At 70.9% G+C, this 57,671-nt stretch carries 46 protein-coding genes, 1 tRNA gene and 1 pseudogene (1 of these 48 only partly in view); 24 read left to right on the top strand and 24 right to left on the bottom strand.

Annotation, left to right across the window (positions count from 1 at the left end; genetic code table 11):
- Positions 1-29: 29 nt before the first annotated feature.
- Together AMK22_RS25610 and AMK22_RS25605 are read left to right on the top strand one after the other, a co-directional pair.
- Complete coding sequence (locus tag AMK22_RS25610) at positions 30-1,007, top strand: SDR family oxidoreductase (RefSeq protein WP_079186398.1); 978 nt, start codon at positions 30-32, stop codon at positions 1,005-1,007.
- A gap of 124 nt (positions 1,008-1,131) precedes the next feature.
- The gene (locus tag AMK22_RS25605) at positions 1,132-2,361 is read left to right on the top strand and encodes an NADH:flavin oxidoreductase (RefSeq protein ID WP_073788729.1); all 1,230 of its coding nucleotides are present in this window, start codon (positions 1,132-1,134) and stop codon (positions 2,359-2,361) included.
- A gap of 30 nt (positions 2,362-2,391) precedes the next feature.
- On the opposite strand, the gene AMK22_RS25600 is transcribed toward AMK22_RS25605, so the two are convergent.
- Positions 2,392-3,318 carry a hypothetical protein gene (locus tag AMK22_RS25600; RefSeq protein ID WP_073788727.1) on the bottom strand — a complete coding sequence of 309 codons (927 nt, stop codon included), beginning with the start codon at positions 3,316-3,318 and terminating at the stop codon, positions 2,392-2,394.
- 255 nt (positions 3,319-3,573) lie between these two features.
- Here AMK22_RS25600 and AMK22_RS25595 point away from each other — a divergent pair, with 255 nt between their 5' ends.
- Entirely contained in the window at positions 3,574-4,350 is a 777-nt protein-coding gene (locus AMK22_RS25595; protein WP_073788725.1) for a S1 family peptidase, read from the top strand.
- Positions 4,351-4,647: 297 nt separating this feature from the next.
- On the opposite strand, the gene AMK22_RS25590 is transcribed toward AMK22_RS25595, so the two are convergent.
- The gene (locus AMK22_RS25590; protein ID WP_073788723.1) at positions 4,648-6,501 is read right to left on the bottom strand and encodes a glycoside hydrolase family 35 protein; all 1,854 of its coding nucleotides are present in this window, start codon (positions 6,499-6,501) and stop codon (positions 4,648-4,650) included.
- A 254-nt stretch (positions 6,502-6,755) separates the two neighbouring features.
- Here AMK22_RS25590 and AMK22_RS25585 point away from each other — a divergent pair, with 254 nt between their 5' ends.
- Both AMK22_RS25585 and AMK22_RS25580 read left to right on the top strand, forming a co-directional pair.
- Positions 6,756-7,649, top strand: coding sequence for a helix-turn-helix domain-containing protein (locus AMK22_RS25585; protein WP_073788721.1), 894 nt, complete (start codon positions 6,756-6,758; stop codon positions 7,647-7,649).
- Between the two features lie 34 nt (positions 7,650-7,683).
- A complete protein-coding gene (locus tag AMK22_RS25580) occupies positions 7,684-8,010 on the top strand; it encodes a chorismate mutase (RefSeq protein ID WP_073788719.1) in 327 nt (108 codons plus the stop codon).
- Between the two features lie 407 nt (positions 8,011-8,417).
- On the opposite strand, the gene AMK22_RS25575 is transcribed toward AMK22_RS25580, so the two are convergent.
- Positions 8,418-8,978: a flavoprotein gene (locus AMK22_RS25575; protein WP_073788717.1), complete on the bottom strand. Its 561-nt coding sequence runs from the start codon at positions 8,976-8,978 to the stop codon at positions 8,418-8,420.
- A 143-nt stretch (positions 8,979-9,121) separates the two neighbouring features.
- Between AMK22_RS25575 and AMK22_RS25570 the strand changes: the two genes are divergently transcribed.
- The 6 genes from AMK22_RS25570 (at position 9,122) to AMK22_RS25545 (ending at position 17,093) form a co-directional block, all read left to right on the top strand.
- Positions 9,122-10,306, top strand: a complete 1,185-nt coding sequence (locus AMK22_RS25570) for a helix-turn-helix domain-containing protein (protein WP_073788715.1) — start codon at positions 9,122-9,124, stop codon at positions 10,304-10,306.
- Positions 10,307-10,431: 125 nt separating this feature from the next.
- The gene (locus AMK22_RS25565) at positions 10,432-10,629 is read left to right on the top strand and encodes a hypothetical protein (protein WP_073788713.1); all 198 of its coding nucleotides are present in this window, start codon (positions 10,432-10,434) and stop codon (positions 10,627-10,629) included.
- Positions 10,626-10,886 carry a DUF7848 domain-containing protein gene (locus AMK22_RS25560; protein WP_073788711.1) on the top strand — a complete coding sequence of 87 codons (261 nt, stop codon included), beginning with the start codon at positions 10,626-10,628 and terminating at the stop codon, positions 10,884-10,886. The genes AMK22_RS25565 and AMK22_RS25560 overlap by 4 nt, the downstream gene beginning before the upstream one ends.
- Positions 10,887-11,314: 428 nt before the next feature.
- Entirely contained in the window at positions 11,315-13,834 is a 2,520-nt protein-coding gene (gene pepN / locus AMK22_RS25555) for an aminopeptidase N (RefSeq protein WP_073788709.1), read from the top strand.
- Positions 13,835-14,277: 443 nt separating this feature from the next.
- Complete coding sequence (locus tag AMK22_RS25550; RefSeq protein WP_073788933.1) at positions 14,278-15,678, top strand: pyridoxal phosphate-dependent decarboxylase family protein; 1,401 nt, start codon at positions 14,278-14,280, stop codon at positions 15,676-15,678.
- Positions 15,675-17,093 (top strand): lysine N(6)-hydroxylase/L-ornithine N(5)-oxygenase family protein, encoded by a 1,419-nt coding sequence (locus AMK22_RS25545; RefSeq protein WP_073788707.1) that lies wholly within the window; start codon positions 15,675-15,677, stop codon positions 17,091-17,093. Before AMK22_RS25550 ends, AMK22_RS25545 begins: the two co-directional genes overlap by 4 nt.
- Before the next feature lie 87 nt (positions 17,094-17,180).
- On the opposite strand, the gene AMK22_RS42115 is transcribed toward AMK22_RS25545, so the two are convergent.
- From AMK22_RS42115 to AMK22_RS25535, 3 genes and pseudogenes are all read right to left on the bottom strand, one after another.
- A complete protein-coding gene (locus AMK22_RS42115) occupies positions 17,181-17,330 on the bottom strand; it encodes a hypothetical protein (protein WP_338014188.1) in 150 nt (49 codons plus the stop codon).
- Between the two features lie 90 nt (positions 17,331-17,420).
- Positions 17,421-17,813 (bottom strand): annotated as a pseudogene (locus AMK22_RS42110) (GPP34 family phosphoprotein); the annotation flags it as partial.
- Between the two features lie 14 nt (positions 17,814-17,827).
- The gene (locus AMK22_RS25535) at positions 17,828-18,853 is read right to left on the bottom strand and encodes an alcohol dehydrogenase catalytic domain-containing protein (RefSeq protein ID WP_073788930.1); all 1,026 of its coding nucleotides are present in this window, start codon (positions 18,851-18,853) and stop codon (positions 17,828-17,830) included.
- A 251-nt stretch (positions 18,854-19,104) separates the two neighbouring features.
- Here AMK22_RS25535 and AMK22_RS25530 point away from each other — a divergent pair, with 251 nt between their 5' ends.
- The gene (locus AMK22_RS25530; protein ID WP_073788928.1) at positions 19,105-19,647 is read left to right on the top strand and encodes a nucleoside-triphosphatase; all 543 of its coding nucleotides are present in this window, start codon (positions 19,105-19,107) and stop codon (positions 19,645-19,647) included.
- Between the two features lie 155 nt (positions 19,648-19,802).
- Here AMK22_RS25530 and AMK22_RS25525 read toward each other — a convergent pair whose 3' ends face one another.
- Complete coding sequence (locus AMK22_RS25525) at positions 19,803-21,614, bottom strand: bifunctional metallophosphatase/5'-nucleotidase (protein ID WP_073788706.1); 1,812 nt, start codon at positions 21,612-21,614, stop codon at positions 19,803-19,805.
- Positions 21,615-21,909: 295 nt separating this feature from the next.
- Here AMK22_RS25525 and AMK22_RS25520 point away from each other — a divergent pair, with 295 nt between their 5' ends.
- Together AMK22_RS25520 and pyk are read left to right on the top strand one after the other, a co-directional pair.
- Positions 21,910-22,605, top strand: coding sequence for an SIMPL domain-containing protein (locus AMK22_RS25520; RefSeq protein WP_073788704.1), 696 nt, complete (start codon positions 21,910-21,912; stop codon positions 22,603-22,605).
- A 156-nt stretch (positions 22,606-22,761) separates the two neighbouring features.
- Positions 22,762-24,195 (top strand): pyruvate kinase, encoded by a 1,434-nt coding sequence (gene pyk / locus AMK22_RS25515; protein ID WP_073788703.1) that lies wholly within the window; start codon positions 22,762-22,764, stop codon positions 24,193-24,195.
- 9 nt (positions 24,196-24,204) lie between these two features.
- Here the strand turns inward: pyk and AMK22_RS25510 are convergent, their stop codons facing one another.
- Together AMK22_RS25510 and AMK22_RS25505 are read right to left on the bottom strand one after the other, a co-directional pair.
- Positions 24,205-24,981, bottom strand: coding sequence for a helix-turn-helix domain-containing protein (locus tag AMK22_RS25510; RefSeq protein WP_073788701.1), 777 nt, complete (start codon positions 24,979-24,981; stop codon positions 24,205-24,207).
- 109 nt (positions 24,982-25,090) lie between these two features.
- Positions 25,091-25,165 (bottom strand) — tRNA-Leu (locus tag AMK22_RS25505).
- 98 nt (positions 25,166-25,263) lie between these two features.
- Here AMK22_RS25505 and AMK22_RS25500 point away from each other — a divergent pair.
- Positions 25,264-25,941, top strand: a complete 678-nt coding sequence (locus AMK22_RS25500) for an ANTAR domain-containing response regulator (RefSeq protein WP_073788700.1) — start codon at positions 25,264-25,266, stop codon at positions 25,939-25,941.
- A 107-nt stretch (positions 25,942-26,048) separates the two neighbouring features.
- Here the strand turns inward: AMK22_RS25500 and AMK22_RS25495 are convergent, their stop codons facing one another.
- The 7 genes from AMK22_RS25495 to AMK22_RS25465 form a co-directional block, all read right to left on the bottom strand.
- Positions 26,049-26,765 carry an ABC transporter ATP-binding protein gene (locus AMK22_RS25495; protein ID WP_073788698.1) on the bottom strand — a complete coding sequence of 239 codons (717 nt, stop codon included), beginning with the start codon at positions 26,763-26,765 and terminating at the stop codon, positions 26,049-26,051.
- Positions 26,762-27,724: an ABC transporter ATP-binding protein gene (locus tag AMK22_RS25490; RefSeq protein WP_073788924.1), complete on the bottom strand. Its 963-nt coding sequence runs from the start codon at positions 27,722-27,724 to the stop codon at positions 26,762-26,764. Before AMK22_RS25490 ends, AMK22_RS25495 begins: the two co-directional genes overlap by 4 nt.
- 5 nt (positions 27,725-27,729) lie before the next feature.
- Positions 27,730-29,514, bottom strand: coding sequence for a branched-chain amino acid ABC transporter permease (locus tag AMK22_RS25485; RefSeq protein ID WP_073788926.1), 1,785 nt, complete (start codon positions 29,512-29,514; stop codon positions 27,730-27,732).
- Positions 29,515-29,519: 5 nt separating this feature from the next.
- Complete coding sequence (locus AMK22_RS25480) at positions 29,520-30,449, bottom strand: branched-chain amino acid ABC transporter permease (protein WP_073788696.1); 930 nt, start codon at positions 30,447-30,449, stop codon at positions 29,520-29,522.
- 104 nt (positions 30,450-30,553) lie between these two features.
- Positions 30,554-31,780: a branched-chain amino acid ABC transporter substrate-binding protein gene (locus tag AMK22_RS25475; protein ID WP_073788694.1), complete on the bottom strand. Its 1,227-nt coding sequence runs from the start codon at positions 31,778-31,780 to the stop codon at positions 30,554-30,556.
- Positions 31,781-32,529: 749 nt separating this feature from the next.
- A complete protein-coding gene (locus AMK22_RS25470; RefSeq protein ID WP_073788693.1) occupies positions 32,530-33,000 on the bottom strand; it encodes a PaaI family thioesterase in 471 nt (156 codons plus the stop codon).
- 355 nt (positions 33,001-33,355) lie between these two features.
- Complete coding sequence (locus AMK22_RS25465; RefSeq protein ID WP_073788691.1) at positions 33,356-35,632, bottom strand: FdhF/YdeP family oxidoreductase; 2,277 nt, start codon at positions 35,630-35,632, stop codon at positions 33,356-33,358.
- Between the two features lie 211 nt (positions 35,633-35,843).
- Between AMK22_RS25465 and polA the strand changes: the two genes are divergently transcribed.
- Positions 35,844-38,555, top strand: a complete 2,712-nt coding sequence (gene polA, locus AMK22_RS25460; protein WP_073788689.1) for a DNA polymerase I — start codon at positions 35,844-35,846, stop codon at positions 38,553-38,555.
- 148 nt (positions 38,556-38,703) lie between these two features.
- Here the strand turns inward: polA and AMK22_RS25455 are convergent, their stop codons facing one another.
- The gene (locus AMK22_RS25455) at positions 38,704-39,561 is read right to left on the bottom strand and encodes a DUF4184 family protein (protein ID WP_073788687.1); all 858 of its coding nucleotides are present in this window, start codon (positions 39,559-39,561) and stop codon (positions 38,704-38,706) included.
- 351 nt (positions 39,562-39,912) lie between these two features.
- Here AMK22_RS25455 and AMK22_RS25450 point away from each other — a divergent pair, with 351 nt between their 5' ends.
- The 3 genes from AMK22_RS25450 to AMK22_RS25445 all read left to right on the top strand — a co-directional run bounded on the left by AMK22_RS25450 (position 39,913) and on the right by AMK22_RS25445 (position 43,091).
- Positions 39,913-41,628 carry a lytic transglycosylase domain-containing protein gene (locus tag AMK22_RS25450; RefSeq protein ID WP_073788685.1) on the top strand — a complete coding sequence of 572 codons (1,716 nt, stop codon included), beginning with the start codon at positions 39,913-39,915 and terminating at the stop codon, positions 41,626-41,628.
- Positions 41,629-41,799: 171 nt separating this feature from the next.
- Positions 41,800-41,940 (top strand): SPW_0924 family protein, encoded by a 141-nt coding sequence (locus AMK22_RS38585; RefSeq protein WP_107430632.1) that lies wholly within the window; start codon positions 41,800-41,802, stop codon positions 41,938-41,940.
- A gap of 104 nt (positions 41,941-42,044) precedes the next feature.
- Complete coding sequence (locus tag AMK22_RS25445) at positions 42,045-43,091, top strand: DUF3068 domain-containing protein (protein ID WP_079186396.1); 1,047 nt, start codon at positions 42,045-42,047, stop codon at positions 43,089-43,091.
- Here the strand turns inward: AMK22_RS25445 and hrpB are convergent.
- Positions 43,078-45,585 (bottom strand): ATP-dependent helicase HrpB, encoded by a 2,508-nt coding sequence (gene hrpB / locus AMK22_RS25440; protein WP_073788922.1) that lies wholly within the window; start codon positions 45,583-45,585, stop codon positions 43,078-43,080. The two genes, AMK22_RS25445 and hrpB, sit on opposite strands and share 14 nt — an antisense overlap.
- Positions 45,586-45,746: 161 nt before the next feature.
- Positions 45,747-46,547, bottom strand: a complete 801-nt coding sequence (locus AMK22_RS25435) for a class I SAM-dependent methyltransferase (RefSeq protein ID WP_199883318.1) — start codon at positions 46,545-46,547, stop codon at positions 45,747-45,749.
- Between the two features lie 412 nt (positions 46,548-46,959).
- Between AMK22_RS25435 and rpsA the strand changes: the two genes are divergently transcribed.
- Positions 46,960-48,468 (top strand): 30S ribosomal protein S1, encoded by a 1,509-nt coding sequence (gene rpsA / locus AMK22_RS25430; protein WP_073788681.1) that lies wholly within the window; start codon positions 46,960-46,962, stop codon positions 48,466-48,468.
- Positions 48,469-48,586: 118 nt separating this feature from the next.
- Here rpsA and AMK22_RS25425 read toward each other — a convergent pair whose 3' ends face one another.
- Positions 48,587-49,570 carry a right-handed parallel beta-helix repeat-containing protein gene (locus AMK22_RS25425; protein WP_073788679.1) on the bottom strand — a complete coding sequence of 328 codons (984 nt, stop codon included), beginning with the start codon at positions 49,568-49,570 and terminating at the stop codon, positions 48,587-48,589.
- 476 nt (positions 49,571-50,046) lie between these two features.
- Here AMK22_RS25425 and AMK22_RS25420 point away from each other — a divergent pair, with 476 nt between their 5' ends.
- The 3 genes from AMK22_RS25420 (at position 50,047) to AMK22_RS25410 (ending at position 52,305) form a co-directional block, all read left to right on the top strand.
- Complete coding sequence (locus AMK22_RS25420; RefSeq protein ID WP_073788677.1) at positions 50,047-50,985, top strand: PAC2 family protein; 939 nt, start codon at positions 50,047-50,049, stop codon at positions 50,983-50,985.
- Between the two features lie 220 nt (positions 50,986-51,205).
- On the top strand, positions 51,206-51,811 hold the full coding sequence (gene coaE / locus AMK22_RS25415) for a dephospho-CoA kinase (protein ID WP_073788675.1): 606 nt from the start codon (positions 51,206-51,208) through the stop codon (positions 51,809-51,811).
- 125 nt (positions 51,812-51,936) lie between these two features.
- Positions 51,937-52,305, top strand: coding sequence for a tetratricopeptide repeat protein (locus AMK22_RS25410; RefSeq protein WP_073788673.1), 369 nt, complete (start codon positions 51,937-51,939; stop codon positions 52,303-52,305).
- Between the two features lie 111 nt (positions 52,306-52,416).
- On the opposite strand, the gene AMK22_RS25405 is transcribed toward AMK22_RS25410, so the two are convergent.
- On the bottom strand, positions 52,417-52,695 hold the full coding sequence (locus tag AMK22_RS25405; RefSeq protein WP_073788671.1) for a DUF6343 family protein: 279 nt from the start codon (positions 52,693-52,695) through the stop codon (positions 52,417-52,419).
- Positions 52,696-52,789: 94 nt separating this feature from the next.
- Here AMK22_RS25405 and AMK22_RS25400 point away from each other — a divergent pair, with 94 nt between their 5' ends.
- Complete coding sequence (locus tag AMK22_RS25400; RefSeq protein ID WP_242434132.1) at positions 52,790-53,908, top strand: ADP-ribosylglycohydrolase family protein; 1,119 nt, start codon at positions 52,790-52,792, stop codon at positions 53,906-53,908.
- Positions 53,909-54,045: 137 nt separating this feature from the next.
- On the opposite strand, the gene AMK22_RS25395 is transcribed toward AMK22_RS25400, so the two are convergent.
- The 3 genes from AMK22_RS25395 to AMK22_RS25385 all read right to left on the bottom strand — a co-directional run.
- On the bottom strand, positions 54,046-55,140 hold the full coding sequence (locus tag AMK22_RS25395; RefSeq protein WP_073788667.1) for a tyrosine-protein phosphatase: 1,095 nt from the start codon (positions 55,138-55,140) through the stop codon (positions 54,046-54,048).
- A 100-nt stretch (positions 55,141-55,240) separates the two neighbouring features.
- Entirely contained in the window at positions 55,241-57,193 is a 1,953-nt protein-coding gene (locus AMK22_RS25390; protein WP_443333317.1) for a hypothetical protein, read from the bottom strand.
- Between the two features lie 155 nt (positions 57,194-57,348).
- Positions 57,349-57,671: the 3' end of an SGNH/GDSL hydrolase family protein gene (locus AMK22_RS25385; protein ID WP_073788665.1), read on the bottom strand. It continues 580 nt past the right edge of the window; the window shows 323 of its 903 coding nt (coding positions 581-903); its start codon lies off the right edge, out of view; its stop codon occupies positions 57,349-57,351.

Here is a 57,671-nt window from a genome sequence, read left to right as displayed (position 1 = left end):
CCCCGCATCGCCAACAGGGAAGAGGTGTGATGGCCACGAGCAGGGACGGATACGGCGCGGCACGACCTGAGCGAGCGGAGCGGACGGAGCGGGCCGAGAACGGGCTGTGTGCCGGGCGGGTGGTGGTCGTGACCGGTGCCGGGCGCGGGCTCGGCCGGGCGCACGCGCTCGCGTTCGCCGCCGAAGGGGCACGGGTCGTGGTCAACGATCTCGGTGTCGGTGCCGACGGAGCCGGGGGATCGGACGGCCCGGCCCGGCAGGTGGTCGACGAGATCTCGGCGGCGGGCGGCGAGGCGGTCGCCCACACCGGCGACATCGCCACCGCGGAAGGGGCCGCGTCACTGGTCACCACCGCGCTGGAGACCTTCGGGCGGCTGGACACCCTGGTCAACAACGCCGGATTCCTGCGCGACCGGATGCTGGTGAACCTGGACGAGGACGACTGGGACGCGGTGATGCGGGTCCACCTGAAGGGGCACTTCCTGTCGCTGCGTCAGGCCGCCCGGCACTGGCGGGCCGAGGCCAAGGCGGGCCGTCCACCGGTCGCCCGGGTCGTCAACACCAGCTCCGGCGCGGGGCTGCTCGGGAGCGTCGGCCAGGGCAACTACTCCGCCGCGAAGGCCGGCATCGTGGGCCTGACCCTGGTCGCCGCCGCGGAGCTGGGGCGGTACGGGGTCCAGGTCAACGCGATCGCCCCGGCGGCCCGGACCCGGATGACCGAGCGGACCTTCGCCGAGACCATGGCGGCGCCGGGGGAGGGGGAGTTCGACGCGATGGCCCCCGAGAACGTGTCCCCGCTGGTGGTGTGGCTCGGCTCGGCCGCGAGCGACGGCGTGACCGGGCGCGTCTTCGAGGCGGAGGCCGGGCGCATCACGGTCATGGAGGGCTGGCGCCCCGGCCCCACCGAGGACCGCGGGGCCCGGTGGGCGCCGGCCGAGGCGGGGGAGGCGGCCCGCAAGCTGCTCGCCCGCGCGGGGGCGCCGCGGCCGGTGTACGGGGCCGGGTAGGGCGGTGTGCCGCCGACCGGTGCACCACCGCCGCACTTCGCCTACTGACCGTGCCGGCCGTGCCTCGCCCGTGCCGGCCGTGCCTCGCCCGTACCGGCCTTACTCTCGACGATCGGAGACCGGCATGGACCGCCGACAGCGTCTTCCCGCCCCACCGGACCCCTTCGCCCCCGCCCGTCTGGGCCCCCTCACGCTCCGGAACCGCGTCATCAAGTCCGCCACCTTCGAAGGCGTGACGCCCGACGGCCTGGTCACCGACGAGTTGATCGCGTACCACCGTCGGCCCGCCGCCGGCGGAGTCGCGATGACCACCGTCGCGTACTGCGCCGTCGCCCCCGAGGGCCGTACCGAGCGCCGCCAGATCTGGATGCGCCCCGAGGCGGTGCCGGGGCTGCGCCGGCTCACCGATGCCGTGCACCGCGAGGGCGCCGCCGTCAGCGCCCAGCTCGGCCATGCGGGCCCGGTGGCCGACGCCCGCTCCAACCGGCTGCCCGCCCTGGCCCCCGGCCGGTTCCTCAGCCCGCTCGGCATGCGGATGACCAGGGCGGCCACCCCCGAGGACATCGCCCGGGTGATCCGCACCCATGCCACCGCCGCCCGGCTGGCCGTCGAGTCCGGATTCGACGCGGTCGAGCTGCACTTCGGCCACAACTACCTGGCCAGCTCCTTCCTCAGCCGCCGTCTCAACCATCGCGACGACGCCTACGGGGGCAGCCTCGACAACCGCGCCAGGTTCGCCCTCGGCATTGCCCGCGCCGTTCGCGACGAGGTGGGCGACACGATCGCGGTCACCGCCAAACTCAACATGGACGACGGGGTGCCCGGCGGCTTCTGGCTCGACGAGAGCCTCCGGGTAGCCCGTCGGCTCCAGGAGGACGGCACGGTCGACGCCCTCGAACTGACCGCCGGGAGTTCCCTGTTCAACCCGATGTACCTGTTCCGGGGCGACGCGCCGGTCACCGAGTTCGCGGCCGTCTTCCCCCGGCCGGTGCGCCTGGGCATACGTCTTGCCGGTGGCCGGTTCCTGCGCGCGTACCCCTACGAGGAGGCGTTCCTGCTGCCCTCGGCCCGACAGTTCAGGGCCGCGCTGAGTCTCCCGCTGATCCTGCTCGGCGGCATCACCCGCCGTGCGACCGTCGAACTGGCCATGGCGGAGGGCTTCGAGTACGTGGCCATGGCCCGCGCGCTGCTGCGCGAACCGGACCTGGTGAACCGCATGAGGGAGGAGCCCGGCGCACGATCCCTGTGCATCCACTGCAACAAGTGCATGCCGACGATCTACCGGGGCACCCACTGCCCGCTCGTCGGCCCTCCGGCCGGTGCGCCGGCCCGGCCTCTTGCGGACGGGGGATGACCGGACACCGGCATCGTGGCGCCCGTACGCTCAGGTGTCGCAGTCCAGGACCGTCCGGCACAGTCCGCACCGGGCCCGCATCCGGCCGCGCACCGGAACGCGCAGGCGCTGGTGGCAGGTGGGGCAGGGGAAGGAGACCCGGAGTCCCCGCGGGCCGTTCTCGAAGGCGTACGGGACGTCGGGGGCCGGATGCGCGGACGCGTCGCGAAGCTCCTGGGCGGCCCGCCGGTCGCGGGCGTAGCGGTGCCGGGACGCCCAGCCGGCGGAGGCGAGCGGGGGCTGCCGGTTGTCACGCAGGGCCTGCGCGCGCCCCTTCGTGTAAGCCGTGTACGCCTGCGGGCTGGTGAACCAGGGGGAGGGGTCCTCACCGAAGGCGAACGCCCGCTTGGCGAGGACGTAACCGAACTCCTCCGGGGTGAGGTAGCCGAGCTTCTGGCTGGATACGGCGTCCTCGCGGAAGGCGTCCAGCAGCAGCCAGCCGGCCCCGAGGTAGACCGTCACGGTGTCGGTGAGGATCTCGTTGTCCCGCGTCCCCGGGAACTCCAGGCCGAGCCGGTGCAGCAGGACATGCGTGATCTCGTGCGAGAGAGCGGCGCCGACATCCCGGCGGTGGGTGCGGAACCGGTTGTTGAGTTCGATGAAGTACTCGGGCCCCGCGGTGAGTTCGACCGTGGCGGCGTGCTCCGTGGTCCGGAAGGCGACGATCATCCGGGCGTCGGGCAGGCGCAGGTGCTGGACCACGGCCCGGGCCACCCGCTGGGCCCCGAGGTGCAGGTCGTCGTGGTCGAAGAAGGCGACATCGGCCGCGGCGAGGCTCGTGGCGTAACCGTGCACCCCGTCGTACGACAGCCTCCGGTACAGCGCCGTGATCGCGGAACGGACGGTCCCGAGATGAGGGAAACCGTGGACGACCGGCCCACCACCGGCCCGGCTGCGGCCCCGACCGCTGTCCGTCACGTGTCCACCCCCGTCCGCGACGTCCGACCGGTCTCCACTGTAACCGCGGGGGCATTGGTGATCTTGGCTGAAAAGCGAACCTTGTGGAGGTCGTGATCGCTTCCCGATAATCCCAAGCACGCCTTTGTCGGGAGCATGACCATCCGGGTGATCCTGCCCGTGCGCCGGGCCCCGGGCGAGGGCGGGACACACCCCGCGAGATCCGGGAGAACCCTCACGGGATCTCCTACACCCCCCACGAAAGAAGGCAGTCCCTTGAAGCAGCTTCTGCGCGCCCTGAAAAGATGTTCCGTCATAGCCGCCGTGGCCCTCGCGGCCGTCAGCCTCCAGCCCGCCGGAGCGTCCGCGGCGCCCGCGCCCGTCGTCGGCGGGACCCGTGCGGCCCAGGGCGAATTCCCGTTCATGGTCCGGCTGTCGATGGGCTGCGGCGGCGCCCTCTACGCCAAGGACATCGTGCTCACCGCCGCGCACTGCGTGGACGGATCGGGCAACAACACTTCCATCACCGCCACCGCCGGCGTCGTCGACCTGCAGTCCTCCAGCGCCGTCAAGGTCAAGTCCACCAAGGTCCTCCAGGCCCCCGGCTACAACGGCACGGGCAAGGACTGGGCACTGATCAAGCTGGCCAAGCCGATCGACCAGCCCACCCTCAAGATCGCCACCAGCACCGCGTACAACAACGGCACCTTCACCATCGCCGGCTGGGGCGCGGCCACCGAGGGCGGCTCGCAGCAGCGCTACCTGCTCAAGGCCACCGTGCCGTTCGTCTCCGACGCCGAGTGCCAGGCCGCGTACAACGGCGACCTCGTCCCCGGCGAGGAGATCTGCGCCGGTCTGATCGACACCGGCGGCGTGGACACCTGCCAGGGCGACTCCGGCGGCCCCATGTTCCGCAAGGACAACTCCGGATCCTGGATCCAGGTCGGCATCGTCAGCTGGGGCCAGGGCTGCGCCAGGCCCGGCTACCCGGGCGTCTACACCGAGGTCTCGACCTTCGCGTCCCAGATCGCCTCGGCCGCGTCCACGCTCTGATCCGGGAACCCGCACGTTCGTAGGACCGTAAGGCAATGAGCCCGTCCGTAGGGCCGTGAGTCCGTGAGCCGGGGCTCCTGAACCCGGACCCGACCGGGCCCGGGGCCCGCGAACGGGGGCACCGGAACGGGCTCCGGGCCATCGGACCGGCACCGGCCCCGGTCCCGGCGATCCGCCGGGGCCATGGGCCGGTGCCGGATTCCGCGCCCCGGCCCGGGTACCACCTTCCGGCCCCGGTGCCGCGTTCCGGGCCCAGGTACCACCTTCCGGCCCCGGTGCCGCGTTCCGGACCTCGGCTCACATCCGGACGTCCCCCCGGGCGTCCGCGGCCCGGACGGGCACCCCCGGACCCAGTTCGGCGTACGGGGCGCCCGCGTCCTCCAGCTCCAGCACCCACACCTCGTTGGCGCCCTCCCGCAGTACCGGCCCCGGCACGTACAGCGTCCGCTGCGGACCGCTCGACCAGTACCGGCCCAGGCCGAAACCGTTCACCCACACGAACCCCCGCGTCCAGCCCGGCAGTTCCAGCCCCGCGTGCCCCGTGCCCGCCGCGCCCGTGACCTCGAAGGTGCCCCAGAACAGCCCGGTGCGCCGCGCCTCGCCGGCGCCCCCGGCCCGCCCCGCTTCCCCGGCCTCCCCGGCACATCGGATGTCCTCGAAGACCACCCCGGCCAGCGCGTCCGGCTCCTCGAACGCCTCCAGCCGCAGCGCCCGCGCCCGTACCCCGTGCAGATACTGCCGTTCGTGCACCACCCCGCCCGTGATCCCCTTGGGCTCACCGAGCCGCGGCCCGTAGTTCACCCGGCCCAGCGACTCCACCCACAGCTCGACCTCGGCGGGACCGGCCACCGGCTCGTCCAGGGTGCCGTTCTCCTCGCTCAGCACACCCGCGCGGACACCGTCCACGTACACCACGGCCCGGTCCCGCAGCCCCACCGTCCCCAGGGGGTACGGGATGCGCGGACCCGGCACCGCGACCCGGTAGCGCACCAGCCCCCGGTCGACCCCGAGCTCCTCGAACGTCGGCGGAACCCCCAACGGCGCGGGCTCCTCGTCGCCCAGCGCCTCCAGCACAGCGGGAAGCGGGGCCCAGTCCGTCAGCTCCGCGCGCACCGGGGCGGTCAGCGGTGCGGGCTCCGGCGCAGGCTCCGGAAGCGGCCCGTCCGCGTACTCGGCCAGCACCTCGCGGAACCGCCAGAACTTCTCCGTGGGACGTCCGTACTCGTCGATCGGCGCGTCGTAGTCGTACGACGTCACCGTCGGCAGGAAGTCCTGGTCCTGCAACGGGCCCGAACGGTTGGCCCCGGCCCACCCGGCGAAGTTCGTCCCGCCGTGCGCCATGTAGATGTTCACCGACGCCCCGCACTCCAGGATCTCCCGCAGCGCCCGGGCGGAATCCTCCGGATCGCGCACGACCGGCTCGGCACCCCAGTGATCGAACCATCCGCACCAGAACTCCATGCACATCAGCGGCCCCTTCGGCTGATGGCGGCGCAGCACCTCGAAAGCCTCGCGCGCCCCCGAACCGAAGTTCGCCGTGGCCGGCAGCCCCGGCACGGAACCGCCCGTGAGCATGTGGTCCTCCGGCCCGTCGGACGTGAACAGCGGAACGGTCACGCCGAGCTCGCGCAGCATCCCCGCCACCCGCCGCAGGTAGACCTGGTCGGTGCCGTAGCTCCCGTACTCGTTCTCCGCCTGAACCATGATCACCGGACCGCCCCGGCCGATCTGCCGCTGCACCACCTGCGGCAGCAGTGCCGTGAACCACCGCTCCACGGCGTCCAGGTACTCCTCGTCACGGGTCCGCACCCGGCGCCCGAACCGCCCGGTCACCCAGACCGGCAGCCCCCCGTTCTCCCATTCCGCGCAGATGTACGGCCCCGGGCGGACGATCGCCCACAGCCCGGCCCGCTGCGCCGCGTCCAGGAAGCGGCCCAGCGCCCCAACGTCCCGGTACCGGCCGGGACGCGGCTCGTGGAGGTTCCACGGAACGTACGTCTCGACGCAGTTCAGGCCCATGGCGCGCAGCATCGCCAGCCGGTGGTCCCACTGCGCCTCGTGGACCCGGAAGTAGTGCAGGGCACCCGACAGCAGCCGTACGGGCTTCCCGTCGATCCGGAAGTGGTCGTCCCCCACGGTGAAGTCAGCCATCGTGCTCGTCGTCTCCTGTACGTGCGGTCCCGGCGCGGCATGCCAACCGTCGCACGAGGGCACGCGCCACGGAGCGGGCGAACCCGGGAGGAATGTCGCACCCAAGCCTCGCCCCCTGGTGAGCGACCGGTCCATGGACAAAGATCACTGCTGTTTGGACACAATTGTTCGGACCCCGCCCGACCAGGCACCATGTCCGACCAGGCAGGATGTCCGACCGGGCAGGCACGACGAGGGGGAGGAAAGGAAGGCCGATGTATCACACCTGGATGCGCTTCTTCACCCCCAGCCCGCTCCACCACCGGCTGGGCCTCGTCTGCCTCGGCGTGGGGCTGCAGCACGGCACCCTGCCGACGGTCGGCCCGCGCACCCTGGACCACCACGTGGCCGTCGTCGTCCACTCCGGCAGCGGCTGGTTCGGCGGGCCCGACGGCCGCCGGATCCCCGTCGTCGCACCCAGCCTGATCTGGCTGACCCCCGGCACCCCGCACCACTACGGCGCCGACCCGGGCACCGGCTGGGACGAGAGCTTCGTCGACTTCACCGGCCCCGCCACCACCACGTACACCGAACTCGGCTACATCGAACCCGACCGCCCGCTCGTCCCGCTCGCCGACACGGCCGGGCCCCGCGCCGCGGTGGGCCGGATGGTCCGGGCCGCCCGACGCGACAACCCCCTGCTGGAGGTCGAGACCGGAGCCGCCGTCCACGAACTCCTCGTCGCCCTGCGCCGGGCCCGCGCCGATGTCAGCCCCGACGGCGACCCCGTGCTCCAGGCTCTCGCCCGGGACGCCTTCCAGCCGCTGTCCGTCGCCGAGCACGCCGCCCGGCACGGCATGACACTCGCCGAACTGCGCACGGCGGTACGGCGCGGGGCGGGCTGCAGCCCCAAGGACTACCTCCTCGGCATCCGCCTCGGCCGCGCCAAGGAACTCCTCGTCGCCACGGACCTGCCGGTCGCCGCGGTCGCCCGGCGCGTGGGCTACGACGACCCTGCGTACTTCTCCAGGCTCTTCGCCCGCCGCGTCGGCTCGGCACCGGTCCGGTTCCGCGAACAGCAGGGCCGCAACGTCCCGGGCGGCTGGAGCGACCAGGTGCCGGACCCGGAGAACCCGCCGACCATCCCTCCGCCCGGTCCGGCGCTCTGAGCCGGACCCAGGACACCGTCTAAGCTCGCTGACCATGACCACGAAGGACATCGACGAGTCCGTGAGCACGGAACTGAACCGCCTGCGCGAGAGCATCGACAACATCGACGCGGCGGTCGTCCACATGCTCGCCGAGCGTTTCAAGTGCACCCAGCAGGTCGGCCACCTCAAGGCCGCCCACCACCTGCCCCCGGCCGACCCGGCCCGGGAGGCCCGGCAGATCGCCCGGCTGAGGCAACTGGCGGAGAGCGCGCATCTCGACCCGGCCTTCGCGGAGAAGCTGCTGAACTTCATCGTCGCCGAGGTCATCCGGCACCACGAGCGGATCGCGGACGAGTCGGCGAGCGACAAGGACGCCTGAGCGCCCGGGGACCGGGCCCGCCTTCCTCCGCCGTCCTCCTCCTCGGCCGCGAGAAAACGGGTGGCCCGGCCACGAGGACGCGATCGCTCGGTCGCACGGCCACGGCTTGCTCGGCCGCAAGAACACGGCTTGCTCGGGAACGGGGCGCGGGTCGCTCGGCCACGAGGGCGCGGGTCGCTCGGTCATGAGGGTGCGGGCCGTTCGGTCACGAGGGTGCGGCGGCGGGACCACCCGCCGACGCCTCGACCACACCACCCGGGCACTCGCCAGCAGCCCGAGCCCCGTTCCCCGCCCCACGGGCGCCTCCCCACCGCCGCACGGGCGGGAACGCGCCGCCACGACCCCGCCCACACCGCGACGGTCCGGCCGACGCGGCGCGGCATCCGGCCCGTGCCGAACCGACGCGCTCACGTCGAGCCGGACTCCACCCCGCTCGACGTACCGTCCAGGGCATCGACCGCGATCTCCCACGGATACCCGTCGGGGCGCCGTTCGCCCGGCTGGTTCGGCACGAAGCCGCCGTTCCCGTACAGCACGTCCACCCCCGCGGACCGCAACGTCTCCACCGACCGTTCGAACTGCGGATGCCGTACGAAGGCGGTGTTCACGCACGGCATGGTCACCGTCGGGATCCCCTTGCCGATCCCCTCGGCCACGACACCGACGACGAACGAGGACGTGAGACCGAGCGCCCACTGATTGATGGTGTTGAACGAGGCCGGGGCCAGCAGGATCGCGTCGGCCCGCGGCCAGACGTCCGGATCACCCGGCCGCTTGTACTCAGAACGTACGGGATGCCCGGTCAACTTCTCCAACTCCGGCAACTCCTCCCGCAGCCACCGCGCCGCAGTCGGTGTCAGCCCGAGACACACATCCCAACCCCGGTCCCGCAACAGGCCGATGACCAGGGAAACATCGAGAACAGGGGGTGCGGCGGAACCGAACAGGTACAGCGTTCTGGCGGTCATGGGCGCCATCCCACACCGAGGACGACAGCACACGCAACCGCCCAACCACCCCCGATACGGGTGGATTGGGGACGATGTCCAACCCCGGAACGATCTTCCGTGTGTACCTTCCTCATGCTCACGAGCGAGGAACGGAGGCCAGTGTGTGCAATCCGCATGACGATGCCGTAGGAGCCCGGATCAGGGAACAGCGCCGACTGGCCCGACTGACACAGAGACAGCTGGCCGAGCGCATCCCCTACTCCTACAGCCTGCTCAACCAGGTCGAGTGCGGCGCGAAACCGGCGGGCGCCGACTTCGTCGCGGCCGTCGCGCACGCCCTGCGGATCGACGTCACGACCCTGACGGGGGAGCCGTACGCGACCGAACCGCAACAGGTCCGGCTCGCCGCACTCGTACGCCCCATCCGCGAGGCACTCGACCTCTACGACCTCGGGGCCGATGAAACACTGCCCCACGTACCCACCCACGCACTCCACACGGCCGCGGACCGACTGTGCGCCGACGTCCGGGCGGCCAGGCTGCGCAGTGCCGCCCGACGCCTGCCCGGAACGATCGCGCAACTGACCACCGCGGTCTCACGGGACCCCTCCACCCGGCTGTGGCAGGCCCTCGCCTCCACCTACCGCACCGCCCACGACATCGCGGTCAAACTCGGCTACTACGACCTCAGTTCCGTGGCCCTCGACCGCATGGACTGGGCCGCGCAACGCGCCTCCGACCCCTGCCTGGCCGCCATCCGCCAGTACATGCGGGCACTGGCGTACTTCCGGGAGGGCGAATACGCCATCGGCCGGCGGCTCGTCCGCGCCGGACACGGGCTGATCGCCTCCGTCCCACCGACGACGCAGACCATCACCGTCACCGGACAACTGCACCTGGGCGCCTCCGTGATCGCGGCCCGCGCCGGCCGGGCGACGACCGTCGACGTCCACCTCGCGGAAGCCGAACGCTGCGCCGGGCTGGTGGGGGAGGTCCCGGAGATCCACTGGCTCTCCTTCGGCCCGACGAACGTGGCCCTGCACCGCATGTCCGCCGCCGTCGAGATGCACCAGTACGACGAGGCACTCACCCAGGCGAGGCGCATCAGCCTGCCACCCGCCCTGGCCACGTCCCGACGCGCCCACTTCCTGATCGACAGGGCACGCTCGGAGATAGAGACCGGCCGGACCGAAGCGGCCCTCGCGAGCATCGCCGCCGCCCGCCGCACGGCTCCCGAGCAGACGCGCTACCACCCCGGCGCGCGGGAGACCGTCAAGGGCCTGGTACACACATCGCGCCGCACCCCCGAGACCCTCGGACACCTGGCCGCCTGGATCGGCCTGTGAAATCCCTGGCCACCCGGCCCGCCCCGACGACGCCACCGGCACTCACGCATGTGTGAGCGTTGAGCCCGCCGCCGTCCGGCACGCTGGTTCCCTACCACCCGATTCAACGGCGAACGAGGGCCATCATGACGGAGATCTTCCATGTGCCGGCACGGCTGGAACGCTGTTGCCACGACGGAAAGGTGACAAGGCTCCCGATCAAGGTCGACGAGGTGTACGCCGCGTCCGGCGTCGGCACCAAGGTGTACGCCTGCCCGGGGCACGCCCCTCTCTACGGGGGCTGCCCCACCAAACCCGCACACGACGGGGGAACGACCGGATGAGCAAGGCGATCCGGGACACCGGCTGGTCGATCGGCCCGGACCGGAGCGAGGAGGCGTCGCCACCGGTGCGACAGGTGGAGTGCACGACATGCCGGGAACGGTCCGAGGAGTGCACCTCACAACTCGGCCCGGACGCCTGGGCGCTGCGCCACGCCGCCCTGAGCGGACACGACGGGTACCGGGAGACCGTCACCGCTCTCCTCCGCGTCACGCCCGCCCCCGGAGCCCCGGCGGACCGCAAGAGGACCGCGCCCTGAACGCCTTGCCCAGCGGCATCCCCGGCCTGCGGCCTCCTCGGCCCGCGACCTTCCTGGCCTGTGATCTCTTGGTCCCGCGCCGCGACTCGTGACCCCTGGTCCCGCGAACGCCGCGATTCCTGATCGCCCGGACGACCGCCGACCGCCGACATGCCGCTCACCCGGCTTCCGACCGTCCCGGACGACGTTCGCCCGCCCCGCGCACGCCTCGCATGACGCCCGCCCCCACACGAAACCGGCCCACGTCCGTCCCGGTCCCGTACGACACCGGGGCGCACCGAGGGCGGTCGGCGCCCCCCGCCACGCAGCTTCCCGTGCCCGGCCCGGTACCATCCCCGCGCCCCGGTGTGACCCCGCGCCCCGGCGTACTCCTCAGCCCTGTGAGAACCCGCCTGCGCGGCGCCCGGCCCGTACGGCAGCATGGACGCATGTCCGTACTGACGCGCGACGAAGCGCAGACCCGAGCCCAGTTCCTCGACGTACAGCGGTACACGATCGACCTCGATCTGACCGCGGGGGAGGAGACCTTCGACTCCCGCACCGTCATCCAGTTCACCGCAGCCGCGGCCGGAGACACGTTCGTCGAACTCAAGCCGGCCACCCTGCGATCGATCAGCCTCGACGGACAGCCCCTCGACCCCGCCGGCCTCGTCGAGAACCGCTTCCCGCTCACCGCCCTCACCGCGGGCGCACACGAACTGCGCGTCGACGCCGCCATGCGCTACTCCCGCACCGGCGAAGGCATGCACCGCTTCACCGACCCCACCGACGGCGAGACATACGCCTACACCCAACTCTTCATGGAAGACGTCCAGCGCGTCTTCGCCGCGTTCGACCAGCCGGACCTCAAGTCCGTCTTCGAACTCGCCGTCACCGCCCCCGAAGGCTGGACCGTCCTCGGTAACGGCATCGCCGAACACCGCGGCGACGGCCGCTGGACCCTGGCCCCCACCCCCCTCATCTCCACCTACCTCGTCGCCGTCGCGGCCGGCCCCTGGCACTCCGTGACCACCGAACACGCCGGACTGCCCTTCGGCATCCACTGCCGCCGCTCCCTGGCCCCCCACCTCGACGCGGACGCCGACGAGATCCTCGACATCACCCGGGCCTGCTTCGACCGCTTCCACGAGAAGTTCGACGAGCCCTACCCCTTCGACTCCTACGACCAGGCATTCGTCCCCGAATTCAACGCGGGCGCCATGGAGAACCCCGGACTCGTCACCTTCCGCGACGAATTCGTCTACCGCTCCGCCGTCACCGACACCGAACGCCAGACCCGCGGCATGGTCATCGCCCACGAAATGGCCCACATGTGGTTCGGCGACCTCGTCACCCTCGCCTGGTGGGACGACATCTGGCTCAACGAGTCCTTCGCCGAGTACATGGGCTACCAGACCCTCGCCGAAGCCACCCGCTTCACCCACACCTGGGTCGACTTCGGCGTCGCACGCAAGGGCTGGGGTTACGACGCCGACCAGCGCCCCTCCACCCACCCCGTCGCCCCCGACCCCGCCGCCGTCCCCGACACCGCCTCCGCGATGCTCAACTTCGACGGCATCTCCTACGCCAAGGGCGCCTCCGCCCTGCGCCAACTCGTCGCCTGGCTCGGCGAGAAGGACTTCCTGGCCGGCATCAACACCCACTTCGCCCGCCACAAGTTCGCCAACGCCACCCTCGCCGACTTCATCGACAGCCTCGCATCGGCCACCGACCGCGACGTCCACGCCTGGGCCGACACATGGCTGCGCACCACCGGAGTCGACACCCTCACCTCCCACGTCCAGGAGTCCGACGGCACCTGGTCCGTCACCGTCGACCACGGCGGCAGCCGCCCCCATCGCATCGCCGTCGGCGCCTACGACCAGGCCCCCGACTTCTCCGGAACCCCCACCCACACCGGACCAGGCCGCCTGGTCCTGCGCGACCGCTTCGAGACCGACGTCCCCGGCGACGGCCCGGCCGCCCCGCTGCCCGGCCGCCGCCCCGCACTCGTCGTCCTCAACGACAGCGACCTCAGCTACGCCAAGGTCCGCCTCGACGCCACCTCCTGGGACACCGCCCTCCAGCACCTGTCCGGCATCCCCGACGCACTGACCCGCGCCGTCGTCTGGAACGCCGCCCGCGACATGGTCCGCGACGGCGAACTCGCCCCCACCACCTACCTCGACACCGCCCGCACCCACCTTCCGCACGAGACGGACCTCGCCCTCGCCCAAGGCGTACTCGCCTTCGCGGGCACCCACATCGCCGGCCACTACCTCACCCCCGAGAACCGGCCCGCCGCCCTCGCCACCATCACCGCACTCTGCCGCGACCTCATCCGTCGCACCGAGGACGGCCACAACCCCGGCCTCCGCCTCATCGCCGTACGCCACCTCATCGACGCCGCCACCCAGCCCGACACCATCCAGGACTGGCTCACCAACGGCTCCGTCCCCGGCGGACCCGAACTCGATCCCGAACTGCGCTGGCGCATCCTCACCCGCCTCGCCGTCCTCGGCGCCATCGACGAGGCCCACATCGCCACCGAACTCGAACAGGACCCCAGCGCCACCGGACAGGAAGGCGCCGCCCGCTGCCGCGCCGCCCTCCCCACCCCCGAGGCCAAGGCCACCGCCTGGCACACCCTCTTCAACGACGACACCCTCTCCAACTACCTGTTCACCGCCACCGCCCAAGGCTTCTGGCAGCCCGAACAGGCCGATCTCGTACGGGACTACGTGCCGCGCTACTACCCCGAGGCCACCCGCCTCGCCGCCCGCCGCGGCCCCGCCATCGCCGAAGCCGCGGGCCGCTACGCGTTCCCCGGGCACGCCGTCGACACCGACAACCTGAACCTCGGCGAGCAGGCCCTCAACGACACCGACCTCATCCCGGCCCTGCGCCGCAAGCTCATCGACCAGCTCGACGACCTCCGCCGCGCCCTCGCCGTACGCGAAGCCCACTGATCCGCACCAACCCACCACCGTCGGCCGGCACCAACCCGTCACCACCGGTGCCGGCCGGCGCCGATCCACCAACGGTCGCCCGCCAACCAACACCAACCCGCCCAACCACCGGCACCCACCGACCCGCGGGGCCCACCAGCCACACCCGACCCACTCGCCCCCACCCGCACCACGCACAACACCCACAGCCGCACATCACCGCCCAACCACCCGTGCCCGGCGCACCCTCCACCCACGGAGGCGCCGGGCACACCCATGACCCGCGCCTCCCACGACCGTCACGCCCCCCACTACCACCACCACCTGCCACATCGACCCCACACGCACCCCACATCCCCCTTTCGAGTTCAGATCACTGCGCTCCACGGCCGCGCCCTCCGAATCCCGGACAAGCTGGCATGTCCACCCATGCCCACGCACCACATCCGAAGGGCCCCACCGTCATGCCCACCCCGCCCCTCGCCGGATCCACCACCGGCCCCGACGCGCTCCGCCCCCTCCTCGACACCGTCCTCACCGCACTCCAGGACGGCGCCCACCGACGCGACGGCCCCCTCCCCACCGGCGGACCCGACACCGTCACCCACCACACCCGCACCAGCACCCACCCCCTCATCCCCGACCACGGCACCGGCCCCCACGAAGCCCTCCGCACCCTCGTCACCGCCCTCGCCGAAGGCGCCGCGGACCCCGCACACCCCCTCTGCACCGCACACCTCCACACCCCACCCCTCGCCCTCGCCACCGCCGCCGACCTCGCCGCCTCCGCCCTCAACCCCTCCATGGACTCCTGGGACCAGGCACCCGCCGCCTCCACCCTCGAAGCCGACACCACCGCCGCCCTCGCCGCCGAGGTCTACCCCCACCACCCCTCACCCGACGCGCTCCTCACCACCGGCGGCACCGAAGCCAACCAACTCGCCCTCCTCCTCGCCCGCGAACGCAACGGCCCCGTCCAGACCATCCACGCCACCAACGCCCACCACAGCGTCACCCGGGCCGCCTGGCTCCTCGGCCTCCCCGAACCCGTCGTCATCCCCGCACCCACCGGCGTCATGGACCTCGCCGCACTCCAAGAAACCCTCACCCGAGACCACCACCGCCCCCTCCTCGTCACCGCCACCGCCGGCACCACCGACACCGGCCGGATCGACCCCCTCACCGACATCGCCGACCTCTGCGCCACCCACGGCGCCGAACTCCACATCGACGCCGCCTACGGCGGACCCCTCCTCCTCAGCCCCACCCACCGCGGCAAACTCCACGGCCTCGACCGAGCCCACAGCGTCACCCTCGACCTCCACAAACTCGGCTGGCAACCCGCACCCGCGGGCATCCTCGCCGTCCCCCACCACACCCACCTCCACCCCCTCCACCACCACGCCCCCTACCTCAACGCCGACGACGACACCGAAGCCGGCCTCCCCGACCTCCTCGGCCGCTCCCTGCGCACCACCCGCCGCCCCGACACCCTCAAGATCGCCGTCACCCTCAAAGCCCTCGGCCGCGACGGACTCGCCGACCTCATCGACCGCACCGTCACCACCGCCCACCACCTCGCCGACCTCATCACCAAAACCCCCACCCTCGACCTCTACGACCGCCCCACCATCACCACCGTCCTCTTCCGCCCCACCGATACCGACGACCACACCGTGGCCACCATCCGCCGCACCCTCCTCACCCGAGGCCACGCCGTCCTCGGCCGCGCCCACACCGGCGACCGCCTCTGGCTCAAAGCCACCCTCCTCAACCCCCACACCACCCCCGACGACCTCCACACCCTCCTCGACCTCGTCGACGACCTCACCCACGAACTCACGAAAGGCAACACCCCCCGATGACCGACCGACCCACCCCCCGAACCGACCAGCCACACGACCTCGTCGGCATCGGCATCGGCCCCTTCAACCTCTCCCTCGCCGCACTCGCCCACGGCATCCCCACCACCACCCGCCCCCTCACCACCGCCTTCTACGAACAACGCCCCGCCTTCCACTGGCACCCCGGCCTCCTCATCGACGGAGCCAGCCTCCAAGTCCCCTTCCTCGCCGACCTCGTCACCCTCGCCGACCCCACCAGCCCCTGGAGCTTCCTCAACTACCTCCGCACCCGCGACCGCCTCTTCCCCTTCTACTTCGCCGAACGCTTCCACATCCAACGCGCCGAATACGACGCCTACTGCCGCTGGGTCACCCACCAACTCCCCGGACTCCACTTCAACCACCAGGTCGACGCGATCCGCTGGAACAACCGGCACGACTGCTTCGAAATCGACTACACCCAACTCGACGCCGACGGAGAAGCCGAAGCCCTGGGCCGCACCCACACCCGCAACATCGCCCTCGGCATCGGCACCGAACCCCACATCCCCGAACCCCTCAAACCCCTCGCCGAAGCCCCCTCGGTCCCCGTCCTCCACTCCGGCGACTACCTCCACCACCGCCAGAGCATCCTCGACGCGGAACACATCACCATCATCGGCTCAGGACAATCCGGCGCCGAGATCTTCCTCGACCTCATCCGTGCCCGCCCCACCGGCCGAGAAAACCTCCACTGGCTCGCCCGCACCCCCGCCTTCGCCCCGATGGAATACTCCAAACTCGGCCTCGAACACTTCACCCCCGACTACAGCCACTACTTCCACACCCTCCCCGAAGCCGTACGCGACGAACTCGTCCCCCACCAATGGCAGCTCTACAAAGGCATCGACACCGACACCATCGCCGCCATCCACGACGAGCTCTACCGCCGCACCCTCCACGGCGGCTGGCCCCGCACCACCCTCACCCCCGGCGTCACCGTCCGCACCGCAGAACGCATCGCCGACACCCGCATCGAACTCCACCTGGAACACACCCAACAAAACACCCGCACCACCCTCACCACCAACGCCGTCATCCTCGCTACCGGCTACCACGAACGCCCCCTCGACCGCATCCTCGGCGGACTCGAACCCCACCTCCACCGCGACGACTCCGCCCGCCCCCGCATCGACCACCACTTCCGCCTCACCCTCGACCCCACCATCACCGGCAACATCTACGTACAGAACGCCGGACGCCACACCCACGGCGTCGGCACCCCCGACCTCGGACTCGCCGCCTGGCGCAGCGCCACCATCCTCAACCACCTCACCGGCACCACCCCCTACCCACTCCCACAACGCACCGCCTTCACCACCTTCGGCCTCACCCCCACCACCCCACCCGTCCCCACCCAGAACCCCGACCGCATCCCCCTCACCCACAACCACTGACCCCGCACCACACCACACAGCGCGGCCGGCCCTCCCCAGGAGAAGACGGCCGCTCCGCACAAACCCACCGAAGAACCCCCCACCGCATCACTCGCCCCGCCAGATGTTGTCGAAGGCGGCCTGCTCGACAGAACGCCGCAACCGCACGGCCTCCAACTGCGTCAACGCCTCATGGACGGCGGCGAGCACGGTGTCCAGCACGTCGTCGTCCACGCCGGGGAAGTCGGCAGCGCCCACACCCTCCTCACCCTCCCCACCGTCCCCGCCACGGATCCCGAGAGCCGCCGCCAGACCGACCAGGACGGGCTCCCCCGACGCCCAGCGACTCGCCGCGTCACTGCGGTCCGGCGAATCCTCCGGCACGATCCGACCCGCCCCGAAAGGCACCCCGTGACGGTGCCGCCGAGCGAGCTTCCCCTCCGCCTCGAGAACGGCCAGATACGCCGCCGACAAACCCCGCCCCCTGCGCCACAACCAGTCACCCACCGACTCGAACGGCGCGTCACGAACAAGCGACGACGCGGCCCGATCCAGCAACGGATCGGTCAGGGACGGAACATGACCCGGCACGATGCGATCACCATCCAGAACGACGGCCTCGACACCGAGCAGATCGATCACCTCCGCCCCCGCCAGAGCGAGCGACAAGTCACCCTGCTCCACAGCACCACCGGACACCTGGTCCAGACTGACGAACAACAGGTCGCGTGACGTGGTCATGGTAGGCAGCCGCATCAACGAGCCGCGAGCACCACACGGAAACGGGCAGCACCCGAAACCATCTTCCGATACCCCTCCGCCACCCGGTCCAACGGCACGACCTCCACCATCGGACGGATACCGTGCAGAGCACTGAACGCCATCGTGTCCTGCACGTCCTGCGCCGTCCCGGACGGATGACCACGCACGACCCTGCCACTCATGATCAGCTGAACCGGACTGATCCCCAGCGGCTCGGGACTCACACCGATCACCACCAGCTCACCCCGATGCGCCAGCCCGTCCAAGGTCGCCGCGATCGCATCGGCATTGGCAGCCGTGGCCAGGACCACCTTGGCACCACCCAGAGCCCGCAGCGCATCCGCGACCCCCGTGCTCCCCGTGCTGTCGACGTAATGATGGGCCCCGAGCTGCTTGGCCAGATCGGCCTTGCCGGCCCCACGCGCGATGGCCACGGTCTCGAAACCCATCGCAGCCGCGAACATCACCCCGAGATGACCTAGACCGCCGATACCGAGAACGGCCACGAGGTCACCCGGCCCGGCGCCACTGCGCCGCAGCCCGTTGTACGTGGTCACCCCCGCACACGCCATGGGCGCCGCATCGGTCGCCGCCAGCGCGTCGGGGATCCGCGCCAAGGCGTCGACCGGAGCGATCACGCACTCGGCGAAACCCCCGTCGTACGCCCACCCGGGAACCTTGAGGTTCTCGCACACGATGAAATCACCCTGCCGACAGGGCGTGCAGTGACCACAGCTACCCCCGAACCACCCCACGGCCACCCGATCCCCGACCCGCCAACCACCCTCCTGCGCCCCCTCGCCCAGCGCCTCGATACGACCGGCGATCTCATGCCCGGGCACCAGCGGAAACCGCACGCCGGGCACCCCGGCATCCACGAAGAGCACGTCGCTGTGACAGATCCCGCAAGCGTCCACGGCGATCCGCACATGACATGGCCCCGGCCGCGGCACCTCACGCTCGACGAGCTCGAAAGGCCCGCCCGCCGTGGCGACCTGAGCGACTCGGTACGTACCCATCCAGACCACTCCCCAAAGCACGCGACGCCCCCTCCTCCCCAGCAGATCAGCTCCGGCCCGATCGCGCGCGCCGAACGGGCCGGAGCCGGTCCGACCGCCCGAGCAGGGCAGGTCCGCGCCGCACGAACCGGACGACCCAGGGGACGCCCCGCCCGGCCCGCGCGGAGGCCCGGCCACCCACCCCGATGGGACACTGGCAGCAGGGCCGCACCACCCGGCCACCGGCACCCGCCCACGCCTCGGAGCACGCGATGCCGACGAGGATCCTGCTGGAAGGACGCCCCGGCAGCGGAAAGACCACCGCCATCCGCCGACTGGCGGAGCTGCTGCACGCCCGGCGGGCCACCGGCTTCACCACCCAGGAGATCCGCGAAGGCGGTACCCGGGTCGGCTTCGCCCTGGAGACACTGGCCGGCCGACGGGCCGTGCTCGCCCACGTCGACCTTCCGGGACCACCACGGGTCGGACGCTACGGCGTCGACCTCGAAGTCATGGAACGACTGGCCCTGCCGTCCCTCTCGTGGCCGCCTGCGACCCCCACAGCCACGCCGCCCCCCGGACGCCTCGTCCTCATCGACGAACTCGGAAAGATGGAACTGGCCCACCGCCCGTTCCAGGACGCCGTCCGGGCACTGTTCGCAGCCGACATCGATGTCGTCGCCACCGTCCAGGCACAGCACGGCCCGCTCACCGACGCCCTCAAACGCCGCACCGACATCGAACTCCTCCGGGTGACCCCGGCGAACCGCGACACCCTCCCGGAGCGGCTGGCAGCACGTCTGGAGAGGCCCTGAGCCGTCCGACCAGCCCCTCGGCCCACTGCCGCGACCGCTCCGGCCACGGGCCGTACCCGCCGACCGGCGGATACGGCCCGAAGAACTCCCACCCCGCGTCCGCGGGCGACGATCACCCCACGCGGGACGCGTCACCACGCACCACGGAACAGCCCTCAGAACACCGGCGAGCCGTCCCGCGTCAGACGCCAGTCCACCGAAGCGAACTGCGCGGCGTCCACCGAACCCTTCGCCCGGACCCAGGAGATGATCGTGTTACGGATCTCCTCCGAATTCGCCCACACCTGCTTGGCGCCCGCCACATGCGGGAAATTGCCCCCACCACTCGCCCGATAATTGTTCACCGCCAGCACGAACTCCGCCGCAGGATCGATCGGCTTCCCCTCGAACGACAGATTCACGATCCGCGAACCATTCGGCTTCGCGATATCGATCTCATACGTCAGACCCGACACCGCGTCATAGTTGTAATCCGGAATGTTCTCCGCATTCGTCAGCTTCGACGTGTCCACCGGAACACCCGCAGCCGTCCGCACGTAATAACGCGCCGAGAACTCCAGATACTCGCGGATCTGCGCACCCGTCAGCACCCGTGCCTCCAGGGTGTTCTCGAACGGGTACAACCCCGCCGCATCCCTGATCGTCACGTCCCCTTCCGGAATCCGCGCCGTACGCGAGAAACACGACGCCTGCGAAAGCACCGGAAGCGACGCATACGCCCCGCCAGCCAGCGCCGCCTTCACCGTCTCCGTCTGGACCACATTGATCAGATCGATGATCGGCTCGTCCTTCCACGCCGCCTCGGCCGTAGACATCGCCGCCGACGACGTACCGATGACTTGGTTGACGTACGCCACGACCTTCCGGTGCTCGTCCGCCAACAACCCCGTGATCTTCGGGTCCTCGGCCACGGCATTCGAGTTCAGCACCCGCGAACCCGCCCGCTCCACCACCCAACGACCCCGCTCCCACACCAGATCGAAGTCGAACAGCGTCAGCCGCTGCCCCCACTTCAACGGCTCGGACAACACCACCTTCTTGCCCGTCCGCTCGTTCTCCACGAAATACTCAGGAATCTCCAGGTGCGCATGCCCCACCAGAATCGCGTCGATACCCGGAACCTGCTCGGCCACCAGCGCCGCCGCGTTCTCGACATGCGGAACCTGATCACCGTACGACGACGTACCACTCGTCCCCGAATGAGCCGACACGATCACCACGTCCGCACCCATGGAACGCAGCCTCGGCACGAACTTCGCCGCCTGCTCCTCCAGACCGGGAAACACCATCTTCCCGCTCACATTCGCCTTGTCCCAGATCGCGACACCCGGATTGGTCAACCCCAGAACCGCCACCCGCACATCCCGGCCGAACGGCGTACGCATCCGCTTGATCACATACGGGGCGAACGCCGGGCGCAACGACTTCGCGTCCAACGCGTTCGCACCCAGCAACGGGAAATCACACTGCTCCTCGAACTTCCGCAGCACCGGGATCCCGTAATTGAACTCATGGTTGCCCAGAGCCGCCGCGTCATAGCCGATCGCGTTCATCGCCTGCGCCATCGGATGCACCGGACCACGCCTCGCCGTGATCGGATCGACCTTCGCGTAGTAGTACGACAACTGGGTGCCCTGGATCGTGTCACCCGCATCGATCAACAGCGTGTTGCCACGGCCCTTCTCCCGACGCACCTGCTCCACCAACGTGGAGATCTTCGCCAGACCCACATCGTTGTGGTCCTTGTCGTCGAACTCCTTGTCCGTGAAGTAGTCCCAGTTGAAAACGTTCCCGTGCAGATCGGTAGTGCCCATCACGGTGAACGAGTACCGCTTCGGCGGACGCCCGTGGCCGTGGCCGTGCCCATGACCATGGGCCGCGGCGGGGACGGCGGAACCACCCGCCATCGCCGCCCCGGCACCCACGGCCGCCGACGTGCCCAGGAACGTCCTACGGTTCAGCGGCATTTCGTCTCCCACATCTCGGTTCTCGTACAGCTCGGTTCTCGTACAGCACGGTGCCCGTGCAGCCCCGTCACCGTGCGGCCCGGCACCCGCGCGGCGCCACACCCCACGGCACAGGGCCGACACGGCCCGGAGGACGGCCGGCACACCGCACCGCCCCCACACCGCACCCCGCCCAGCGCACAGACAGCGCACAACGCGCGTAGATAATGGCGCAGGAGCCACACCGAGCAACACCCCCCACAGGGTTGCGATCCGGTGACCAGCCGCTGTCGTACCCGCATGCCACAGTGGAACCATGACCGACACCACGGCCCCCTACGGCACCCCCGAACACCCGCGCGTCGCGGTCCGGGGCGAAGCCCGCCTCGAAGTCGACCCCGAAATCGCCCACTTGGGCATCACCGTCACCGCCCGCGGCAAGGACCGCCACACCGCCCTCGAAGACCTCACCCGCCGCAACGGAACCGTCCTCGAACTCATACGCTCCTACGGCCCGGCGGTCGAGAAACTCGAAACCGGCGCCCTCTCCATCAACCCTGAACTCGCCGAGAAGGGCCGCGACGAAAAGATCCGCGCCTACCACGGCCGCGTCCACATCACCGCCGTCCTCAACGACTTCACCGCCCTCGGCGAACTGGTCACCCGTGTGGCGGCCCTCGACATGACCCGCGTCAACGGCCCCTGGTGGGCCCTGCGCCCCGACTCACCCGCCCACGCGAACGCCCGACGCCAGGCCGTACGCGAAGCCGTCCAACGAGCCCGCGAATACGCCGACGCCCTCGGCTCCCACCTCACCGCTCTCGTCGAACTCGCCGACCTCGGAGCCGAGAACGTCGCCGCGGCCCTGCCCGCTCCGTCCGCGGGATTCCGGGGAAGCGCCGGCTACGGCGCCGCGGCCGCGCCGCCCCCCGCCCTCGACCTCGAACCCCGACGCCAGACCGTCTACGCACAGGTGAACGCCCGCTTCATCATGTCGCCGCCCGAACTCTGAGGCACAACCCTCGAAAGAAGGAATACCGAGGGAGGAATGCTCATCCGAGCGCATCGGCGCCCAATTCAACACTTGTCAACAACCCTTCATTCAAAGGTCGTTGGGTAGTCACGCACGGCCAATTAACTACCCGTAGGTAAGGTCTAGGCTCGAACCATGCGCCGAGCCAAAATCGTCTGCACCCTGGGCCCCGCCACCACCTCGTACGAACAGATCGAAGCACTCGTCGAGGCGGGAATGGACATCGCCCGCCTCAACCTCAGCCACGGCACCTACAACGACCACGAAGAGCGGTACCGCCACGTACGCAAGGCGTCCGACGAGTCCGGACGCAGCGTCGGCATCCTCGCCGACCTTCAAGGCCCGAAGATCCGACTCGGACGCTTCCGTGAAGGACCCGTACTCCTTGAACGCGGCGACACCTTCACCATCACCGTCGAGCCCATGGAAGGCGACCGCCACACCTGCGGCACCACCTACAACGGACTCGCCACCGATGTCACCCCCGGCGAACGCATCCTCGTCGACGACGGCCGCGTCACCCTCGAAGTCACCGAAGTCGACGGCCCCCGCGTCCACACCACCGTCCTCGAAGGCGGCATGGTCTCCGACCACAAGGGCCTCAACCTCCCCGGCGTCGCCGTCTCCGTCCCCGCCCTCTCCGACAAGGACATCGAGGACCTCCGCTGGGCCCTGCGCACCGGCGCCGACGTCATCGCCCTCTCCTTCGTGCGCAGCGGACGCGACATCGAGGACGTCCACCGCATCATGGACGAAGAAGGCCGACGCCTCCCGGTCATCGCCAAGATCGAGAAGCCCCAGGCCGTCGAGAACATCGACAGCATCGTCGCCGCCTTCGACGGGATCATGGTCGCCCGCGGCGACCTCGGCGTCGAAATGCCCCTGGAACAGGTGCCGATCGTGCAGAAGCGCGCGATCAACCTCGCCAAGCGCAACGCCAAGCCGGTCATCGTCGCCACTCAGATGCTCGACTCGATGATCGAGAACTCCCGCCCCACCCGCGCCGAGGCGTCCGACGTCGCCAACGCCGTCATCGACGGCACCGACGCGGTGATGCTGTCCGGCGAGACCAGCGTCGGACGTTACGCCGTCGAGACGGTCCGCACGATGGCCCGCATCGTCGAAGCCGCCGAGGAGGACGTCCTCGCCAAGGGCCTCAAGCCCCTCACCGACCGCAACAAGCCCCGCACCCAGGGCGGCGCGGTGGCCCGCGCGGCGGCCGAGATGGGCGACTTCCTGGGCGCCAAGTTCCTCGTCGCCTTCACTCAGAGCGGCGACACCGTCAGGCGCCTCTCCCGCTATCGCTCGCCCATCCCGCTCCTGGCCTTCACCCCGGACCCGGCGACCCGTTCCCAGCTCAACCTGACCTGGGGCGTCGAGACCTTCCTCGGCCCGCACGTCGACTCGACGGACGCGATGGTGGCCCAGGTCGACGAGGAGCTGCTGAAGATCGGCCGCTGCAAGGAGGGCGACGTCGTCGTGATCACCGCAGGCTCCCCGCCGGGGGTCCCGGGCTCGACGAACCTGGTGCGGGTGCACCGCATCGGCGAGGACGACGGGGGCAAGTAGGCCGGTCGTTCAGTACTTCGGCCCGACATGGGCGTCCATAAGAGCGACGGACGCCCGTCGGGCGACGGAGATGTTGTACGCCTTGCCCGCGCGGGTGCAGTGTGTCCACTCGACGTCGAGCCTGTCGAGGGTGTCGGTGTAGAGGCGTCGGATGTCGTCGGACTTGTTGGTGAAGAAGTAGCGCGGATACTCGTAGCGCTTCCGTTGTCCGCCGATGACACGGGTGGTCCAGTTGATGACACGGCATCCGTCGGAGTGGATCAGACCACGGACGAAATCCCACGGGTGCGCGTCCACGATCTCCCGTTGCCAGGATGCGAGGGCGATCCGGCGCTCGTGCTTCTTGCCGGGGCCGTGCTGGGGCAAGAGGCAGGGCCAGTGCTTGCTGCAGCAGGTGACGTACTGGCAGCCCGGTCGCTGGACCCGGCAGACCTTGTTGCCCGGTCGCACGAGCCGTACGGCTTCGGAGCAGGCGTCGATGAGCCCTGGCCAGGCGTCTGCGCAGGCGATGCGTAGGGAGAACACACCTCGCCCGGACCGGCTGACGCAACCGTCTCCGAGGTAGAGACCGAGCAAGTAGGAGTACGAGGCGGGGTTCTCGATCTCGGTGGGTGTGTCGCCGCACCTCGGACACGGCGTGGCCCGGCCCCGGTCGAGGGGTTCGACGCGTGTTTGCCAGGAGCGGATCGCAGCGCGGGATATGCCGGTTTCCCTGCTCACAGAATTGAGGCTGCGCCCCTGCTCGACCAGCGCCAGTGCTCGTTCTCGGGTGCCGATGTCGTACATGGGGCCGAGCCTTGCGCGGCTGCGAGGTCCCGGGGTGGGAATGATGTCCCAGTACTCAGATCAAGTGAAGTTCATGGATTCCACTGACACCTTGGAATCGAAGGAAAAGTGCCCCAGGTGGGATTCGAACCCACACTGTCCGCTGTTTGAGAGCGGCCTCTCTAACCAGTTGGAGTACTGGGGCCTTAGAAAGCAAGGGGTTTAGCTGCCCCGTGCGTCACTACCTTACAGGAGCTGGGTAGGGTCGTGGGAGCTGTACCTGTCCTGGAACAAGGAGCCCCCGTGACCACGCCCGAGTCGCCCCAGCCCACCGACGACGACAAGTCGCACGTTCCGCCGCTGACGACCCGTGTCGTCATCGCCGAGGATGAGGCGCTGATCCGTCTCGACCTCAAAGAGATGCTGGAGGAAGAGGGCTACGCGGTCGTCGGCGAGGCCGGGGACGGGCAGCGGGCGGTCGAGCTGGCCCGGGAGCACCGCCCCGATCTGGTGATCCTTGATGTGAAGATGCCGGTCCTGGACGGGATCTCCGCCGCGGAGAAGATCGCGGAGGAGTCCATCGCGCCCGTCCTGATGCTGACCGCGTTCTCGCAGCGTGATCTCGTCGAGCGGGCCCGGGACGCAGGGGCGATGGCGTATCTGGTGAAGCCGTTCAGCAAGAGCGACGTGGTGCCGGCGATCGAGATGGCGGTGTCGCGGTTCGCGGAGCTGAAGGCGCTGGAGAGCGAGGTCGCGGATCTCGCGCAGCGGCTGGAGACGCGCAAGCTGGTGGACCGGGCGAAGAGCATTCTGCAGACGGACTACGGTCTGTCGGAGCCCGCCGCGTTCCGGTGGATCCAGAAGACGTCGATGGACCGGCGGATGTCGATGCAGCAGCTCGCCGAGGCGTTGATCGCGGATGCGGCCGAGAAGAAGGCCGCGGAGAAGCAGGCCGCCGAGGAGAAGAAGGCGGGCGAGTAGGCGGCGTACGCGCACGGGGGAGGCCCGCACCGGTTCGACCGGGTGCGGGCCTCGTCCGTTCGTGGCTCAGGTGTCGTCGCAGGGGTCCGTGCGCGGAGCCGGTGGGGTCAGTCCTCGCCGAGATAGGCCTTGCGGACGGACTCGTCGTGCAGGAGGTCCGCGCCGGTGCCGGAGAGGACGATCCGGCCGACCTCCATGACGTGGCCCTGGTCGGCGAGGGAGAGTGCCGCCTGGGCGTTCTGCTCGACGAGCAGGATGGTGGTGCCCTGGGCCTTGAGTTCGGCGATGGTCTCCATGATCTTCTGCATCATGATCGGGGAGAGGCCCATGGAGGGTTCGTCGAGCATCAGGAGCTTGGGCCGGCACATGAGGGCCCTGCCCATGGCGAGCATCTGCTGTTCGCCGCCCGAGAGGGTTCCGGCGGCCTGTTTGCGGCGTTCCCCGAGGATGGGGAAGAGGTCGTAGGCGCGCTGGATGTCCTGTTCGATGCCTGCCTTGTCGTTGCGGAGGTAGGCGCCGAGCTGGAGGTTCTCGGTGATCGACAGCCGGGGGAAGATGTGGCGTCCCTCGGGGGAGTGGGCGAGGCCCAGGGAGACGATCTTGTGGGCGGGGATGTTGCCGATGGGCTGTCCGTCGAAGACGATGCTGCCGCCGGCCGGTTTGAGCAGCCCGGAGAGGGTGCGCAGGGTGGTGGTCTTGCCGGCGCCGTTGGTGCCGATGAGGGTGACGATCTGGCCGGCTTCGACGGTGAAGGAGATGCCCTTGACGGCTTCGATCTTGCCGTAGGCGACGCGGAGGTCCTGGACCTCCAGCAGGGTGGTCATCGGGTGTCCTCCTCGGTGCCGTCGGCGCCGGTGGTGCTGGTCGTGCCGGTGGTGCCGGTCGTGTCCGCCGTTGCGGTGCTGTCGGCCGTGCCGGTGTCGGTTGTCCTGTGGGCCTCGGCCTCGGCGGCTTCGACCTCGGCGACCTCTTCGGCGCCGGGGGCGCCTTCGAAGGGGGTGCCGAGGTAGGCGGCGACGACACGTTCGTCGCTCTGGACGACGTCGGCGGTGCCTTCGACGAGTTTCTGGCCCTGGACGAGGACGGCGACGCGGTCGCAGAGGTTGAAGATGAACCGCATGTCGTGCTCGATGACGAGGACGGCGATGCCCTGGTCGCGGATGGCGAAGATGAGTTCTTCGGTGACGCGGGTTTCCTGCGGGTTCATGCCGGCGGTGGGCTCGTCGAGGAGCAGGAGGCCGGGCTCGCTGGCCAGTGCGCGGGCGATCTCCAGTTTGCGCTGGTCTCCGTAGGGGAGGTTGCGCGCGAGGTGGTCGGCCTTGTCCGCCAGGCCGATGAACTCCAGGAGTTCCATGGCGCGTTCGCGGCTGGCGTTCTCGGCCTTGGTGAAGCCGGGGAGGCGCAGGAGGGCGGACCAGAGTCCTTCCTTGGTCCGGGTGTGGCGTCCGACGAGGACGTTTTCCAGGACGGTCATGTTGGCGAAGAGCCGGATGTTCTGGAAGGTGCGGGCGATGCCGGCCTGGGTGACGAGGTGAGGTTTGGGCGGCAGGACGGTGCCCTTGTAGCTGACCTTGCCCTCGGTGGGGACGTAGAGGCCGGTGAGGCAGTTGAAGAAGGTGGTCTTGCCTGCGCCGTTGGGGCCGATGAGGCCGACGATCTCGCCGGTGTTGACGGTGAGGTCGACTGCGCGTACGGCGGTGAGGCCGCCGAAGCGCATGGTGACCCCGCTGGCGTCGAGGACGGTGGTGGCGTTGTTCGTGGTGGGGGTTTTCGTGGTGGTCATGGTGGTCACGCCCCCGCCTTGGCGATGCCGGCGCCGGTTGTGTCGGACTGTCGCGGTTCCGGTACGTCGGGCTGGTCGGTCTCGTGGAATTCGAGCTGCTTCCTGCGGTCGGCGACCAGGCCCTCGGGGCGCAGGCGCATCAGGAGGATGAGTGCGACGCCGAAGAGGAAGAGCTGGTAGTCCTGCATGAATTGCAGCTTGGCCGGGATGAGGTAGAGGAGTGCGGCGCCGATGAGGGGTCCGCTGAGGGTTCCCATGCCGCCGAGGATGACGGCGGCGAGGAGGAAGGCGGAGTTGGGGGGTACGGAGCCGGCGAACTGGTACTGCTCGGGTGTCACGGTGTAGTTGACGTGTGCCTGGACGGTCCCGGCGAGTCCGGCGAGGGTCGCGCCGAGGGCGAAGGCGAGCAGTTTGAGGCGGAAGGAGTTGATGCCCATGGCGGTGGCGGCGGTCTCGTCCTCGCGGATGGCGACCCAGGCGCGGCCGATGCGGGATTCTCCGGAGCGGCGGAAGACGAGGACGACGACGGCGGTGAAGAGGAGCATGAGCAGGTAGTAGTTGGCGGACCTGCCGAGGCTGAAGCCGAGGATGTCGTGCTTGGTTCCGAAGTCGAATCCGAAGAAGTCGAGGTCGGGGATGCTGGGGATGCCCTGGGAGCCGTTGGTGAGGTCGGGTCCGCTGTTGCCGTTGAGGTTGTTCACGGTGAGGCGGAAGATCTCACCGAAGCCCAGGGTGACGATGGCGAGGTAGTCGCCGCGCAGTCGTAGTGTCGGTGCGCCGATGAGGACGCCGAAGACGAGTGAGGCGGCGGCGCCGGTGAGTACGGCGGCCCAGAAGGGGAATTCGACGCCGATGGCCGACATGGTGGAGCCGGAGACCAGGGCGGCGGCGTAGGCGCCGACGCCGAGGAAGGCGACGTATCCGAGGTCGAGGAGGCCGGCGAGGCCGACGACGACGTTGAGGCCGAGTGCCACGGTGCCGAAGATGAGGATGTTGGCGCCGATGAGCGCGTATTCCTCTTTCTGTTGGGTGAAGGGGAAGCAGACGGCGGCGACGAGGGCGGCGGTGAGGGTGATGTTGCGGTGCTTCGCGGTCAGCGCGGTGAGGCGGGAGACGAGTCCGGCGCGGTGGAGTGCGGTGAAGGCGAAGCCGGTGGTGATGAGGAAGCCGATGAAGAGTTCGGTGTAGTCGGTGTCGATGCCGTAGCTGAAGACGTAGAGACCGATGCCGAACGCGATGACGATGATGAGGATTTCGGCCCAGTCGGGGAGGGCTTTGGCCCGGGGTGCGGACGGGGCGCGGAGGCTGTGGCGGAAGCGTTCCCAGGTGGTGGTGGTGCCGGCGGGGGTGGGTGTCTGGTCGGCGGGGAGTCCGAGGGCGGCGATGGCGGCGATGAGTGCGCCGATGCCGCTGACCCAGGCGCCGGGTTCCAGGTTGACGATGCCGCCGAGGGCGTAGGAGATGGCGCCGATGGCGTAGCCGGTGGTGCCGAGGGTGCCGAGGGCGAGGAGGCGGACGGGGCTGTTGGTGCCGCCGGGGGTGAGCCAGCCGAGGCCGCGGACGCCGTATCCGGAGAGTGTGAGGAGGAGGGTGAGTGCGGCGCTGATGAGGGTGAGGACTTGGAGGCCGCCGGGGTAGCCGGTGACGGTGAGGTCGCCGGGGAATTCCTTGGTCCAGGTCCAGGCGAGGAAGGTTCCGGCGAGTGCGAGTGCGGCGCCTGTGAGGGTGGCGATGCGGGCTGCTGCCGGGGGGATGGGGAGGAGGGGTGTGGTGGTGTGGTTGGTGGTCATCCGTATCACGCCCGATCCGCGACGCGTTCGCCGAGCAGGCCCTGGGGGCGGAGCAGCAGGACGATGATGAGGAGGACGAAGGCCCATACGTCCTTCCAGGCGCCGCCGCCGAAGAGTTCCATGCCGGGGACGTTGCTCATGTAGCCGGTGGCGAGGGATTCGGCGATGCCGAGGACGACGCCGCCGAGCATGGCGCCGTAGATGTTGCCGATGCCGCCGAGTACGGCTGCGGTGAAGGCTTTGAGGCCCATGATGAAGCCCATTTTGAAGCCGATCTGGCCGTTCTTGAGTCCGTAGGCGACGGCGGCGACGGCGGCGAACGCGGCACCGATGGCGAAGGCCATGACGATGATGCGGTCGGTGTTGATGCCCATGAGCTTGGCGGTGTCGGGGTCCTGGCTGGTGGCTTGCATGCCGCGGCCGGCGCGGGTCTTGGCGACGAAGAGGCCGAGGGCGATCATGCAGATGGGGGCGGTGATGAGGACGAAGAGGTCACCGCGTTGGATGTGGGCGCCGAGGATGTCGAAGGCTTCGCCCTTGAACTGGGGGAAGGAGCGGTCCTTCTTGGCGTCGGGGTACCACTTCCAGATGGCTTGCTGGAGTGCGAGGGAGAGCCCGATCGCGGTGATGAGCGGGGCGAGTCGGGGGCCGCCTCGCAGGGGTCGGTAGGCGAAGCGTTCGGCGGCTGTGCCGACGGCGACGGAGCATATGACGCCGCCGATGATCATCAGTGGGATGATCGCGAGGAGGGAGACGCCGGCCGGCATCCAGAGGTACACGGTGAGAGCTCCGAAGCCTCCGATCATGAAGATCTCGCCGTGGGCGAAGTTGATGAGCTGGATGATTCCGTAGACCATCGTGTAGCCGATCGCGATGAGTCCGTACATCGCGCCGAGGATGAGTCCATTGGCCAGCTGTTGCGGCAGTTCGTTCACCGCAGGGCCTCCGTGGAGTGGTTCGGATATGGCACCGCGCGGGGCGCTGGTGGCGCTCCCGCGCGGTCTGGGTCACTTCGATTTGCCCGGGAGGGCGGCGGTGGTCAGGGCTTGTAGACCTCGCTGATCTTGGAGACCCACTTGCCGCCGTCGACCTGGTAGGCGGTCATCATGGTGTTGGTGGTGTCGCCGTACTCGTCGAAGGAGACGGGGCCGGTGACGCCGTCGAACTTGACCTTGGCCATGGCTTCGAGGACCTTGGCGCGGAGGTCGTCGGGGGCCTTGCCGTTGTTGTCGGCGACGGCGATCTTGACGGCCTCGATGATGGACCAGGTGGCGTCGTAGGTGCCGCCGCCGTAGGCCTCGTAGGCGTCCGGGTATCCGGCGGTCTTGTAGTCGGCGATGAACTTCTTGGCGGAGTCGAGTTCTTCGACGGGCTTGCCGACGGAGGTGGCGATGTCGCCCTGGGCCTTCTTGTTGAGCTTGATGAAGTCGGCGCTGTACATGCCGTCGCCGCCCATGAGGGGGATCTGGACGCTGTCCTTGAGCTGCTGGCTCAGGGGGGCGCCCGCGGGGTATTCGCCGCCGTAGTAGACGGCCTTGGCGCCGGACTTCTTGACCTTGGTGACGACGGCGTTGAAGTCGCGGTCGTCGGGGTTGACGTGGTCGGTGCCGACGATCTTGCCGCCGAGGGAGGTGAAGGTGTTCTTGAAGGAGGCGGCGAGGCCGGCGCCGTAGGGCTTCTGGTCGTCGATGAGGTAGACCTGGTTGATCTTCGCGTTGTTGTAGAGGTACTTCGCGGCGAAGGCGCCCTGGATCTGGTCCGTGGTGGCGGTGCGGAAGTAGGTCTTGTAGGGGCGCTTCTTGTCGCCGGTCTTCCAGTTCTCGCCCTGGGTGAGTTCGGTGCCGGTGTTGGCGGGGGAGACCTGGGTGAGGCCGGCGTCGTTGAGGGGCTTCTGCATCGACTGGGAGACGCCGGAGTTGAGCGGGCCGACGACGCCGACGACGGTGTCGTCGTCGATGAACTTCTGGGCGTTCTGCTGGCCGACGGAGGGCTGGGCCTGGTCGTCGAGGGGCTTGACCTCGAACTTGATGCCGGGGACGGTCTTTTCCTTGTTGGCCGTCTTGGCGGCGAGGTCGGCGGAGTTCTTGATGCCGAGGCCGAGGGCGGAGAGGTCGCCGGTGATGGGCGCGTCGACGCCGATGACGACGGTCTTGGTGTCGCCGTCGCCGCCGCCGTTGTTGCTGTCGTCGCGCGACCCGCAGGCGGTGAGTGTGAGTGCTCCTGTGGTGAGCACTGCGGTGAGGATGAGCGAAGAACGGTGTCGCACGAAAGGTCCTTTCCCTGGCGCGGCCTCCTCTGCTTGAGGTGCCGTGTCGTTCGCCGGGCCGTACGGGTGGTACAGGGCCGTGCTGGTTGACGCGCCCGGCGGCGCGGTGACTGGCCGTGACTCTAGGCGCAGGTGTGGTGGTGGGGGATGGGTCCGCCGCAGGATGTGACTTTCTTGTTATGCCCTTGAGCAAGGCTTGAGGTGGCTGTGCGGACATGTACGTCTTTTTACCGGTCGGCGAAAGTGACCGCATGGTGAGAACTCGCAGCTCTGCTAAGGGGCTTGAGTAGATCTTGGTGCTGTCGCCCGGGGTGGGCGAGGGGGTGCGGGTGCCGGGTGCGGTGTGGTGCGGCGGTGTTCGCGGGGCCGGATACGGGTGTGTTGTCCGTGGCCTGCACGTATCGCCCGATGGTTACTCGGAGTGATATCGGGCGTGGTGTGGTTGACGCGGTGTCGCGTGTGTGGTTGGCGCCGTCGGGTGCGGTGGGAGTGCCGATGGGGGCGTGCAATGCGCCGTGGGGTCAGTGGCGTTGACCATGGTGGACGTTCAACTTGGCTTTGTCGTGCGGTAGTTGTGCGGGAAATGAGAATGCCCGGCCGGATCTCGGTCCGGCCGGGCGGTGGTGCGGGCGCGTGGCGTGCGGTGGTGGTGCGTGGTGTGCGGTGGGTCGAGTGTTGGGGTGTGCGGTGGGTTGTGTTTCGGTCAGGGGTGCGGGTGGCCTCGGGGCCGGGTGGGGGCGGGGTTTCGGTCAGGCGGCGTCGGGGCGCGGTGCGTCGCGGAGCAGGCAGGTGAGGCGGGCGGTGCAGACCCGCTTGTCGTGCTCGTCGGTGATGACGATTTCGTAGGTGGCGGTGGAGCGGCCGCGGTGGACGGGGGTGGCGACACCCGTGACGAGTCCGCTGCGCACGCCCCGGTGGTGGGTGCAGTTGAGGTCCACGCCGACGGCGATCTTCGTGGCGCCGCCGTGGAGCATGGAGCCGACCGAGCCGAGGGTCTCGGCGAGGACGGCGGAGGCGCCGCCGTGGAGCAGTCCGTACGGCTGGGTGTTGCCCTCGACGGGCATGGTGCCGACGACGCGGTCGGCGGATGCCTCGACGATCGTGACGCCCATGCGTTCGCCGAGGTGGCCGGCGGAGAAGAGGGCGGGGAGGTCGATGCCGAGTTCGGCGTATTCGTCGATGATCTCCTGGGGGAACGTGGGAGCGGTGTGCTCGCCCATGCTGTGCGGCTCCGATCGTCTGCGATGCCTGGTGGCTTCGGTCTGTCTGCGTCGTTCATATCAGACGACTGAGCGGGCGCTTAGGTCGTGTGACGTACGGGACGGCCCGGTGCGGGCGCCGGGCCGTCCCGGCTCGTGCGTCGGCCGTGCCGTCGGGCCGGGCGCCGCCCGTCGGGAGGTCCGGCCCGTCGAGAGGGGCGCTCCCGGTGCGGCCGGCCCGGGAGCGCCGCGACGGGGCCGGGCCTCGTCCCCGGTGGTCCTCGGCCGCCTTCTGCTGTTCCCGGAGGCGGCCGGTCATGCCCAAAGGCGCCCGGTCGCTCTCGGGTGCCCCCTGGTCATCCCCGACCGTCGCCGGTCATCCCTGGACGTTCTCGAAGCGCACGACGACGGACTTGCTGGCGGGGGTGTTGCTGGTGTCGGCCGTGGAGTCGAGGGGGACCAGCACATTGGTCTCCGGGTAGTAGGCGGCGGCGCAGCCGCGGGCGGTCGGGTAGTGCACGACGCGGAAGCCGGGGGCGCGTCGTTCCACGCCGTCCTTCCATTCGCTGACGAGGTCGGTGTACGCGCCGTCGGCCAGGCCGAGATCGCGGGCGTCGTCGGGGTTGACGAGGACGACGCGGCGGCCGCCCTCGATGCCGCGGTAGCGGTCGTCGAGGCCGTAGATCGTGGTGTTGTACTGGTCGTGCGAGCGCAGGGTCTGCAGCAGCAGTCGGCCGTCGGGGAGTTCGGGGTGTTCGACGGGGGCGGCGGTGAAGTTGGCGCGGCCGGTCGCGGTGGGGAAGCGGCGTTCGTCGCGGGGGGCGTGGGGGAGGGTGAAGCCGCCGGGGTGCGTGATGCGGGCGTTGAAGTCCTCGAAGCCGGGGACGACGCGGGAGATGCGGTCGCGGATGGTCGCGTAGTCCTTCTCGAACTCCTCCCAGGGGGTGGCCGATCCGGTTCCGAGGACGGCGCGTGCGAGGCGGGCGATGATGGCGGGTTCGGAGAGCAGGTGCGGGCTCGCGGGGGTGAGGTTGCCGCGGGAGGCGTGGACCATGCTCATGGAGTCCTCGACCGTGACGAACTGCTTGCCGCTCGCCTGGACGTCCTTGTCGGTGCGGCCGAGGGTGGGCAGGATCAGGGCCCGGGTGCCGGTCACCGCGTGGGAGCGGTTGAGCTTGGTGGAGACGTGGACGGTGAGGCGGGCCCGTCGCATCGCGGCCTCGGTGACCTCGGTGTCGGGGGTGGCGGCGACGAAGTTCCCGCCCATGGCGAAGAAGACCTTGGCGTCGCCGTCGCGCAGGGCCCGGATGGAGCGGACGACGTCGTAGCCGTGGTGGCGCGGCGAGGTGATCGAGAATTCCTTGTCGAGGGCGTCGAGGAACGCGGCCGGGGGCCTTTCGAAGATGCCCATGGTGCGGTCGCCCTGGACGTTGGAGTGTCCGCGCACGGGGCAGACTCCTGCGCCGGTGCGGCCTATGTTGCCGCGCAGGAGGAGGAAGTTGACGATCTCGCGGATGGTCGGCACGGAGTGCTTGTGCTGGGTGAGGCCCATGGCCCAGCACACGATGGTGCGTTTCGAGGCGAGGACCATGGCGAGGGCTTCTTCGATGGCGGCGCGGTCGAGGCCGGTGGCGGCGAGGGTCCGGTCCCAGTCGGCCTCGCGGGCGGCTGCGGCGAATTCCTCGTAGCCGTGGGTGTGTTCCCGGACGAAGGCTTCGTCGACGGCGCCGGCGGTCTGCAGGACGAGCTTGTTGAGGAGGCGGAAGAGGGCCTGGTCGCCGCCGATGCGGATCTGCAGGAAGAGGTCGGTGAGCGGGGTTCCCCTGAGCATGCCGTGCGGGGTCTGCGGGTTCTTGAACCGTTCCAGTCCGGCCTCGGGCAGCGGGTTCACCGAGATGATCCTGGCCCCGGCGGACTTGGCCTTCTCCAGGGCGGAGAGCATCCGGGGGTGGTTGGTGCCGGGGTTCTGTCCGGCGATGATGATCAGGTCGGCGCGGTGGAGGTCCTTCAGGGAGACGCTGCCCTTGCCGATGCCGATGGTCTCCGTGAGTGCCGAGCCGGAGGACTCGTGGCACATGTTGGAGCAGTCGGGGAGGTTGTTGGTGCCGAATTCGCGGGCGAACAGCTGGAGGAGGAACGCGGCCTCGTTGCTGGTGCGGCCCGAGGTGTAGAAGACGGCCTCGTCGGGGGAGGCGAGGGCGCGCAGTTCCTCGGCGATGATGCCGAAGGCGCGTTCCCAGGTCACCGGCTCGTAGTGGTCGGCGCCCTCGGGGAGGTACATCGGGTGGGTGATCCGTCCCTGCTGGCCGAGCCAGTATCCGCTGCGGGCGGCGAGGACGGGCAGGGGGTGTGCGGCGAAGAACTCGGGGGTGACGCGGCGCAGCGTCGCTTCCTCGGCGACGGCCTTGGCGCCGTTCTCGCAGAATTCCGCGGTGTGCCGGTGGTCGCCCTCGGGCCAGGCGCAGCCGGGGCAGTCGAAGCCGTTCTTCTGGTTGACCTTGAGGAGGGTCTGCGCGGTGCGCCGGACGCCCATCTGCTGCCGGGCGACGGCGAGGCTGTGGGCGACGGCGGGCAGGCCGGCGGCGGTGTGCCGGGCGGGTCCGACCCGGGGCGCGTCCTGGACCGGGTCACCGGTGGGGGGCTTCGTGGCCATGGTGCGCTTCCTTTCGGGCCGGGTCCGGACCGTGTCGTTCCGTGCGCGTTGCGTGTGTGCCGCGCGGGGGGCTGTGCTCCCCGGCTTCTCCCTTTTGTTTGTCCCCCGATCCTGTCACGCGGGCCGGGCGGGCGGGACGGTCGTGCGTCGTCGAATGCGGCGAGCGACGTCCGGTCGGGCATTGTCGGTGGTCCGTGGCAGGATCGGGGGCGTGGCTGAGACGGCATCGAAGAAGACGGCAGACAACCGACCGCGCCTGCTCCTGATGGACGGGCACTCCCTGGCGTACCGGGCGTTCTTTGCGCTGCCCGCGGAGAATTTCACGACGGGGTCGGGGCAGACGACGAACGCGGTGTACGGCTTCGCGTCGATGCTGGCGAACACGCTGCGTGATGAGGCGCCGACGCATTTCGCGGTGGCGTTCGACGTTTCCCGCAAGACGTGGCGTGCGGAGGAGTTCCCGGAGTACAAGGCGAATCGTTCGAAGACCCCGGACGAGTTCAAGGGGCAGGTCGAGCTGATCGGTGAGCTGCTCGACGCGATGCGTGCGGACCGTTTCGCGGTCGAGGGCTTCGAGGCGGACGACGTCATCGCCACGCTGGCGACGCAGGCCGAGGCGGCCGGTTTCGAGGTGCTGATCGTCACCGGTGACCGGGACTCGTTCCAGCTGATCACGGACAACATCACGGTGCTGTATCCGACGAAGGGTGTGTCGGAGCTGACGCGGTTCACCCCGGAGAAGGTCGAGGAGAAGTACGGGCTCTCGCCGCGGCAGTATCCGGACTTCGCGGCGCTGCGCGGTGACCCGTCGGACAATCTTCCGGGTATTCCGGGCGTCGGGGAGAAGACCGCCGCGAAGTGGATCAAGCAGTTCGGTTCGTTCGCCGAGCTGGTGGAGCGCGCGGAGGAGGTCAAGGGGAAGGCCGGGCAGAATTTCCGGGACCATCTGGACGCGGTGCGGATGAACCGCCGGCTGACGGAGATGGTCCGTGACGTGGAGCTGCCGAAGACCCCGCGGGACCTGGAGCGCGCGCCGTACGACCGCACGGCGGTGACGGGTGTGCTGGACGTCCTGGAGATCCGCAACCCGAGCCTGCGCGAGCGGCTGCTGGCCGTCGATCCGGGCGCGGCCGAGACCGGGGCCCCGGTGCCCGCGGCGGGCGTCGAGCTGGACGGTGCGGTGCTGGGTGCGGGCGAGCTGGCGCCGTGGCTGACGGAGCACGGCGGGGAGCCGCTGGGTGTCGCCACGGTCGACACCTGGGGGCTCGGCGCGGGCACGGTCACCGAGGTCGCGCTGGCGGCGGCGGGCGGCGCGGCGGCCTGGTTCGATCCCGCGGAGCTCGACGAGGGCGACGAGCGGGCGTTCGCCACCTGGATCGCCGACGCGGCGCGGCCCAAGGTGATGCACAACGCGAAGAGCGCCATGCGGGTCTTCCCGGAGCACGGCTGGCGGGTCGAGGGCGTCACGATGGACACGGCGCTGGCCGCCTACCTGGTCAAGCCGGGCCGCCGTTCGTTCGCGCTCGACGCGCTGGCGGTGGAGTACCTGGGCCGGGAGCTGGCGCCCGCGGCGGCGCCCGACGGGCAGCTGGCCTTCGGCGCGGACGACCGGGCGGAGGCCGACGCCCTGATGGCGCAGGCCCGCGCGGTCCTGGATCTGGGCGAGGCGTTCACCGCCCGGCTGGCGGAGGTCGGCGCGGCGGAGCTGCTGCATGACATGGAGCTGCCGACGTCCGCGCTGCTGGCCCGCCTGGAGCGGCACGGCATCGCGGCGGACCGGGCTCATCTGGAGGGTATGGAGCAGCAGTTCGCCGGTGCGGTGCAGCAGGCGGTGAAGGAGGCGCACGCGGCGGTCGGCCGGGAGTTCAACCTCGGCTCGCCCAAGCAGCTCCAGGAAGTCCTCTTCGGTGAGCTGGGGCTGCCCAGGACGAAGAAGACGAAGACCGGGTACACGACGGACGCCGATGCCCTGGCCTGGCTGGCCGGGCAGACGGAGCACGAGCTGCCGGTGATCATGCTGCGCCACCGCGAGCAGGCGAAGCTGCGGGTCACGGTCGAGGGTCTGATCAAGACGATCGCGACGGACGGCCGTATCCACACGACGTTCAACCAGACGGTGGCGGCGACGGGGCGGCTCTCCTCCACCGACCCCAACCTGCAGAACATTCCGGTGCGTACGGACGAGGGCCGGGCCATCCGCCGGGGCTTCGTCGTCGGCGAGGGCTTCGAGTCGCTGATGACGGCCGACTACAGCCAGATCGAGCTGCGGGTGATGGCGCACCTCTCCGAGGACGCGGGCCTGATCGAGGCGTTCACCTCCGGTGAGGACCTGCACACGACGGTCGCCTCGCAGGTGTTCGGCGTCGACAAGTCGGCCGTCGACCCGGAGATGCGCCGCAAGATCAAGGCCATGAGCTACGGGCTGGCGTACGGGCTGTCCGCGTTCGGTCTCTCTCAGCAGCTGAACATCGAGGCGGGTGAGGCGCGCGGTCTGATGGACACCTACTTCGAGCGGTTCGGCGGGGTGCGCGACTATCTGCACCGCGTGGTGGAGGAGGCCAGGGCCACCGGATACACCGAGACGGTCTTCGGCCGCCGCCGTTATCTCCCGGATCTCAACAGCGACAACCGCCAGCGGCGCGAGATGGCCGAGCGCATGGCGCTCAACGCACCGATCCAGGGCACGGCGGCGGACATCGTCAAGGTCGCCATGCTCAAGGTGGACCGGGCACTGACCGAGGCGGAGCTGAAGTCGCGGATGCTGCTCCAGGTCCACGACGAGATCGTCCTGGAGCTCGCGGCGGGGGAGCGTGCGCGGGTGGAGGAGATCGTGCGCCACGAGATGTCCACGGCCGTGCAGTTGCGCGCTCCGCTGGACGTGTCGGTGGGTGTGGGTACGGACTGGGAGTCGGCGGCCCACTGACCCGGGCGCGGTCACCGCGCCGACCCGTGGGCGTGGCCCGCGGGGCGGACGGGACGTCCTGGGGTGCTCGGGCGCCGGGGGTTCCGGGCCGCCCGAGGCCGCCGGGACATGGAGCGGGGCCGTCCCCGGGGGGAGTTCGGGCGTCGGGTCAGTGCGGTGACGGGGCCCGTCCGGCTGCGGCGGGGGACGGGGGCGCGGGTGTGCGCGGTCGGCGCAGCCGCATCCATACCCCGTACAGCACCAGGCCCGCCGCCAGTCCGGCCCCGGCGCCGAAGCAGGCCGTCGGGACGATGTCGAGCGGGTCGTGGACGCCGCCGAAGTACGCGTACCAGCGCGCGCACCGGTGGACGACGCCGAGCAGGACGCAGACGCCCAGCAGGGTTCCCGCCGCCCGTCGTCCCCGGCGGCCCAGTACCGGCACGTCCGGCGGGACCGGCCGCGCCCCGGTCCGCCGCAGGCCCGAGACCGTGAACCACACGAGCACGGCCAGGGCCACCGCCGAACTGCCGTACTGCACCAGCTGGAACACGGGACGTCCGCCGAGGCTGCCGTCGAGCCCCGGGACCAGTCGCACGCCCCAGCGGTCGTGATGGGTGAAGGCGTCCCAGACGACATGGGTGGTGGCCCCGACGGCCGCCGACACCGCGAACCACGCGCCGTCGCGGACCCGGTGCCTCTCCCGTCCGGCCGCGGGCCGGCCCCGCAGGAACGCGTGCACCCGTCCCTGCCAGGCGTCCGGCAGCAGTGCCACCAGCGGCTCGCGCAACAACAGCCACACCGCCACCGCCGCCGCGGTGATCAGCACATCGACCGTGAGCACACCCCGTACCGAGTGGGTGACCTCCCCGAACTCCATGGCACCGGGAACCACACTGTCCGCGAAGTACGTCAGATCGGGGGCGAACGAACCCGCGACGAGAGCCGAGGCGACGAGCGGGCCGCGGGCCGTGCCGCCGCGTCGTATGCCCGGCAGTACGGCCGCGGCGTGACTGAGTGTGAACGGCATGGCGGCAAGTATGCGGGAGCGGTCCTCACCGGCCGGACAGCCGCCGCACAACTTGTCGACCTGAACGTGAAAAACAGGTAAGAATCGGTCAGTAGATACTGCGTCAGTCGCATGAGTTGCCGTAGGGTCGCCCGAGAGTCTGTCGGGTGACCTCCGACCGGGTGGCCACGCCCTGGCGCGCACGCTTCCGGCGTTGCCGAAATGGCCTGGTAGCTCCGCTACGAGACCAACTCGGCGCCTTGGAATCGCACGCACCATACCGCGTCCGCCTCCCGGTCGAAGGTGATCCGACAGGCTCCGAGTCCCGGCGCCGGGGAGCGCGGGCAGCCGACGACGGGAGGGGCCACGGGTATGGCAGCGCAGTTCGGTCGCCGACTTCGCAAGGGGGCGACCACCACCGCCGTGGCCGCCCTCGCCGTGGCGGCGCTGTCCGCCTCGGGCGCTCCCGGCACACCACTGGCCGGTGCGAGCGGCGACGCGCGGTCCACGGGGGCGGCGCCGCAGCCCGACGAGGGCGTGGCCACCGGGAATTCGCCGTACTACACGGAACTGCCGCCGCTGAACTCGCCCCACAAGCCGGGAACCACCACCAAATCACCCCTCAGCGGAGGTTCGGAATCCGGCATACCGGCCTCGGTCCTGGACGCGTACAAGAAGGCCGAACGGACCGTGGCCGACAGCGATGCCGCATGCCGGCTGCCGTGGCAACTGCTCGCCGCGATCGGCAAGGTGGAGTCCGGTCACGCCCGCGGCGGACGGGTCGACGCGCAGGGCACGACCTTCGCCCCGATCCTCGGCCCGGTGCTCGACGGCCGGGGCTTCGCCCTGATCAAGGACACCGACAACGGGGCGTACGACGGGGACGCGACGCACGACCGTGCCGTCGGCCCGATGCAGTTCATCCCGTCCACCTGGGCGACCTGGGGCCAGGACGGCAACGGCGACGGCCGCAAGGACCCCAACAACGTCTACGACGCCTCGCTCGCCGCAGCGCGCTATCTCTGCGCGGGCTCGCGAAACCTGTCCGTCGCCGCCGATCTCGACCGGGCGGTCCTGAGCTACAACCACTCGGACGTCTATCTCCGTACGGTCCGCTCCTGGTTCGACTACTACAAGCGCGGCACCCACGAGATCCCCGACGGCACCGGCACCCTTCCGCCGGCCCTCGGCAGCGGTACGGGCTCGGACTCCGGAGCCGGCTCGGGCTCCGGCACCACCGGCCCCTCTCCCACGCCGCCGGGGAAGACCAAGCCGAAGCCCGGTTCCGAGCCCAAGCCGAAGCCGCCCAAGCCGAAGCCCGGCGGCTCGACCGGTCCGACACCCACCCCGACGCCGACTCCCACGCCCACCCCCACGCCGTCCCGGCCCCTCGCACGGGTGGAGAACGCCGGGACCGGCCCCCTGACCGCCACCGCGGGCAGCGCGTTCACCGAGCGGATCAAGGTGCGGGCCAGGGACACCCGCGGCGGCGCGATGGCCGGGGTGTCCGTCACCTTCACCGTCACCGGCGACACGGATGCCGTCTTCGCCGGCGGCAAGCCCGAGGTCACCGTCTCCACCGGGGCCGACGGCACGGTCACCGCCCCGGTGCTGAAGGCGGGCGAGCGCACCGGGGAGTTCAGGGTGCGTGCCGTCGCCACCGGCCGCGCGCTGCCCGGCGTCGCCTACACCGCCACCGTCACCGCCCGGCAGGCCGACGAGATCACCAGGATCGGCGACAAGGCCCTGACCGCCGCGCCGGGCATGGCCTTCGCCGACACCGTCGAGATCGAGGCCACCTACAAGAACGCGATCGCCGCGGGTGTCGCCGTGACCGCCACCCTGATCAACGACGAGGCCGAGCCCGGCGAGAGCGAGCCGACCGAGAACGACAAGGGCCCGTACTTCAAGGACGGGGACGACAAGGCGGTCCGTACGCTCACCGGCCTGAGGACGGGCGCGGACGGCAGGCTGGAGCTGCCCGGGCTCCACGCGGACGCCACCACGGGCACGTACAAGCTGCGCCTGACCGCCGAGGGCGGCGCCACGCTCGTCGTCGACCTCGTGATCGCGGCCCCCGCCACCTGACGCCGTCCCCGCCCGGCCGGCACCCCGCGCCCCCGACAGCCCCTCCGCCACCGCCCGGCGGAGGGGCTGTTCCACGTGTTCCCCTCTCGCGCCCGTGTTGCTACGGTGCCCCAACCCTGACGACCTGTCAGGTCCGTCGCCGTCGGATCCGTGCTCACCGGGAGGACCGGCATGCGTGCCCTCGTCGCCGCCGCCATCGGACTTGCCGCGGCCCTCGCGCTCGTCCTCACCGTCTCCGCCATCGGGGCCCCGCCCGGAGAGACCTCGCCCGAACCACTGCTGACCACCGTCCCGGGACCCAAGAAGCCGTGACCTCCCGGGAACCGGGAACCACCTGAAGCAGCCGCGCGACAGGCAGCCGCGCGGCACGAAACGCACAGCGGAAGCAGCCACGCAAGCTGAGGGAGGGCACCACCATGCGCCGCCGAGCCAGCCTCGTACTCCTGGCCCTCGCCGTCTTCTTCGCCGCCATGGCGCCCCTGCTGCGCTGGTACGCCTTTCCGAGGCTGGCGAAGATCCCGCCCAGCCAGTACCAGGAGATGGTGCTGGAGGCGAAGCCCGCCACCCTCCTCGACTACAACGACGGCATGAAGGTCAAGCAGGTCCCGAAGGTCACCATCGTGCAGACCCTCAAGGGCAACGTGGAGGAGTCCGAGAGGATCGAACGCGACGCCGGACGCGACGTCGTCGTCTGGGACGCCCTCAGCTTCGTCGCCGGCCCCGACGGCAAAATGGTCTCCGAGATCCCCGAGCGCTACATCTTCGACGCCCACAGCCAGGCACCCGTCCACGCCACCGGCGAAATGGTCGACGGCGACCCGGTCGGGCGCGAGGGCATCGAGTTCAAGTGGCCCTTCCTCACCGAGAAACGCGACTACGAGTACTTCGACGCCCAGTCCCGCACCAGCTCGCCCATCCACTACAAGGGCACCCGCACCTTCCGCGGCATGGACGTCTACTACTTCGAGCAGACCGTCCCGTGGACGAAGGTCCCGATGCCGAAGAAGATGCCCATCAAGGGCGTCTCCCCGGAACAGATCGCGAAGACGGGCATGACCCGCTGGTACACCACCAAGCGGATGTTCTGGGTCGACCCGGTCACCGGAGCGCCCGTCAACGGCGAGGAGATCCACAAGGAGGAACTGCGCAACGCCAAGGCGATGGGCCTGCCGCAGGACACCGTCACCGTCTTCGCCGGACACGTGAGGATGCGCGAGGACTACATCGAGTCGACCGTAGCCCTGGTCACCTCGCAGCGCCTGCCGATCCTGCTGCTGACCTCGTACCTGCCGTGGGGGTTCCTGGTTCTCGGCGCCGCGCTGCTCGTCCTCGCGCTGTGGCTGGAGGCACGCTCCCGGCGCCCGGAGGGTGAGGGGCCCGGCGACCGGCCCGACGAACGGCGCCGCAAGGGGCGCGCCGACGCGACGACGCCCGCCCCGGGCACGCCCCCTACTCCTGCCTGAGCCGGGCGTTGGTCAGCCGGGTCGCTGCCGCCGTCGCGGGGTCCTCCGGCCACGGATGCTTCGGGTAACGGCCCCGCAGCTCCGCGCGCACCGCCCGGTAGCCGTCCCGCCAGAACGACTCCAGGTCCGCGGTGACCGCCGCGGGCCGCCCGGCGGGGGAGAGGAGATGGACCAGCACCGGCACCCCGGCCACCCTCGGCGTCCGCTCCAGGCCGAACAACTCCTGGAGCTTCACCGCGAGTACGGGCCGCTCCCCGCCGTACTCCACCCTGACCCGGGATCCGCTCGGCACCTCGATCCGCTCCGGGGCCAGCTCGTCCAGCCGGGCCGCCTCACCCGTCGCCCACGGCAGCAGACGCCGCAGTGCCTGCCCCGCTTCGATCCGCCCCAGGTCGGAGCGGCGCCGGGCCCGCGACAGCTCGGGCTCCAGCCAGTCCCCGGCACGCGCCGTCAGCGCCTCGTCCGCCACATCGGGCCAGGGCGCCCCCACCGTCCGGTGCAGGAACGCCAGCCGCTCCCGCAACTGCCCGGCCTCCCGCGTCCAGCGCAGCAGCCCGAGCCCCTCGCGCCGCAGGCCCTCCACCAGCACCTCGCGCACCACCGCAGGATCGGGCTCCGCCAACGGACGCACCGACAGCTCCACGGCGCCCAGCCGCTCCACCCGGCGGGCCACCACGTCGCCGTCCGCCCAGCGCACCTCCTCGCCCGCGTACCGCAGGTGTCCGGCGGCGGCCCGCGCCGTGGACTCGTCGATCACGGCGGCGAGCCGCACCCGCGCGGACGCCGCGTGCGCGGGCCGGTCGGCGACCGCGACCGCCAGCCACGGAGCACCCCGCAGCCCCGAACCCTCGCGGGTCTGTGCACCCGTGCCCGACACCATCAGGAACGCCCCCTCGCCGCGCGCCCGCGCCACGCGCTCGGGGAACGCCAGCGCGGCCACCAGGCCGACCGCGGCGTCGTCGGTCATGCCGGCCGGGGAGCCGCCCCCGGTCTCCCCGGCCGACGCGGACAGCCGCCGGACCTCCTGCCGCCAGCGCGCCGCGTACCCGTCCCCGCCCCGCCGGGCGGTCCGCAGCGCCGCAGCCAGATCGTCCCCGTACTCCCGGGGCGGCTCCTCGCTCAGCAGCGCCACGACCTCGGCCGCCCGTCGTCCGCCGACCTCCGCGGCGCCGTCCAGCAGCGCCCGCGCCAGCCGGGGGTGCAGGCCCAGCCGGGACATCCGTACGCCCCGGTCGGTGACCCGCCCCCGGGCGTCCACGGCGCCGACCGCCGTCAGCACCTCGCGCGCCGCGCCCATCGCGCCGGCGGGCGGCGGATCGAGCAGCGCCAGCCGCGACGCCTCCGGATCGCCCCAGCAGGCCGCCTGCAACGCGAACGCCGCCAGATCGGCCACCGCGATCTCCGGGGACGGGAACCGCGCGAGCCGCCCGTCCTCCGCCCGCTCCCAGCAGCGGTAGACCACCCCGGGCGCCTCACGCCCGGCCCGGCCCGCCCGCTGCCGTCCCGTCGCCTGCGAGGCGCGCACGGTCGTCAGGGCGCTCAGCCCCCGCGCGTGATCGGTACGGGGCTCCCTGGCCAGTCCCGAGTCGACCACGACCCGCACCCCGGGCACCGTCAGTGACGACTCCGCGACCGAGGTCGCCAGCACCACCCGCCGGCCGCCGGACGACCCGGCCAGCACCGCGTCCTGCACCGCCGCCGGGGCTCGCCCGTGCACCTGGAGCACCTCGGCGTCCACCCCGGCGAGCTGCCCCGCCACCCGCCCGATCTCGCCGACACCGGGCAGGAAGCACAGCACGTCGCCGTCCTGTTCGGCGAGCGCCCGGCGCACCGTCGCGGCGACGTGCGCCTGAAACGCCGGATCGACCCTCATGCCGTGCGGCGGCCGCACCGGCCCGGCGGGCGGTGCCCACACCACCTCCACCGGATGCGAGACGCCCCGCGCCTCCACCACCGGGGCATCGCCCAGCAGCCGTGCCCAGCCCGCCGCGTCGGTGGTCGCGGACGCGGCGACCAGCCGCAGATCGGGGCGGAGGGTCTCCCGCACGTCGAGGAGGAACGCGGCAACCGTGTCCGCGTCCAGATGCCGCTCGTGGCACTCGTCGATGATCACCGCGTCGACCCCGGTCAGCTCCTGGTCGCGCTGGAGCCGCTGGAGCAGCACCCCGGTGGTCACCACCTCCACCACGGTGTCGCGCCCCGCCACCCGCTCGCCGCGGACCGTGAACCCGACCCGCCCGCCGACCCGCTCCCCGAGGAGCCAGGCCATCCGCCGCGCCGCCGCCCGCGCCGCGATCCGGCGCGGTTCGGCGACCACCACGCGGCGGGTCGGCCCGCCGCCGGTCAGCCCGGCCAGGACCAGCGGCACCAGGGTCGTCTTGCCGGTGCCGGGCGGTGCGCACAGCACCGCGGTGCCGTGGTCGGCGAGCGCCCGCTCGAGGGCGGGCACGGCGGTGCGTACGGGCAGCTGTTCCAGGGCGTGGGCGCGGATCACGCCCCCAGTCTGGTACGAGGCCGCGCGGTGCCCGCAATCGGTCTCGTACGGGGCCGGGTCGACGGCCACGAACCGGCCCCGGCCTCCGTATCGGCGGGCCGGGGTCCGGGGCTGGAACGGGCGCCCCGCGGCAGGGCTGCGGCCGCGGTCGGGACCGGGGCTCAGTCCCGTTCGCAGACGAAGATCGCCGTGCCCGGGATCAGGTGGCCGCGCAGCGGGGACCAGCCGCCCCACTCCTGCTGGTTCCAGGCGGGCCACTCCGGTTCGACGAGGTCGACCAGCCGGAACCCGCCGGCCACCACGTCCCGCACCCGGTCGCCCAGCGTCCGGTGGTGCTCGACGTACACCGCCTCGCCGCGTTCGTCCTGCTCCACGTAGGGCGTGCGGTCGAAGTAGGAGGCCGCGACCGACAGGCCCTCGGGCCCCGGCTCGTCCGGGAACGCCCAGCGGACCGGGTGCGTCACCGAGAACACCCAGCGCCCACCGGGTCGCAGTACCCGGCGCACCTCGCGGAACACGCGCGCGGGGTCGGCGACGAACGGCACCGCGCCGTACGCCGAGCAGGCCAGGTCGAACGCGCCGTCGCGGAACGGCAGCAACCCGGCGTCGGCCTCCACGAGCGGCACCCCGCCGCCGATCCGCAGCGCGTGCTGCAGCTGCCGGTGCGACAGGTCCAGGGCGACCGGGCGGGCCCCCTGCGCGGCCAGCCAGCGCGAGCACTGCGCGGCGCCGGCACCGATCTCCAGGACGTCGAGGCCCTTCAGCGACTCGGCCGGACCCAGCAGACCGGCCTCGGCCTCGTCGAGCCCCTCGGGACCCCAGACGAAGCGGTCGTCGCCCAGGAACGCGCCGTGGTCGCTCTGGTACTCGTCGGCGTTCCGGTCCCACCAGCCGCGGCTGGCCCGGCTGCTCTCGGTCTCCGAGGCCGCGCGGCGGGTCGCCTCCGGCTCGGGCAGGTGCATCTCTTGGCTCATCGTGTCCGTCGTTGTAGTTTGCCTTCACCCCGTCGTACGCGACAGGCACGCCGGGGCCGTCCGACAGCGGGGCTCCGTGCCGAAAGGGACGCGTCCTGCGGCCGACGCGGCCTCGTGGAACACGAAATGTGCCGGAATTGGGCTGATGCGTCGCGGGTGTGCGCCTTCGTGCATTGACCGTGCCCGGCTGCCCCCGTATGCTACAAGTTGCGCTGCGAGCCTGCGCGCCTCAGACCTAGCAGGTCGCGCTCGCATCTGTTGTATGTCCCCTCGGTTCACGAGGCGCCTCCCGTACGGCGGGTTCGGTGCTTCCCGGGCTGTCCGGCTTCTGCAGAGGCGATACGGGCTCCCGGCGTAGCAGTACCTACGACTCACCGTCCGTACCGGAGCCCTTTCCCACATGACGAGCAGCACCGAGACCACCGCCACCACCCCGCAGGTAGCGGTCAACGACATCGGTAACGAGGAAGCCTTCCTCGCCGCGATCGACGAGACGATCAAGTACTTCAACGACGGCGACATCGTCGACGGCGTCATCGTGAAGGTCGACCGGGACGAGGTCCTGCTCGACATCGGTTACAAGACCGAAGGCGTCATCCCCTCCCGCGAGCTCTCGATCAAGCACGACGTCGACCCCAACGAGGTCGTCAAGGTCGGCGACGAGATCGAGGCCCTGGTTCTCCAGAAGGAGGACAAGGAAGGTCGCCTCATCCTGTCCAAGAAGCGCGCTCAGTACGAGCGTGCCTGGGGCACGATCGAGAAGATCAAGGAAGAGGACGGGATCGTCACCGGTACCGTCATCGAGGTCGTCAAGGGTGGTCTCATCCTCGACATCGGCCTCCGCGGCTTCCTGCCGGCCTCCCTCGTCGAGATGCGCCGCGTCCGTGACCTCCAGCCCTACGTGGGCAAGGAGCTCGAGGCCAAGATCATCGAGCTGGACAAGAACCGCAACAACGTGGTCCTGTCCCGCCGTGCCTGGCTGGAGCAGACCCAGAGCGAGGTCCGCCAGACGTTCCTCACGACCCTGCAGAAGGGCCAGGTCCGCTCCGGCGTCGTCTCCTCGATCGTCAACTTCGGTGCGTTCGTGGACCTCGGCGGCGTCGACGGTCTCGTGCACGTCTCCGAGCTGTCCTGGAAGCACATCGACCACCCCTCCGAGGTCGTCGAGGTCGGCCAGGAGGTCACGGTCGAGGTCCTCGACGTCGACATGGACCGCGAGCGCGTCTCCCTGTCGCTCAAGGCGACGCAGGAGGACCCGTGGCAGCAGTTCGCCCGTACGCACCAGATCGGGCAGGTCGTCCCCGGTAAGGTCACCAAGCTCGTTCCGTTCGGTGCGTTCGTGCGCGTCGACGAGGGCATCGAGGGCCTGGTCCACATCTCCGAGCTGGCCGAGCGCCACGTGGAGATCCCGGAGCAGGTCGTCCAGGTCAACGACGAGATCTTCGTCAAGGTCATCGACATCGACCTGGAGCGCCGCCGCATCAGCCTCTCGCTGAAGCAGGCCAACGAGTCCTTCGGTGCCGACCCGGCGTCGGTCGAGTTCGACCCGACCCTGTACGGCATGGCCGCGTCCTACGACGACCAGGGCAACTACATCTACCCCGAGGGCTTCGACCCCGAGACCAACGACTGGCTCGAGGGCTACGAGGCTCAGCGCGAGGCGTGGGAGACGCAGTACGCCGAGGCGCAGCAGCGCTTCGAGCAGCACCAGGCCCAGGTCATCAAGTCCCGCGAGGCCGACGAGGCCGCCGCTGCCGAGGGCGCTGCCGCCCCGGCCGGTGGTGCCCCGGCCGCCTCCGGCGGCAGCGGTGGCTCGTACTCCTCGGAGTCGGCGGACAACTCCGGCGCCCTGGCGTCGGACGAGGCCCTGGCCGCTCTGCGCGAGAAGCTGGCGGGCGGCCAGAGCTGACGCTCTGCCCCCTGGCCCCTCCGGTCGGTGAATGACCGGAGCAGCTGACGGTGAGGCCCGTTCCCTTCGGGGAACGGGCCTCACGCGTGTGCGCGGGGCGGTTGTGTGCGGGGCGCTCCTACGGTGTGACGGTGATGTTGGTGAGCCCCTTGCCCCCGGTCACCGTGTTGCTGCTGTAGACCGTGGTCGGGCAGCTCGCGCCGTAGTTGGTGACGTTGATCGCGATCCGCTCGTCGCCCGTGGAGCCGGACAGCTCCGAGGCGTTGTCGCGGAACACGGTGCCGCAGCCCCAGCCCTTCTGCTGGGTGTGGGTCTCATAGCCGTTGTTCGTCGTACGCGAGCCCTGGTTGCCCTGGACCAGGACGTCGTTGCCCTTCACATCCACCCAGGAGTCGTCGTAGTTGACGCCGGTCAGGCCGCTGCCGTCGAAGGTGTTGCCGATGACCCTCGCCCCGGTGGTGCCCTCCTTGATGTCGATGTTCTCGCCCCCTACTCCGGGCCCGATCGTGTTGTTCAGGATCTGGACCCCGTCGCTCCGGTCGGAGAGATCCCCCGCCGTGCCGACGTACACCCCCTCGCCCATGCCGCTGCCGTCCTGCCCGGTGTCGTGGATCCGCGAGTTCTTGATGACGCCGTTCCTGCTGGACCTGCGGAAGTGGACGCCTTCCATGTCCAGATCGTGCACGGTCACGGAGTCGATCACGACGTCCGTGGCGGCGTCGGCCATGATGCCCTTCTGACCGCCGGTGACGGTGATGCCCCGGACGGTCCAGTAGGAGGCGCCGTTGAGGTGCAGCCCGTAGCCACCGCCGGCCGTGAGGACCGCCTTGGCGGAGCCGGTGAGGGTGATCCGGGCGGAGGCGGCGGCGGGGACCGTCGCCTTGAAGTTCCCCTTGTACGTGCCGTCGGCGAGGTGGATCGTGTCGCCGGGGGTGGCGGCGGCGAGAGCGGACTTGAGCTGGGCGGCGGTGCTCACGTCGACGACCTCGGCCGTGGTGACCGTGTCCACGTCGGCGGTGGCCGCGGCGGCGGGGGCGAGGGAGGGGGCGCCGGCGGCGAGTGCGGAGGCCAGCAGGGCGGGGAGCAGGACGCGGGTGCGCATGTGGGGTGCCTTCCCGTCGGAGGAGTCCGGGGCGTGCTCGCCTCACGTCGTTCTCGGACATGAGTGCTTCATGCCGTTCTCGTACATGAACATGGGGCGGGTCCCTGAACTTTCGCTCAGTGACGGTAGGGACGTGGTGGGGGAGTGTCAAGGTATGGACCAGGGTCCGCGGCGGTGGCCGGTGCTGTGGTGCGGTGTGAACTCGTCCGGTGCACAGGCGAGTTCAGTGACGTGAGCGCCAACGCCCCGGCTGTCGCTCCCTGATCGTGCGGCGGCGTGGGAGTCCTGGTGGAATCGTGCGGGGCCGGCGGCGTGTGCCTCTCCGGCGGGGAGAGCGATGGCGCCGAGGGCGCTCGCGTTCTCGCACGGGTTCTGGAGTGAACGGTCCGTGAACCGTCGTCCCAGGGGCCGCGGTCCGGGAATGCTCATGTCCCGTCGGATGTTCTTGTTCAGGAACACGAGGAGGAGCGGTAACCGTGCCTGATCCGCAGAGTTTGTACGAATGGGAGCCGAAGGGGCTGGCCGTCGTCGACATGGCGCTCGCCCAGGAATCGGCCGGTCTGGTCATGCTCTACCACTTCGACGGGTACATCGACGCGGGTGAGACCGGCGAGCAGATCGTCGACGGCCTGCTCGAAACGCTGCCGCACCAGGTCGTCGCCCGCTTCGACCACGACCGGCTGGTCGACTACCGCGCGCGTCGGCCGCTGCTGACCTTCCGGCGCGACCGATGGGCGGGTTACGAGGCCCCGGTGCTGGAGGTCCGCGTCGTGCAGGACGCCACCGGCGCGCCGTTCCTGCTCCTCTCCGGGCCCGAGCCGGATGCGGAGTGGGAGCGCTTTGCCGCCGCCGTCGAGCAGATCGTCGAGCGCCTCGGCGTCCGTCTCGCGGTCAATTTCCACGGCATTCCGATGGGCGTCCCGCACACCCGCCCCGTCGGCATCACTCCGCACGGGAACCGCACGGACCTGATGCCCGGCCACCGCAGCCCGTTCGACGAGGCGCAGGTCCCTGGTTCGGCCGAATCCCTGGTGGAGTACCGGCTGATGGAGGCCGGGCACGACGTCCTCGGCGTCGCGGCGCATGTGCCGCACTACGTCGCCCGCTCCGCCTACCCGGACGCGGCGCTCACCGCCCTGGAGTCGATCACGGCCGCGACCGGGCTGGTCCTGCCGTCCGTCGCCCATGCGCTGCGCACCGAGGCGCACCGCACCCAGACCGAGATCGAGCGGCAGATCGGTCAGGGGGACGAGGAGCTCGTCTCGCTCGTCGAGGGCCTTGAGCACCAGTACGACGCGGTCGCGGGTGCCGAGACCCGGGGCAATCTGGTCGCCGAGCCGGTCGAGCTGCCGTCCGCCGACGAGATCGGCCGCGAATTCGAGCGCTTCCTCGCGGAGCGTGAAGGGGATGCCTGACCGTTCGTCCCGGGCCGCCTCCATGGGGGCGCCGGTCACGGCCCTGGTGCTGTGGCCGGAAGGGTATGCCGGGAAGCTCGCGGCGTCCGGTGCGGTGCGTCGCAAGGCGGAGGATCGCCCTCGTAGGGACGTACTCGGGTGATGCGACAACGCGGCGAGGTGCCGTGCCGGGCGTCGCGAGCCGGTGAACATTTCCGGTCGCAGCACTAGGCTGCCCGGCATGCTGAAAGTGGGCCTGACCGGTGGTATCGGCGCCGGCAAGAGTGAAGTGTCGCGGCTGCTCGTCGGCTACGGGGCGGTACTGATCGACGCGGACCGGATCGCGCGCGAGGTCGTCGAGCCGGGGACGCCCGGTCTCGCGGCCGTCGTCGACGCGTTCGGCACGGACGTGCTGACCGCCGGGGGCGCCCTGGACCGTCCGAAGCTCGGCTCGATCGTGTTCTCCGAGGCCGACCGGCTCGCCACGCTCAACGCGATCGTCCACCCGCTGGTCGGCACCCGTTCCGCCGAACTGGAGCGGGCGGCGGGACCCGACGCGATCGTCGTGCACGACGTCCCCCTCCTCACCGAGAACGGGCTCGCCCCGCTCTACGACGTGGTGGTCGTCGTGGACGCCGGTCCGCGGACCCAGCTCGACCGGCTCGTACGGCTGCGCGGCATGACGGAGTCCGAGGCCCGCGCCCGGATGTCCGCGCAGGCCACCCGGGAGCAGCGGCGTGCCGTCGCCGACCTGGTCATCGACAACGACGGGCCGTTGGAGGAACTGGAGCCGCAGGTCCGCGCGGTGTGGGCGGAGCTGACCCGGCGGGCCGCGGCCAAGGGCTGAGGCGACCGCGGTCGCCGGGCCGGGACGAGGACCGGGGCCGGCGGCCCGTGCCCGGCGTACGCCGTACCGGAACAGCGGGCCCCGGCCGGGTGTTGAGAACGGGGAGACGAAGGGAGGGCCCGATCGTGCCCGAGAGGACTCCGGAGACCGACGTGATCGACTTCCGCGCGGCCGAGCACCTGCTGGCGGCTCGTGACCCCCGGGGCGCGATCAAGCTCCTGGACTCGGTGATCGCGGCTCATCCGGAGAACACGGCGGCCCGTCTGCTGCGTGCCCGCGCGTTCTTCGCCGCAGCCCAACTGCGCGCCGCCGAGCTCGAATTCGAGCTCGTGCTGGAGCGTGAACCGGACAACGCCTTCGCGCACTTCGCGCTCGCCCGCACCTTCGAGCGGTCCGGCCGCTCCGAGCGGTCCGGCCGTCACTTCCGGCTGGCCGCCGCGCTGGATCCCAGGCCGGAGTATCTGGAGGCGGCCCGCTTCCGTACCGGGAACTGACGTCCCGGGGGCGGTCGACCCTCCGGGGAGGACCCGCCTCCCGGCGCGGGCCGACGGTCCGGGAGGGGCACACGACGGGCGAGGGCGTCCGCCTGTCGTGGGGCCGCCGGCTCAGTGACCGTACCGTCCGCGTCCGCCGTGGTCGGGTTCGTACGGAGGGATGTCGCGGCCCGGCTGGTAGTGCGGGCCCTGGTGGATGTGGTGGACGATCACCACGATGTCCGCGAGGACCAGCAGGAGCAGCAGACCGCAGGCGGCGGCCCAGCCCGGGCGGTCGGCCAGCGTGAAGGCGGTCAGGCCGAAGACGGCCCAGGCCAGCCCCCATAGACTCAGGCACAGCCGCAGTCGCAGAGGACTACGGGCGGTCGACGGTTCGTTACCGGTACGCATGGCGATCGCCTCTCCTACCAGGATGGACCCGCGACGGCGTTTTGGGGACATGTCGACACCGATCCGGGTCGGCAGCGAGTCGAGAGGATCGTGCGTGAACGGCGCGTCATGGGAGGACCGCACAGGCCGCAGGGCGCGGGTGCGGGGCTGTCTGTTGGGCGGGGCGATAGGGGACGCCCTGGGGAATCCGGTGGAGTTCCTTTCACTCGCCGGTATCCGGCGTGCGCATGGTGAGCACGGCGTGCGGGGGCTCCTCGCGGACGAGGAAGGCGTCGTCGGCCGGGTCACGGACGACACCCAGATGACTCTGTTCACGGCCGAGGGGCTGATCAGGGCCCACTCCCGGGCGGCGGCGAAGGGCATCGGCGGCGCCGAGACCGCGATCCTGCGGAACGCCTATCTGCGCTGGCTGGACACCCAGAACCACCCCGCCCCGCCGACTCGGGGCGGCGACGACCCGGTGCGGACCGGGCGGCTCAGGCTGGAGCCCTGGCTGTACGCGCGCCGGGCACCCGGCAACGCCTGCCTGACCGGTCTCGCCACCGGTCATGTGCCGGAGCCGGTCGCCCGGCTCGGTGGGCCGGGCCCCGTGAACACCGGGTCCAAGGGGTGCGGCACCGTGATGCGGTCGGCGCCGTTCGGCCTGGTGGGGGCCGATGCGGAGGAGGGCTTCCGGCTCGCCTACTGGTGCGCGCAGATCACCCACGGCCATCCGACCGGCGGATACGCGGCCGGGGCGCTCGCGGCGATCGTCGCCCATCTCCTGGAGGGCGACTCGATGGCGGGCGCGGTGCTGCGGGCCATGGAACTGCTGGGCCGCCATCCGGGGCACGAGGAGACCACGGCGGCGTTGCGCGCTGCACTGGACCTGGCCGCCGAGGGGCAGCCGGCGGCGGAGAAGGTGGAGACCCTGGGCGCGGGCTGGGTCGCGGAGGAGGCCCTGGCCATCGCCGTGTACTGCGCCCTGGTGCTGCCGGGCGCCGAGCAGGTGGCGCAGGCGCTGCTGCTCTCGGTCAACCACTCCGGCGACAGCGACTCCACCGGGGCGGTCTGCGGCAATCTGCTCGGCGCCCGCCACGGCGACATCCACCTTCCGCCGTCCTGGCTGGTGGCGACCGAGGGGCGCACGGTGATCGGCGGGCTGGCCGACGATCTGTGCCTGGAGTTCGAGCACACGGTCGTGTGGCCCGCCGACCGCTATCCGATGTGCTGACGGAACCCGTCCGTCGTCCGCCGCACACACCGGCCGGGGAGCGGGTGTGTGCGGCGTTCGGCAACGGCCCTCCGCGCGAGAGACGGTGACGTCGGGTCAGTGGCCGTGGGCCGGCGACCGCGGGTCGGTCGGTGGTGTCAGTCGGTCAGCAGCTTGGCGCGCAGCGCGGCCACTGTCGCGTCGTCGATCTTCAGCCCTTCCCGTACGTAGGTGTCGAAGTCGCCGTACAGGTGGTCCACCTCGGCGAAGGCCGCGCGCAGCCAACCGAGCTCGACGGCCTTCGGGTTGCCGGTGTACTGGTTGCTGGCGAGGAAGTCCGCCTCGACGGTGTCGCGCGGGACACCGAGCACGGTGAGCAGGACGGCCGTGCCCCAGCCGGTGCGGTCCTTGCCCGCGCTGCAGTGGAAGACGGTCGCGCCGGAGCCGTTGGTGGCGACTGCGGTGAGCAGATCGCGGAACGCGTAGTCGGCGCCCACGAAGTCGACCATGAACGGGTAGCCGATGGACTGGCCGAGGTCGGACGAGCCGGAGAGCAGCCCGGCCGCGATGGCCTTGGCCAGGGTCGTCAGGGCCGAGTCGTGGAAGCGGAGGCCGTGGCTGAGCGACGCGACGTCCGCGACCTGGTACTTCACGCCCGCGGGCAGCCGGTCGGGGTCCTCGTGCCGTTCGATCGCGTTGCGCAGGTCCACGTCGAGGGTGACGCGCTGGGAGACCATCCGCTGCTGCTCGGCGTCGGTGAGGCCGCTGAGCTTGTTGGAGCGGTAGACCAGGCCGGAGCGCACCCAGTGGCCGTCGGTGGTGCGGTAGCCGCCGATGTCACGGAAGTTGCGGGCGGACTCGATGCCGAGCGAACGCTCGGCGACGACGAGGGGCGCGCCGCCGTCCGGTGTCAGCCGGAAGTACCAGCGTCCGGCCTCGGGGAGCGTCCCGGCGGGGACGGTCAGCGATCCGGTGCCGGGCGCGGTGCCCACCGGGATGCCGGTGGTGGCGTCGGGGGAGGTGACGGCGGTGACGGTCACCGATCCGGCGGGGGACGACCAGGAGAGCGTGTGACCGCCGTCCGCGGCGCGCTGGGCGGTCGCCGCTGTGAACGGCACGGCGGCCCGTACCGTGGCGGCGGCCCCCGCCTTCGGCGAGGCGTCCGGCGCGGCGGCGACGGCGGGCGGGACCAGGACGGTGCCGGCGATCAGGGCGGCCAGGACGGCGGCGTGGGTGATGCGGTGCGTGCGCATGGTGCTCCTTGTCTGCGTTCCCTGGGGGGCTGTGTTCCCTGGGAGGGAGGTCGGCGTTTCCTGGGAGGCTGGCGGTGTTTCCCTGTGCTGGAGCGGCGTGTCAGGAGGCGGGGGCGGCGGTGCACGGTGTGTCGCCGCAGACATTGATGACACGGCCGGTGGTCAGGAAGGTGGCCTTCTGCTGACGGGCGGCCGACGAGTTGCGGGGATCGGAGTGCGGGTCGCGGCCGTACTGCGGCCCCATGGGCGGGGTGTTGGTGACCGGCGGGCTGGGCGTACCGCTGTCCCACACCGTCATCGTGGAGCCCCGGTAGGGGAGTTGACCATGGCCGACGGTCCGGATGCCCCAGTACGCAACGGTGTCCGGGCTGCGGCCGGCCGTGAGCGCCGGGGTGAGGAGACGGGCGCCGATGGTGCGCGCCTCCACGTCGGCCGCCGCGTTCGCGACCTGATGGTCCCCGTACGCGATGTGCAGCAGGACCTGGTGGCGATCGGTGAGATGGTTCGCGTACCCGTTGGTCTCGCCGCGGTCCCACACCATCTGGAACAACTGGAGGACGATCTGCTGCCGCAGCTTGTCCGGGTAGGAGAGGGTCAGGACCTGCTGGAACGGTGCGAAGTCGACGCTGCGATTCAGGAGCAGGCCGTAGTTCATGCCGGTGACGCCGAGGACCGCGCGGCGGATGTCGGGCGAGGCGGCGACGAGGGCACCGCCGAGGATTCCGCCCTGGCTGTTCCCGTCGTACGCGATGCCGTGCCGGATGTCGACGAGCGGGCGTCCCTCGCCGTCGCGGAAGGCGGCATCGGCGGTCAGCCCGTCGGGGTGGATCAGGGCACGGGCCAGGAACAGGGCGTTGAGCATGCCCTGTTCGCTGCGTTCCGGAATGGCGGGGAAGAGGTTCGGGTCCGCGAGCGCGGCGAGCACCACGGGGACGTCCTCCTCGGCCATCCCGATCCAGTCGGTCGCGCAGAACGTGAAGCCGCCCTCCGCCGCCATCGCCTTGACGTTGCCCGCGCCGACCTCGGAGCGGCGGCCGAGAAGGCCGTGCCCGTACAGGGCGGGGCGGGAGGGGGCGCGGAACGCGGAGCGCGGTATCTCGCAGCGGAACTCGGCGACCTGGGTGTTCGAGGGGAGCCGCCGCGGGGTTCCGTCGCGGCCCCGGTCGAGGACGGAGCCGGGCGGTCCGCCCGGCGGGTTCAGGTACCCGGGCACACTGATCCGGCCCGTCACCTCCCGGGCGATCCTCGGGTCCTGTTCGGCCGTGAGGTCGGTGACACCGGTGACGGTGAAGGCGGGGGCGCGGCGGCCGAGCCGGCGGAACGCGTCGTCGCGGATGGTGAACAGGTCGCCGGTGAGAGAGCGCGTGCTCGCGACGGTGAAGTCCCAGGCGAGGTGGAGATCGTCCGGCCGCACCTCGGCGCGGCGCAACGCCCCGAGAGCGGGGCGCAGTTGGCGCTGACGTGCGTGCAGCGGATCAGTGGTGGGGAGCGGCTTGCCGACGACGGCGGCGAACGGTGCGGCGGCGGGGATCGTGTGCCCGGCGCCGTCCTTGAGCCGCCGCAGGGCGACGACGTAGTGATGGCCGTCGCGGAAGTTGCGGGCCGGGTGGATCAGCAGCGCGCGGCGTGCCGGGTCCGTCGCGTTCGCGTCCGACTCGGTCCAGTACGGCCAGCGTTCGCCGGTCCGGGTGTCCAGCAGTACGACGGGTGCGTCCGGGGCGAGGGAGCGGCCGATGTCGGTGAGCGGGGCCGCGCCGGTCGTCGCCAGGTCGAGGCCGGGTACGTGGGCGATGAGCGCGGAGCCGGGGGAGAAGCCGTCGGACCGGTTCCAGGCCGTCGGGTCGATGGGAAGCCCGGTCGCGGCCTGCGGCAGCTCTGCGGAGGTGAAGGCCACTCGGCGGCCGGTGTCGGTGCGCGGATCGGGCCGGGTGTACCAGTCGTTGGGGAACGGCAGCAGGCACTCGGTGGACGCCAGCGGATCGCAGCCCCGTCCGTGCGGTGCGCCGGCCTGTGCCTGCGGTGTGGTGTGCTGTGGCCGTAGTGGTGCGGTGATGGCCCGTGGCGCCTGTGGTGCGGTGGCGGTCTGTGCCGGTGGCGTGGTCGCGTGCGGTGAGGTGGCCCGTGCCGTCGGCGCGGTCGGCACGAGCGCGGCGGCGACGCAGAGCGCCACTGCCGCCGGCCCGCGCAGCAGTCGGTGCCGCAACGGGGTCAACTCCCCTGTATGCGGGCGCCGATGATGGCGGCGTAGTTCGCCTCGCCGTTCCGGTTGGGGTGCAGCGGGGCGGCGGCCGCGGTCGGGACGTACCCCTCGACCCACTTGTCGGACGGGGTCTGGCAGGCGTCGTGCCCCACGCTCGGCGTGGCCAGGTCGATGTACTCGGCGCCGTGCGCGGCGCTCTGCTCGGCGATCGCCGTGTTCATCCGGTCGACGCTGCCCTGCAGGAAGTCGGCGTCCACCGGGAGGACCGGCTGCAGCGGCCAGCAGCCGCCGGGCTTGATGTAGAGGCCGTACCCCGTGACGACCACCCGGG

Origin of the sequence: Streptomyces sp. CB01580, assembly GCF_001905795.1 — a bacterium.
GTDB lineage: Bacteria > Actinomycetota > Actinomycetes > Streptomycetales > Streptomycetaceae > Streptomyces.
The sequence above is the reverse complement of the archived record's forward strand: the minus strand, read 5'-3'. Positions and strand labels throughout refer to the sequence as shown.

Excerpts from the sequence above, each read along its gene's own strand:
- AMK22_RS25520 (WP_073788704.1), top strand. The coding sequence starts at position 21,910 with ATGACCGACACCACGGCCCCCTACGGCACCCCCGAACACCCGCGCGTC.
- AMK22_RS25610 (WP_079186398.1), top strand. The coding sequence starts at position 30 with ATGGCCACGAGCAGGGACGGATACGGCGCGGCACGACCTGAGCGAGCG.
- AMK22_RS25450 (WP_073788685.1), top strand. The coding sequence starts at position 39,913 with ATGGCAGCGCAGTTCGGTCGCCGACTTCGCAAGGGGGCGACCACCACC.
- AMK22_RS25445 (WP_079186396.1), top strand. The coding sequence starts at position 42,045 with ATGCGCCGCCGAGCCAGCCTCGTACTCCTGGCCCTCGCCGTCTTCTTC.
- AMK22_RS25395 (WP_073788667.1), bottom strand. The coding sequence starts at position 55,140 with ATGCGCACGCACCGCATCACCCACGCCGCCGTCCTGGCCGCCCTGATC.
- AMK22_RS25560 (WP_073788711.1), top strand. The coding sequence starts at position 10,626 with ATGAGCAAGGCGATCCGGGACACCGGCTGGTCGATCGGCCCGGACCGG.
- AMK22_RS25605 (WP_073788729.1), top strand. The coding sequence starts at position 1,132 with ATGGACCGCCGACAGCGTCTTCCCGCCCCACCGGACCCCTTCGCCCCC.
- AMK22_RS25550 (WP_073788933.1), top strand. The coding sequence starts at position 14,278 with ATGCCCACCCCGCCCCTCGCCGGATCCACCACCGGCCCCGACGCGCTC.
- coaE (WP_073788675.1), top strand. The coding sequence starts at position 51,206 with ATGCTGAAAGTGGGCCTGACCGGTGGTATCGGCGCCGGCAAGAGTGAA.
- AMK22_RS25425 (WP_073788679.1), bottom strand. The coding sequence starts at position 49,570 with ATGCGCACCCGCGTCCTGCTCCCCGCCCTGCTGGCCTCCGCACTCGCC.
- AMK22_RS25545 (WP_073788707.1), top strand. The coding sequence starts at position 15,675 with ATGACCGACCGACCCACCCCCCGAACCGACCAGCCACACGACCTCGTC.
- AMK22_RS25435 (WP_199883318.1), bottom strand. The coding sequence starts at position 46,547 with ATGCACCTGCCCGAGCCGGAGGCGACCCGCCGCGCGGCCTCGGAGACC.
- AMK22_RS25565 (WP_073788713.1), top strand. The coding sequence starts at position 10,432 with ATGACGGAGATCTTCCATGTGCCGGCACGGCTGGAACGCTGTTGCCAC.
- AMK22_RS25455 (WP_073788687.1), bottom strand. The coding sequence starts at position 39,561 with ATGCCGTTCACACTCAGTCACGCCGCGGCCGTACTGCCGGGCATACGA.
- pepN (WP_073788709.1), top strand. The coding sequence starts at position 11,315 with ATGTCCGTACTGACGCGCGACGAAGCGCAGACCCGAGCCCAGTTCCTC.
- AMK22_RS25485 (WP_073788926.1), bottom strand. The coding sequence starts at position 29,514 with ATGACCACCAACCACACCACCACACCCCTCCTCCCCATCCCCCCGGCA.
- AMK22_RS25525 (WP_073788706.1), bottom strand. The coding sequence starts at position 21,614 with ATGCCGCTGAACCGTAGGACGTTCCTGGGCACGTCGGCGGCCGTGGGT.
- AMK22_RS25490 (WP_073788924.1), bottom strand. The coding sequence starts at position 27,724 with ATGACCACCACGAAAACCCCCACCACGAACAACGCCACCACCGTCCTC.
- AMK22_RS25590 (WP_073788723.1), bottom strand. The coding sequence starts at position 6,501 with ATGGCTGACTTCACCGTGGGGGACGACCACTTCCGGATCGACGGGAAG.
- AMK22_RS25535 (WP_073788930.1), bottom strand. The coding sequence starts at position 18,853 with ATGGGTACGTACCGAGTCGCTCAGGTCGCCACGGCGGGCGGGCCTTTC.
- AMK22_RS25585 (WP_073788721.1), top strand. The coding sequence starts at position 6,756 with ATGTATCACACCTGGATGCGCTTCTTCACCCCCAGCCCGCTCCACCAC.
- pyk (WP_073788703.1), top strand. The coding sequence starts at position 22,762 with ATGCGCCGAGCCAAAATCGTCTGCACCCTGGGCCCCGCCACCACCTCG.
- AMK22_RS25575 (WP_073788717.1), bottom strand. The coding sequence starts at position 8,978 with ATGACCGCCAGAACGCTGTACCTGTTCGGTTCCGCCGCACCCCCTGTT.
- AMK22_RS38585 (WP_107430632.1), top strand. The coding sequence starts at position 41,800 with ATGCGTGCCCTCGTCGCCGCCGCCATCGGACTTGCCGCGGCCCTCGCG.
- AMK22_RS25470 (WP_073788693.1), bottom strand. The coding sequence starts at position 33,000 with ATGGGCGAGCACACCGCTCCCACGTTCCCCCAGGAGATCATCGACGAA.
- AMK22_RS25580 (WP_073788719.1), top strand. The coding sequence starts at position 7,684 with ATGACCACGAAGGACATCGACGAGTCCGTGAGCACGGAACTGAACCGC.
- AMK22_RS25465 (WP_073788691.1), bottom strand. The coding sequence starts at position 35,632 with ATGGCCACGAAGCCCCCCACCGGTGACCCGGTCCAGGACGCGCCCCGG.
- AMK22_RS25405 (WP_073788671.1), bottom strand. The coding sequence starts at position 52,695 with ATGCGTACCGGTAACGAACCGTCGACCGCCCGTAGTCCTCTGCGACTG.
- rpsA (WP_073788681.1), top strand. The coding sequence starts at position 46,960 with ATGACGAGCAGCACCGAGACCACCGCCACCACCCCGCAGGTAGCGGTC.
- AMK22_RS25530 (WP_073788928.1), top strand. The coding sequence starts at position 19,105 with ATGCCGACGAGGATCCTGCTGGAAGGACGCCCCGGCAGCGGAAAGACC.
- AMK22_RS25510 (WP_073788701.1), bottom strand. The coding sequence starts at position 24,981 with ATGTACGACATCGGCACCCGAGAACGAGCACTGGCGCTGGTCGAGCAG.
- AMK22_RS25495 (WP_073788698.1), bottom strand. The coding sequence starts at position 26,765 with ATGACCACCCTGCTGGAGGTCCAGGACCTCCGCGTCGCCTACGGCAAG.